This is a genomic window from Lentzea californiensis, assembly GCF_024648825.1.
GTDB lineage: Bacteria > Actinomycetota > Actinomycetes > Mycobacteriales > Pseudonocardiaceae > Lentzea > Lentzea californiensis.
Genome location: NZ_JANBBE010000012.1, coordinates 1 through 57,671, shown reverse-complemented (window position 1 = coordinate 57,671; position 57,671 = coordinate 1). Strand labels below are relative to the sequence as shown.

The 57,671-nt window shown below is 65.6% G+C and carries 45 protein-coding genes and 1 pseudogene (1 of these 46 running past the window's edge); 21 read left to right on the top strand and 25 right to left on the bottom strand.

Going from position 1 to position 57,671, the window contains the following annotated elements; genetic code table 11:
- Together LX88_RS33765 and LX88_RS33760 are read right to left on the bottom strand one after the other, a co-directional pair.
- Positions 1–1,856: the 5' portion of an ArnT family glycosyltransferase gene (locus LX88_RS33765; RefSeq protein ID WP_258951843.1), read on the bottom strand. Its footprint begins 94 nt before the window's first position; 1,856 of the gene's 1,950 nt are visible here — the first part of the coding sequence; its start codon is at positions 1,854–1,856; its stop codon lies beyond the left edge, outside the window.
- On the bottom strand, positions 1,853–3,070 hold the full coding sequence (locus tag LX88_RS33760; RefSeq protein WP_258951842.1) for a bifunctional glycosyltransferase family 2/GtrA family protein: 1,218 nt from the start codon (positions 3,068–3,070) through the stop codon (positions 1,853–1,855). Before LX88_RS33760 ends, LX88_RS33765 begins: the two co-directional genes overlap by 4 nt.
- Before the next feature lie 151 nt (positions 3,071–3,221).
- On the opposite strand from LX88_RS33760, the gene LX88_RS33755 reads away from it, so the two are divergent.
- Genes LX88_RS33755 through LX88_RS33745 form a run of 3 tightly spaced genes read left to right on the top strand, consistent with a single transcriptional unit; the run spans position 3,222 to position 7,339 of the window.
- A complete protein-coding gene (locus LX88_RS33755; RefSeq protein ID WP_258951841.1) occupies positions 3,222–3,887 on the top strand; it encodes a response regulator transcription factor in 666 nt (221 codons plus the stop codon).
- Positions 3,884–5,197 (top strand): HAMP domain-containing sensor histidine kinase, encoded by a 1,314-nt coding sequence (locus tag LX88_RS33750; RefSeq protein ID WP_258951840.1) that lies wholly within the window; start codon positions 3,884–3,886, stop codon positions 5,195–5,197. The genes LX88_RS33755 and LX88_RS33750 overlap by 4 nt, the downstream gene beginning before the upstream one ends.
- Before the next feature lie 54 nt (positions 5,198–5,251).
- The gene (locus LX88_RS33745) at positions 5,252–7,339 is read left to right on the top strand and encodes a M6 family metalloprotease domain-containing protein (protein WP_258951839.1); all 2,088 of its coding nucleotides are present in this window, start codon (positions 5,252–5,254) and stop codon (positions 7,337–7,339) included.
- Here the strand turns inward: LX88_RS33745 and LX88_RS33740 are convergent.
- Together LX88_RS33740 and LX88_RS33735 are read right to left on the bottom strand one after the other, a co-directional pair.
- Complete coding sequence (locus tag LX88_RS33740; RefSeq protein ID WP_258951838.1) at positions 7,336–7,809, bottom strand: hypothetical protein; 474 nt, start codon at positions 7,807–7,809, stop codon at positions 7,336–7,338. The two genes, LX88_RS33745 and LX88_RS33740, sit on opposite strands and share 4 nt — an antisense overlap.
- A gap of 56 nt (positions 7,810–7,865) precedes the next feature.
- A complete protein-coding gene (locus tag LX88_RS33735; RefSeq protein WP_258951837.1) occupies positions 7,866–8,435 on the bottom strand; it encodes a hemerythrin domain-containing protein in 570 nt (189 codons plus the stop codon).
- A gap of 63 nt (positions 8,436–8,498) precedes the next feature.
- Here LX88_RS33735 and LX88_RS33730 point away from each other — a divergent pair, with 63 nt between their 5' ends.
- The 3 genes from LX88_RS33730 to LX88_RS33720 all read left to right on the top strand — a co-directional run bounded on the left by LX88_RS33730 (position 8,499) and on the right by LX88_RS33720 (position 10,429).
- Positions 8,499–8,981 carry a MarR family winged helix-turn-helix transcriptional regulator gene (locus LX88_RS33730; RefSeq protein ID WP_258951836.1) on the top strand — a complete coding sequence of 161 codons (483 nt, stop codon included), beginning with the start codon at positions 8,499–8,501 and terminating at the stop codon, positions 8,979–8,981.
- 87 nt (positions 8,982–9,068) lie between these two features.
- A complete protein-coding gene (locus LX88_RS33725) occupies positions 9,069–9,578 on the top strand; it encodes a YbaB/EbfC family nucleoid-associated protein (protein ID WP_258951835.1) in 510 nt (169 codons plus the stop codon).
- Positions 9,579–9,595: 17 nt separating this feature from the next.
- Positions 9,596–10,429 carry a WXG100 family type VII secretion target gene (locus tag LX88_RS33720; RefSeq protein WP_258951834.1) on the top strand — a complete coding sequence of 278 codons (834 nt, stop codon included), beginning with the start codon at positions 9,596–9,598 and terminating at the stop codon, positions 10,427–10,429.
- Between the two features lie 4 nt (positions 10,430–10,433).
- Here the strand turns inward: LX88_RS33720 and LX88_RS33715 are convergent, their stop codons facing one another.
- From LX88_RS33715 to LX88_RS33705, 3 genes are read right to left on the bottom strand one after another with little or no spacing between them, the layout of a single operon-like run.
- Positions 10,434–12,587 (bottom strand): hypothetical protein, encoded by a 2,154-nt coding sequence (locus LX88_RS33715; RefSeq protein WP_258951833.1) that lies wholly within the window; start codon positions 12,585–12,587, stop codon positions 10,434–10,436.
- Positions 12,584–13,549 carry a nucleoside hydrolase gene (locus tag LX88_RS33710; RefSeq protein ID WP_258951832.1) on the bottom strand — a complete coding sequence of 322 codons (966 nt, stop codon included), beginning with the start codon at positions 13,547–13,549 and terminating at the stop codon, positions 12,584–12,586. The genes LX88_RS33715 and LX88_RS33710 overlap by 4 nt, the downstream gene beginning before the upstream one ends.
- Entirely contained in the window at positions 13,546–16,725 is a 3,180-nt protein-coding gene (locus LX88_RS33705) for a scabin-related ADP-ribosyltransferase (RefSeq protein ID WP_258951831.1), read from the bottom strand. The genes LX88_RS33710 and LX88_RS33705 overlap by 4 nt, the downstream gene beginning before the upstream one ends.
- Positions 16,726–17,278: 553 nt before the next feature.
- On the opposite strand from LX88_RS33705, the gene LX88_RS33700 reads away from it, so the two are divergent.
- Together LX88_RS33700 and LX88_RS33695 are read left to right on the top strand one after the other, a co-directional pair.
- On the top strand, positions 17,279–17,914 hold the full coding sequence (locus LX88_RS33700; protein ID WP_258951830.1) for a hypothetical protein: 636 nt from the start codon (positions 17,279–17,281) through the stop codon (positions 17,912–17,914).
- Positions 17,915–18,177: 263 nt separating this feature from the next.
- Positions 18,178–18,735: a hypothetical protein gene (locus tag LX88_RS33695; protein WP_258951829.1), complete on the top strand. Its 558-nt coding sequence runs from the start codon at positions 18,178–18,180 to the stop codon at positions 18,733–18,735.
- Positions 18,736–18,772: 37 nt separating this feature from the next.
- Here LX88_RS33695 and LX88_RS33690 read toward each other — a convergent pair whose 3' ends face one another.
- On the bottom strand, positions 18,773–19,369 hold the full coding sequence (locus tag LX88_RS33690) for a TetR/AcrR family transcriptional regulator (RefSeq protein WP_258951828.1): 597 nt from the start codon (positions 19,367–19,369) through the stop codon (positions 18,773–18,775).
- Positions 19,370–19,483: 114 nt separating this feature from the next.
- Here LX88_RS33690 and LX88_RS33685 point away from each other — a divergent pair, with 114 nt between their 5' ends.
- The 3 genes from LX88_RS33685 to LX88_RS33675 are packed head-to-tail and all read left to right on the top strand — an operon-like array spanning position 19,484 to position 22,169.
- Positions 19,484–20,299, top strand: a complete 816-nt coding sequence (locus LX88_RS33685) for an oxidoreductase (RefSeq protein ID WP_258951827.1) — start codon at positions 19,484–19,486, stop codon at positions 20,297–20,299.
- A 1-nt stretch (position 20,300) separates the two neighbouring features.
- A complete protein-coding gene (locus tag LX88_RS33680) occupies positions 20,301–21,305 on the top strand; it encodes an NADP-dependent oxidoreductase (RefSeq protein WP_258951826.1) in 1,005 nt (334 codons plus the stop codon).
- 21 nt (positions 21,306–21,326) lie between these two features.
- Positions 21,327–22,169 carry an alpha/beta fold hydrolase gene (locus tag LX88_RS33675; RefSeq protein WP_258951825.1) on the top strand — a complete coding sequence of 281 codons (843 nt, stop codon included), beginning with the start codon at positions 21,327–21,329 and terminating at the stop codon, positions 22,167–22,169.
- Between the two features lie 9 nt (positions 22,170–22,178).
- On the opposite strand, the gene LX88_RS33670 is transcribed toward LX88_RS33675, so the two are convergent.
- Together LX88_RS33670 and LX88_RS33665 are read right to left on the bottom strand one after the other, a co-directional pair.
- Positions 22,179–23,468 (bottom strand): ABC transporter substrate-binding protein, encoded by a 1,290-nt coding sequence (locus LX88_RS33670; protein WP_372511473.1) that lies wholly within the window; start codon positions 23,466–23,468, stop codon positions 22,179–22,181.
- Between the two features lie 302 nt (positions 23,469–23,770).
- Positions 23,771–24,562 carry a hypothetical protein gene (locus tag LX88_RS33665; protein ID WP_258951824.1) on the bottom strand — a complete coding sequence of 264 codons (792 nt, stop codon included), beginning with the start codon at positions 24,560–24,562 and terminating at the stop codon, positions 23,771–23,773.
- Positions 24,563–25,022: 460 nt separating this feature from the next.
- Between LX88_RS33665 and LX88_RS33660 the strand changes: the two genes are divergently transcribed.
- Complete coding sequence (locus LX88_RS33660; RefSeq protein WP_258951823.1) at positions 25,023–25,733, top strand: hypothetical protein; 711 nt, start codon at positions 25,023–25,025, stop codon at positions 25,731–25,733.
- Between the two features lie 411 nt (positions 25,734–26,144).
- A complete protein-coding gene (locus tag LX88_RS33655; RefSeq protein ID WP_258952023.1) occupies positions 26,145–26,441 on the top strand; it encodes a GmrSD restriction endonuclease domain-containing protein in 297 nt (98 codons plus the stop codon).
- Here LX88_RS33655 and LX88_RS33650 read toward each other — a convergent pair.
- The 8 genes and pseudogenes from LX88_RS33650 to LX88_RS33615 form a co-directional block, all read right to left on the bottom strand.
- Positions 26,410–27,576 (bottom strand): annotated as a pseudogene (locus tag LX88_RS33650) (IS3 family transposase). The gene LX88_RS33655 and the pseudogene LX88_RS33650 overlap by 32 nt on opposite strands.
- Before the next feature lie 198 nt (positions 27,577–27,774).
- Positions 27,775–28,398 (bottom strand): GTP cyclohydrolase II, encoded by a 624-nt coding sequence (locus LX88_RS33645; protein WP_258951822.1) that lies wholly within the window; start codon positions 28,396–28,398, stop codon positions 27,775–27,777.
- A gap of 39 nt (positions 28,399–28,437) precedes the next feature.
- The gene (locus tag LX88_RS44450; RefSeq protein WP_258951821.1) at positions 28,438–31,305 is read right to left on the bottom strand and encodes a CHAT domain-containing tetratricopeptide repeat protein; all 2,868 of its coding nucleotides are present in this window, start codon (positions 31,303–31,305) and stop codon (positions 28,438–28,440) included.
- A 32-nt stretch (positions 31,306–31,337) separates the two neighbouring features.
- A complete protein-coding gene (locus LX88_RS33635; RefSeq protein ID WP_258951820.1) occupies positions 31,338–31,922 on the bottom strand; it encodes a nucleoside-triphosphatase in 585 nt (194 codons plus the stop codon).
- Between the two features lie 8 nt (positions 31,923–31,930).
- Entirely contained in the window at positions 31,931–32,695 is a 765-nt protein-coding gene (locus tag LX88_RS33630; protein WP_258951819.1) for a caspase family protein, read from the bottom strand.
- Positions 32,696–32,784: 89 nt separating this feature from the next.
- Positions 32,785–33,108, bottom strand: a complete 324-nt coding sequence (locus LX88_RS33625) for a hypothetical protein (protein WP_258951818.1) — start codon at positions 33,106–33,108, stop codon at positions 32,785–32,787.
- Positions 33,109–33,112: 4 nt separating this feature from the next.
- The gene (locus LX88_RS33620; protein WP_258951817.1) at positions 33,113–34,816 is read right to left on the bottom strand and encodes a hypothetical protein; all 1,704 of its coding nucleotides are present in this window, start codon (positions 34,814–34,816) and stop codon (positions 33,113–33,115) included.
- Between the two features lie 652 nt (positions 34,817–35,468).
- Entirely contained in the window at positions 35,469–36,851 is a 1,383-nt protein-coding gene (locus tag LX88_RS33615; protein WP_258951816.1) for a restriction endonuclease, read from the bottom strand.
- A 230-nt stretch (positions 36,852–37,081) separates the two neighbouring features.
- Between LX88_RS33615 and LX88_RS33610 the strand changes: the two genes are divergently transcribed.
- Positions 37,082–37,357 carry a hypothetical protein gene (locus tag LX88_RS33610; RefSeq protein WP_258951815.1) on the top strand — a complete coding sequence of 92 codons (276 nt, stop codon included), beginning with the start codon at positions 37,082–37,084 and terminating at the stop codon, positions 37,355–37,357.
- A gap of 312 nt (positions 37,358–37,669) precedes the next feature.
- Here the strand turns inward: LX88_RS33610 and LX88_RS33605 are convergent, their stop codons facing one another.
- Positions 37,670–38,893, bottom strand: a complete 1,224-nt coding sequence (locus LX88_RS33605) for an AlbA family DNA-binding domain-containing protein (protein ID WP_258951814.1) — start codon at positions 38,891–38,893, stop codon at positions 37,670–37,672.
- Between the two features lie 600 nt (positions 38,894–39,493).
- Between LX88_RS33605 and LX88_RS33600 the strand changes: the two genes are divergently transcribed.
- On the top strand, positions 39,494–39,919 hold the full coding sequence (locus tag LX88_RS33600; RefSeq protein WP_308203475.1) for a very short patch repair endonuclease: 426 nt from the start codon (positions 39,494–39,496) through the stop codon (positions 39,917–39,919).
- Here LX88_RS33600 and LX88_RS33595 read toward each other — a convergent pair.
- Positions 39,916–41,802 carry a DNA cytosine methyltransferase gene (locus tag LX88_RS33595; RefSeq protein WP_258951812.1) on the bottom strand — a complete coding sequence of 629 codons (1,887 nt, stop codon included), beginning with the start codon at positions 41,800–41,802 and terminating at the stop codon, positions 39,916–39,918. The genes LX88_RS33600 and LX88_RS33595 overlap by 4 nt on opposite strands.
- A gap of 592 nt (positions 41,803–42,394) precedes the next feature.
- On the opposite strand from LX88_RS33595, the gene LX88_RS33590 reads away from it, so the two are divergent.
- Genes LX88_RS33590 through LX88_RS33570 form a run of 5 tightly spaced genes read left to right on the top strand, consistent with a single transcriptional unit; the run spans position 42,395 to position 51,318 of the window.
- On the top strand, positions 42,395–43,888 hold the full coding sequence (locus LX88_RS33590) for an ATP-binding protein (protein WP_258951811.1): 1,494 nt from the start codon (positions 42,395–42,397) through the stop codon (positions 43,886–43,888).
- On the top strand, positions 43,885–46,719 hold the full coding sequence (locus LX88_RS33585; RefSeq protein WP_258951810.1) for a Z1 domain-containing protein: 2,835 nt from the start codon (positions 43,885–43,887) through the stop codon (positions 46,717–46,719). The genes LX88_RS33590 and LX88_RS33585 overlap by 4 nt, the downstream gene beginning before the upstream one ends.
- Entirely contained in the window at positions 46,716–47,729 is a 1,014-nt protein-coding gene (locus tag LX88_RS33580; RefSeq protein ID WP_258951809.1) for a PD-(D/E)XK motif protein, read from the top strand. The genes LX88_RS33585 and LX88_RS33580 overlap by 4 nt, the downstream gene beginning before the upstream one ends.
- A complete protein-coding gene (locus tag LX88_RS33575) occupies positions 47,726–49,753 on the top strand; it encodes an AIPR family protein (RefSeq protein ID WP_258951808.1) in 2,028 nt (675 codons plus the stop codon). The genes LX88_RS33580 and LX88_RS33575 overlap by 4 nt, the downstream gene beginning before the upstream one ends.
- Positions 49,753–51,318 (top strand): hypothetical protein, encoded by a 1,566-nt coding sequence (locus LX88_RS33570; RefSeq protein ID WP_258951807.1) that lies wholly within the window; start codon positions 49,753–49,755, stop codon positions 51,316–51,318. Before LX88_RS33575 ends, LX88_RS33570 begins: the two co-directional genes overlap by 1 nt.
- Positions 51,319–52,125: 807 nt before the next feature.
- Here LX88_RS33570 and LX88_RS33565 read toward each other — a convergent pair.
- The 3 genes from LX88_RS33565 to LX88_RS33555 all read right to left on the bottom strand — a co-directional run bounded on the left by LX88_RS33565 (position 52,126) and on the right by LX88_RS33555 (position 54,767).
- Positions 52,126–52,890: a hypothetical protein gene (locus tag LX88_RS33565; RefSeq protein WP_258951806.1), complete on the bottom strand. Its 765-nt coding sequence runs from the start codon at positions 52,888–52,890 to the stop codon at positions 52,126–52,128.
- A gap of 39 nt (positions 52,891–52,929) precedes the next feature.
- Positions 52,930–53,634 (bottom strand): hypothetical protein, encoded by a 705-nt coding sequence (locus LX88_RS33560; protein ID WP_258951805.1) that lies wholly within the window; start codon positions 53,632–53,634, stop codon positions 52,930–52,932.
- Positions 53,635–53,834: 200 nt separating this feature from the next.
- Positions 53,835–54,767, bottom strand: a complete 933-nt coding sequence (locus LX88_RS33555; RefSeq protein ID WP_258951804.1) for a hypothetical protein — start codon at positions 54,765–54,767, stop codon at positions 53,835–53,837.
- Between the two features lie 586 nt (positions 54,768–55,353).
- On the opposite strand from LX88_RS33555, the gene LX88_RS33550 reads away from it, so the two are divergent.
- Positions 55,354–56,046 (top strand): recombinase family protein, encoded by a 693-nt coding sequence (locus LX88_RS33550; protein WP_258951803.1) that lies wholly within the window; start codon positions 55,354–55,356, stop codon positions 56,044–56,046.
- 319 nt (positions 56,047–56,365) lie between these two features.
- On the opposite strand, the gene LX88_RS33545 is transcribed toward LX88_RS33550, so the two are convergent.
- Positions 56,366–57,280, bottom strand: a complete 915-nt coding sequence (locus LX88_RS33545; RefSeq protein ID WP_258948734.1) for an IS3 family transposase — start codon at positions 57,278–57,280, stop codon at positions 56,366–56,368.
- Positions 57,280–57,603, bottom strand: coding sequence for a transposase (locus LX88_RS33540; RefSeq protein ID WP_258948733.1), 324 nt, complete (start codon positions 57,601–57,603; stop codon positions 57,280–57,282). The genes LX88_RS33545 and LX88_RS33540 overlap by 1 nt, the downstream gene beginning before the upstream one ends.
- Positions 57,604–57,671: the final 68 nt, after the last annotated feature.

Here is a 57,671-nt window from a genome sequence, read left to right as displayed (position 1 = left end):
TTGTCAGTGCGGCCGCCAGGACCGCGGCCACCCATCTCAACGCCCAGCACGAACTTGAGCCTGCCCTCGGTGACCCACGACTGCAGCTGTCCGACCGACGGCGCGTCGTCCGAGCCGGAGAACCCGCCCATGCCGATCACGACCTCGTCCGAGCCCATGATGTACGGCGACGCCATCTGCGCGGAACCGGCGACCGCCAGCGTGATCTCCGCGCCACCGCCGTTCTCCTCGACGTAGCTGAGGATCCTCTTCTGCTCGTCGGTGAGCTCACCTCGGCCGCCACCGGGAGGGCCACCCCGCATCGGTTGCCGGCCAACGCCGGGTGGTGGCTGTCCGCCCGCGAAGATCTCGAAGCCGCCCGCAGGTCCGCTCGGGCCGGCAGCGGGCATCACACCGCCCGAACCACCCGTGGCCGCGGTCGCCACCGACCACACGGCAGGTGTCAGCAGCACCGCCACCAGCGCCGCCGCCAGGCCGGTCCGGCGCAGACCCGCCAGCAGCACCGCGATCGCCACCGCGGCGGCGCCGAGCGCCACCCACCTGGTCCAGCCGTGGAACGACGGGTCGCGGGACACCACGACGATCGCCCAGGCCGCGGTGATCGCGACCGACAGCGGCAGCAGGAACCGGACGAAGCTCCTGGCACGCCAGAACATCGCCAGCCCGGCAGCGCTGATCGCGGCGACGGGCGGCGCGAGCATCGTCGTGTAGTACGGGTGGAAGATGCCCTGCGCGAGGCTGAAGACGGCGGCCGTGACCAGCAGCCAGCCGCCCCACATGAACCAGCCCGCGCGTTCGGCCGGGTCGGCCGGGATCCCGCGGCGCCACCGCAGCACACCCGCCACCGCCACCACGAACAGCACCAGCAGGCACAACGGCAGCAACCACGAGATCTGGCCGCCCACCGAGGAGTCGAACATCCTGGTGATGCCGGGCTGCCCGCCGAACATCATGCCGCCTCGGGGACCGGCGAACTCCATCTCGGGCGCCTGGCCGCCGCCACCCCGGTTGCCGCTCCCGCCGAACACCCGGCCAAGGCCGTTGTAGCCGATGACCAGGTCCCACGCGCCTCCATCCGTGCTGCCCCCGATGTACGGCTTGGAGCCCGGCCACCAGGCGTGCAGCGCCACCCACCAGAACGACGACACCACCAGCACCCCACCGGCGGCCAGCAGGTCGAGGATCCGGCGCCGGACGGGCGCGGAAGTCCCCACCAGGTAGGCCAGGGCGAACCCCGGCACGACGATCCAGGCCTGCAGCATCTTGGTCAGGAACCCACAGCCGATGAAGAAGGCGCACCACAGCAACCACTTCGTCCGCGGCCGGCTCTCCGCGGCCTTGACCGACCGCGTGAAGGCGTAGGCGGCGGCGACGAGCAGCAGCACCAGCAACGTGTCCGGGTTGTTGTCGCGGTTGATCGCCACGGTGATCGGCGTCAGCGCGAAGATCAACGCCGCGAGCAGCGCCACGTTCTCGTCCGCCCACAGCCGGACGGTGCGGTGCAGCAGGAACACCGCCGCGACACCCTCGGCCACCTGCGGCAGCAACACCGCCCACCCGTGGAACCCGAAGATCCACACGGCCGCGGCCTGGGGCCACAGCGACATCGGCGGCTTGTCGACGGTCACCACCCCGGCCGGGTCGAACGAGCCGAACAGGAAGTTGCCGAACGACGTCGTCATCGACTTCGCCGCCGCCGCGTAGTAGGGGTTGCCGACCTGTCCCGCGCCGATCGCCCACCCGTACAGCGCACCGGCCACCACGCAGATCGCCGCGAGAGCCCAGACGGGCCGGCGGGAGGGACGCGCGGTGATCGGTTCGCCGGCCGTGGTCGTCACATCGGCAGTGGCGGTCATGCCTGGTCCTCTCGGTCGCTGCGGCGGAACACCCAGCTCCGCAACAGGAAGAAACGTCCCACCGTGCCCAGGGCCGACGAGCCGAGCAGCACCACCAGCTCCAGCGCACGGGACGGGGTGGACGCGACCGCGTGCAGCACGAGCAACGCGGCCGACGTGAACGCGTAGTAGAGCCCGAACACCACCAAGCCCTGCAGATGTGTCCTGCCGCGGGCGGTGTTGCGGGCCGTGAAGGTGAAGCGCCGGTTGGCCTCCGTGTTGAACAACGTGGTGATCACCAACGCGGCCAGGTTCGCCACCAGCAGCGGCCACCACAGCCGGAAGACGCCGTACAGCGCCAGGTTCGCGAGCGTGGAGATCACTCCGATCACCGCGAACGACAGCACCTGCCAGGAAAGCCCGCCCTCGCTGCGGCTCAGCACGGCGTCCGGGTGGATGGCACGGGGCTGAGGCCGTCGCGGCAACCCGCTCACGCGAGCCGTGCCGTTGGCCTTCGCACGAGCGATGCGGACCAACCCCTTGATGTCGTCGATCGCGGTGCCGACCACGTCGACCCGGCTGTCCACGTCCTCGACCCAGTCGACCGGCACCTCGTGCACGCGCAGACCGTTGTGCTCGGCCAGGAGCAGCAGTTCGGTGTCGAAGAACCACGCCTCGTCGCGCGCCTGGCCGAGCAACGGCCGGACGACCTCGGTGCGCGCCGCCTTGAAACCGCACTGCGCATCGCTGAACCGAGCGCCGTGCGTCAGCCTGATCAACGCGTTGTAGGCCCGCGACACCAGCTCTCTTCGCGGCCCTCGCACCGTGCGCGAACCCGGCGCGAGCCGCGAGCCGATCGCGAGGTCCGAGTGCCCGTTGAGCAGCGGCGCGACCAACGGCAGCAAGCCGTCCAGTCCCGTCGACAGGTCCACGTCCATGTAGACGACGACCGCCGCCTCGCTGGCACCCCACGACTCCCTGAGCGCCAGCCCGCGGCCCTTGCGGTCGAGGTGGTGCACGCGCACCCGTTCGTACTTCCCGGCCAGTTGCTCCGCGACCGCGAGCGTGCCGTCCGTGCTCGCGTTGTCGACGACCACGATCGACCAGTCGAACGGGAACTGCTCGCTCAGGAACCCGTGCAGCACCTCCACGCAGCCGGGCAGCGCGCGTTCCTCGTTGTAGACCGGGATCATGATGTCCACCGTCCCCGTGGCCTGTGCGGTGCTCACCGCCATGTCTTCTCCGTTCCACTGTGGACACAGCTGCGACCGTTGTGGGACCGAGCCTGCTGAGGCTGTCGTGAGAACGTCCTTGGCTTCTGCTGAGAGAATCGTGAGAGCGCTGATGCACAGGTGGCTCACAGCGAACGGCTCTACCGTGCCTGGAATGAGACTGCTGGTGGTGGACGACGACCCGGACGTCCGCGACAGCCTGCGGCGCAGCCTCGAGTTCGAGGGCTACGAGGTGACCACGGCCTCGGACGGCGCCGAGGCGCTCCCGCTCGTGCACGGGGCGGACCTGGCCGTCCTCGACCTGATGATGCCGAACCTGGACGGCTCCGAGGCCTGTCGCCGCCTGCGCGCGGCCGGGGAACGACTGCCCGTGCTGATGCTCACCGCCCGCGACGCGCTGGGCGACCGGGTCACCGGCCTGGACGCCGGTGCCGACGACTACCTGGTCAAACCCTTCGCGCTGGAGGAGCTCCTGGCCCGCGTCCGGGCACTGCTCAAGCAGAACCGGCGCCGCGCGGCACCACGGACGCTCCAGTTCGCCGACCTCAGGATGGACCCGCAGGCCCGCGAGGTCCTGCGCGGAGACGACCGGCTCGACCTGACCCCGACCGAGTACGACCTGCTCGCGGTCTTCCTGGGCGATCCGGACCGGCTGCTCACCAAGCAGCACCTCAAGCACGCCGTGTGGGGCAAGGACCAGGGCACCAACCTGCTCGACGTCTACGTCGGCTACCTGCGCCGCAAGACCGAGGCAGGCGGCCGTCCCCGCCTGCTGCACACCGTGCGCGGCATGGGTTTCATCCTGCGCGAGTCGCCGTGAGGAGCCCGGTCCTGCTGCGCGGCAAGCTCGCGCTGATCACCGCGTTCGTCGTGGCGGTCGCGATCGCCGGGATCAGCGTCGTCACCTGGCTCACCACCGAGCACAACCTGCGCACGCAGCTCGACAGGTCGTTGCTCGCCAGCGTGCCGCCGCCCCGGATCCAGATCCGGTGCGACGAAGGCGTCCCCGCCGAGGGGCTCAGGCAGGTTCTGCAGGGCATCCAGACCCTGAGCCGCAACGGGCTCACCTGCGCGCCACCGGGAGTCGACCCCGTCGTCACCTCCAGCGCCGACTTCGTGACGGCGCCGGTGCTGCGCGACGGCGTGACCGAGTCGGGTGCGGAGGCACGCGTCGCCCTGCAACCGATGAGCACCGGCGAGGTCCTGATCCTCAGCCGCAGCACGGCCGAGATCGACACCACCCTGACCACGCTCGCCGGAGTCCTGGCCGCCGTGTCGATCTGCGGCGTGCTGCTGGTCACCGGCACGGGCCTGTGGCTGACCCGCCGCGCCCTGGCACCGATGGAACGCCTCACCGAGGCGGCCGAGCACATCGCGCGCACCGAGGACCTGACGACCCCGGTCACCGTCGACGGTCACGACGAGGTGGGCCGGCTGGGCCGCGCGTTCACGTCGATGACCGCGGCCCTGGCCGAGTCCCGCCGGCGCCAGCGCGATCTCGTCAACGACGCCGCGCACGAGCTGCGCACCCCGTTGACCAGCCTGCGCACCAACATCGACCTCCTGGTGCGCAGCGAACGCACCGGCCGCGCGCTACCGCAGCGCGCGGAGGTCCTCGACCGCCTGCAGGCCCAGAGCCAGGAGTTCGGCGACCTGGTCACCGAGCTCGTCGTGCTCGCCCGCGACGACCGGGAGCTGGCCAGCGAGCCCGTCGGCGTGGCCGGCGTGATCGACCGGGCGGTCGAGCGCGCCCGCAGCCGTGCCCACGACCACCTCTTCGACGTCGACCACGCCGAGTGGTCGGTCGCCGGCGACGCGGGCGCCCTGGAACGCAGCGTGCTCAACCTGCTCGACAACGCCGTGAAGTTCTCCCCGGCGCGCTCCACGATCACCGTCCGCTCGAGGCCCGGCTGGCTGACCGTCAGCGACGAGGGGCCGGGGGTGCCGTTCGAGCACAGGAGCTCGGCCTTCGAGCGGTTCTGGCGCGCGCCCGACGCCCGTGGCCTGCCCGGATCCGGCCTGGGGCTGGCGATCGTGGCGGACGTCGTGGCGGTGCACGGAGGCAGCGTGCGGTTCGTGCCGAGGCCGCGCGGTGCGTCCGTTCGCGTCGATCTGCCTGAAATCCGTTGACTGGCAGACGATCGACGGTGGTTGCCGTGGCCTGCTCTGCACCACGGTGAGGACATGGAACGCACACACCGGCGCCCTGCCTTGCTGATCACCGCGCTCCTCTCGATCGCGATGTTCACCGCCGGCAACTCGGCCGCAGCTCCTCCGGAAGAACCGTCGAACCACTGGCAGTACAACCACTGGCCGCAGCAACAGCCGTGGCAGCAGTCCAGGGACTCCGCCCGCGTGCTCGCGCAGGCCGGTTTCCCGGGTCCGATCGACCCGCAGAACTGGGTCAATCCCGACCACATGACGTGGGAGCGGGACTACAAGAAGATCCCCGGAACGAACTGGGCCGACCCGGCGGTCAAGGGCTCGGTGCGCACCTTCAAGGGCGCGCTGGTCCTGCTGGACTACCCGAACCAGCCGTTCGTCGTCACGCAGGCGAAGAACTCCACGGTGTTCGGCAACCCCAGCGCCGAGGCGAGCAACGTGCCACGCGCCGAGGTCGGGCAGTTCTACCAGGACTTCCTCAACAAGCCGAACGGTCTCAACCGCGGCCACACCGTGCACGAGTACTGGATGGAGACCTCCGGTGGGCGCTACGGCGTCGACCTGAAGGCGTTCGGCCCGTACACGATGCCGGGCAAGGACCACGAGTACGCCATGGAGTTCCAGGGCGGAACTGGTTGTCCCGCCGGCGATTCCTGCAACCGCAACATCCGCACCGACGGCCGCGCCGCGTGGGTGGCCGACGTCGGCGCGGAAGTACCGGCGGGCTACGACTTCACCTACTACCTGTCGGCGGGCCAGGACGAGTCCGGCACGTGGCAGGAGTTCGGGATGATGAAGTTCCGGACCAAGGAGGACGTGACCGACGCCTTCGGCCCGCCGGATCCGGCCCTGCCGAACTGGTCGAGCACCCGGTACGTCGACTGGACCTCGTGGGCCGCGGGCTCGTCGATCTGGCCCAACGCGGGCGGTGGTTCGTCGACCCAGGCCGAGAGCTCCGGCCAGGGCGTCTACGCGCACGAACTGAGCCACATCCTCGGCATCGGCGACAACTACAACAACCCGTACGGCAGCCCGCCGCGCCGTGACTACAGCGGTCCTTGGGACATGCTGTCGCGCGGCTCGTTCAACGGCCCCGGCGGTCCGCACTCCCGCTGGACCATCCCGGCGACCGGCGGTGGGTCGCTCGGCGCGCAGCAGACGTTGCGCAACAAGATCAAGCTCGGCATCGTCGACGAGAAGAACGTCCTGCGGTTGTCCCGCGAGGCACTGGCCGGTTCCGGCACGGTCATCGCGAAGATCACCGCGCGCGAGGTCAACCCCGGCGCCACCGGCCTGACCGGCATCAACCTCGCTCTGGGCACCGGCGACAAGTCCCCGTCCTGCAACGTCTCCACCAACCCGTTCTGCGACGGCGGCGGCTACAACAACTACACGCTCGAGGTCGTGGACCGGATGGGCGCAGACTCGTTCACCCCGGACTCCGGCGTGATGCTGGCCAAGACCAAGAACGCCGACGCCGCACCGTTCACGTGGGTGGTCGACGCCAATCCGCAGGACATCGGCATGACCGACTACGTCCTGCCCGACGGCACCCAGGTCCCGATCACGATCGGCGACTACCGCCAGCTGTCCGACGCGCTGTTCCACGCCGGCACGAACTCCGGCAGCGAGTTCGAGTTCGTCGACACGGCCAACCGCCTGCACTTCTACGTGCTGGACCTGCAACGCGACGCCCGTGGCGTGCTGTCCTACACGGTGGCGATCCGGTCGCTCGACGGCGCCGGACCGCAGCAGCGCGGCGTGCGGGTCAACCCGGCCGCGGCGCGTGCCGACTCGTCGGGCGTGGCGACGTGCCGCTTCCCGCTGACCAACACCGGCCGCACAGCACCTCCCGGCGGACAGCACCCGGAGCCCGTCGACCAGTACCTCGACGGCGACGTCTACCGCGTGACGGCGAAGGCTTCGGACGGCTGGACGGTCTCGGTGCCGAACGCGCTGGCCACGGCCAAGTTCGGCGGGCGGGTCGACGTTCCGGTGCACGCACAGCGCAACGGCGGGCCGATCATGTCGAAGGTGACTCTGACGGCGGTGTCGGAGAGCAACCCCGGCAGGTCCGCGACCGCGACCTGCACGGTGACCGGCCGCTAGCGGCGACTGCTCCGGGCCGGCCCGCGCCGGCCCGGAGCTTCCCGCTGCGGCACCGGTCCTGACGTCAGCACCACGAAGCACCCCGTCAGCAGAGCGGCGCCGCACGCCAGCCACGTCAGCGTCTGGACCGCCGGGATCGGGGCGATCACGCCGATGCTGAACAGCAGCAACGGCATGCCGAGCGCGTAGCAGACGCCGGCCGCGAACGTCCGGCCCGAACCGCTGGCCAGCAACGGAATCGCGGCGGCCGCGGTCAGGACCGCGAACCCGAGCCACGCGTACGTCAGCCCGGTGTGCAGCGCGATCGTGACGTCGAGGCCTTCGTCCGCGCGGATCGCGGACTCGAGCTCGGGCGCGTAGCTGAACCCGGCGGCGGCTCTCGTCCCCGCGGCGACGGCTGTGAGCAGCAACGACGCCCCCAGGATGGTGCGACCGCGCCGGACGGGATCGACTCGCTTCCTGGTGTCCACGCACCCAGTCTGTTGGCAGCCGCCGGGCGCGGGCCTGAGCACACGCCCAAGTGCACTCAGTGGTGGTACGGGATCCGGGCCATGGGCTCGAGCAGTTCGTGCTCCTCATAGGACAGGTGCGACAGCAGCGTGTCCGTGAGCAGGCCGGCCGCCTCCTGCACCTGGACGATCTTCCGCGGTTCCGCGACCGTCGCCACCAGTGCGGCGTCAAGGCGTTCGAGCACCTCGTGGATGACGTGGTGCTCCTCGGTCAGCCGGTCCAGGACGGGCCCGAGCCGCGCGTCGCCCTCCCTGAGCTGCGGGTAGAGGCTGGTGTCCTCGAGCGTGTGGTGGAGGGTGACGAGCCGGCAGTAGCTCTCGCAGTACGCGCCCATCGTCCAGTTGTTCTGGCGCATGGTCATCGTGTTGATCGCGGACCGCGCCTCGCCCACGCCGATGGTGCCGTCCACGGCCTGCTCGATGATCGAACGGACCTTCGTCAGCTCCTCGCGCAGGTGGTTGTGCACCCCGACCAGCTGACGGCTCATCGCCCTGCCCGAAACGCTGTAGACCGCGTTCGCTTCAGGCTCTGGACCTCGGGGGCGCGTCGACTCGTCCCACAGGAGCTCGACGCCATGATCTGTCATGCCGAAAGTATGTCACGCAGATGTTCTGTCTAACAGACGTTCTATCCGGACTATCATCGACGGGTGAACGCGCTAGAGGACGACTTCGGCTGGACCCTCGGCGTGGTGTTCCGTGCCTTCGTCAAGGCCACCAACGCTGCCGTGGGCGACCTGCCCGGCGGCCACCGCGGCTACCAGATCCTCACCGCCGCCACCCGTGACCAGCCGGAAAGCCAGTCGGCGCTCTGCCAGCAGCTGGGCATCGACCGCACCGTCATGACCTACCTGCTCGACGACCTGGAGCGAGCCTCTCTGGTGGAACGCCGCCCGGCGCCGACGGACCGGCGCACCCGCCTGGTGGTGGCGACCGACGTGGGGCGTGCGCGGTTGGAGGAGCTGGATCTGCGGCTCTCCCACGCCGAGGCTCACGTGTTGTCCGGGCTGTCGGATTCGGACCGGGAGACGTTCAGGGCGTTGCTCTGCCGGCTGGCGGGACACGTCAACGAGCTGGACCCGGTGCCGAGCGCCTGCCAGGCCGTGCAGGACATCGCGGCGAGCACGACCTGACGCGCGGATCTGGTGGTTGCCCCGGCACCGCCGCCGCGGTTGTGGAATTCTCTGGACCGTACGGATGAACGTGATCTGGGGGACAGGGTGAAGACGCCCGAAGAGTGGATGCGGGACTTCGAGGCGAAGATCGCCGACGCGCAGGCGAAGGCCGCGGCGGTCCAGGAAGGGCTGGCGCAGGCGGGTGGTTCGGCCTCCTCGAAGGACGGGACGATCATCGTGAGCGTCGCGCCCAACGGTGCGCTGACCGGGCTCGAGCTGACCGCGGACGCCATGAGGAAGTCGCACGCGCAGCTGTCCAGCGAGATCCTCGAGATCGCGCGCATGGCGCAGCGCGGTGCGGCGGTGAAGGTCGCCGAGACGTTCGCGGCCGTGGAAGGCGAGGGGTCCGAGACCTATCGCATGATCACCGAGTACCTGCCGCCGCCGGAGGAAGAGGAACAGCCGAAGGCACCGGGCTACGCGTTCAACGAGGAGTACGAGGAGCGCGCCGCCGCCGCGCCACCTCCTCCTCCGCCCGCCCGTCGTCCCGCGCCGCGTCCGGACACCGATGAGGACGACGACTTCGGTGGCGACTCGATCTTCAAGAAGCGCTGATTTCGCCTGGGGGAGAAGTGTCAGAGGAGAACAGCACGACCACGTGGTCGACCGGCGCGGGCGTGGTGGACAGCGTCGCCGGCTTCGTCGACTCGCTGACGTCGGAGTCCGAGGGCGAGGGCCCTGACGTCATCGACGTCGCGCTCGGTGGTGCCGGCGTGGTGGTGGACGTGGTCGCCATGATGGCGAACCCGCTGGGAATGCTCGCTTCCGCCGGTGTCGGCTGGTTGCTGGAGCACGTCGACTTCCTGCGCGAGCCGCTGGACGCGTTGCTGGGCAACCCCGACGAGATCAACGCGAACACCGACCAGCTCAAGCAAGCCGCTCTGCAGATGAAGGTGGTCGCCCAGGAGCACCGCGAGGACATGCGCTCCGTCGCCGACTGGGAGGGCGCGTCGGGCGACGCGTTCAAACGCGAGATGGAACAGATGGCCGGGGAGTACGACGCGCTCGGCAAGACCATGGACGGCACCGCGGCGATCTACGCGCTGTCCGGCGCGCTCGTCTGCGAACTGCGGTCGCTGGTGTTCGGCTGGATTTCGGACCTGATCGGCGAACTGATCGCGAGCGCGCTGATCGCCGCCGCGTCGGCCGTGGTCACGCTGGGCAGCTCCATCGCCGCGTTCGCCGGGTACGCGGGCACGCGCGCCGCCATGATGGCGACCAAGATCGCCGGCCGCCTGTCGAAGCTGGCGGCCGCGATGGCGCGCTTCGGCGGCCGCATGGCCAAGCTGGCGGAGAAGATGCAGGGCCTGGTCAAGGGGCTGGAGCGGTTCGCGGAGTACGGCGGCTACGCCAAGTCCGCCTACGACGCGGTCAAGCCCTACGACATGCCGCCGGCCACCGCCTGACGCTTCAGCGAGGCTGGCCGGTGAACATCGCCACCAGGTCGTCGCCCTTGAAGTCCACTCCCACCGCGCCGCCGGGGTTGACCATCACCTGGACGCCCGGCAGCACCGACAGGATGTCCTTGAGCGTGATCCCTCCCGGCCGGTAGTCGCCGGGCGGGAGGAAGCGCGGCGACGAGTAGAGCGCGATCAGGTTGTTGCCGTGCGCGTCCCTGGCGATGGCGAGGTTGCCGTCCGGGCCGGGCTGGCCCAGCAGCTGCGACTCCAGCGCCGCCGACATGACCGCCTCGTAGGGCAGCCAGCCCGCCGTGACGTAGTTGAGCACCACCTCGAACTCGCACAGCGGCTCGGGCAGCCCCAGACGTCGCGGGCTCGGCTTGTAGTCGTCGTTCACCCAGGTGTTGCCGGTGAACTGGCCATCCGGTCCGACCTCGTAGGCGCCGAGCAACGTGAACAGCGGCGTGCCCTGGATGTAACGCGGGTCGATGTCCGGGTCCGCGCAGTAGATCCAGCCACCAGGGTTCCTCGCCGCCTCGGCGCGCATCGCGTCGCTGATCGGTGGTAGGCCCGGATGCGTGGTCTCGGTGGGCGCGTACTTCGGGTCGAACGCCAGAAACGCTTCGGTGGCAACACATTCGGCGAGGTCGTGCTGCGGTCCGACCGGCAGGCCGGCGACGCCGTGCCACGCCCCGAGCAGAGCGCCGGTCAGCGCGGCCACGAGTGGGTCGAAGGCGGCCGCGGCGAGCGCCGTCGGCGGGTGGTTGCCGAGCGAGCTCACGATTCGCACCGCGAAGCCCCACGGGGTGCCCGTGTCGGGGGCCGGCATGCCGAGTTCTTGCAGGATGTAGTGCGGCGCACGGGAAAATGCCTCGCGCGACACCGCGCGGGCGATCACCGGACTGATCTCGTCGTGCCAGCCGACGGCCCGGACAGCGGGGTTCCCGGCGCCGAGGCCGGCCACGATCGCCCGCACCACGTCGACGGGTTCCTGTGCGTTCGGCAGCCATCCGGCGCGGCGCGGCAACCAGGGGTGGTCGGACCGGAAGGCCGGCGACCTCTGCGCGATGGTGCGGACGACGTCGTCGATGAGCTTGAAAAGCGTTGTTTCGTAAGGGTTGTCGCCCAGTGCGAAGCCGGCGAGGAGACCGGCCAGCCACGGCCACCCGTTCTGCTGGGTCGCGGGGAGCCCGGCGGCCTTGCCGAACGTCGGCGCCTGCCACACGCGCGCGCCGTTCGCGTCCCAGGTCTGCTGCACACCCCGCGGAGGTGGGCCTGGCTGTCCGGTCTCCTGCCACAGAAGGCACTCCGCGAGGATCTCGCGTTCTTCCGCGGTGAACGAGAGATCATGTGCCCTGGCCTCGTCCACGCGTTCGACCAGCGCGGGGCTGCCGTCCTCGTGGCGTTCGACCGCGGCGGGCAGGGGGAACGGCGCGGGCCAGCGGTCGAGCGGGATGGGCCTCCTGAGCGACGTCTGCCAGTCGTGGCCGGGGTTGACCCGCACCTCGTCCGCCGTCGTCGTGGTCAGGAGTTCGCGCACGCCGACTTCGCGCCACCGCCGGGTTCCAGGAGGAAGGAGCCGGTCGGAGGAGTAGGTGGCGAGCCACGTGTGGCCGTTGTCGTCCTGGCCGATCTGGTCCGTCGTGCACACCACCACGTCGACGACACCGGAGATGAACCTGGCGTCCTCTTCCAGCCAACCGCACTGGTAGTAGGAGAAGATCTTGTCGGCCGGCGTCTGCGGCAGCGGCCATCCCCGGGCACCGGGACCCGGGGTGTGCGCCGCGTTGCGGCGGAACTCGTCCGAGCCCTCTTCGCGCAGCCAGCCCAGGATCGCCACGTTCGGCACCCCCAGGTACCCGAAGGTCTCCAGGTCCCACTCGGGATCGACGATCGAGAGCTCAGGACCCCTCTGCCCCCTGGGCACCCCGCGCTTCCACGGTGAGGGCGGAGTGGGAACGTACGCGCGTGGCTCGCCACCGTCGTCGGGTACCTCCACGGCGGGGAGCGGCGCGAGCACGTCGTCAGTCGCGTCGTACGGCACGTGCCACTGACCGCGCACCAGCACCACGTCGTCGGTGAGGATCCGCAGGTTCGCGGAGCTCGGACCGTGCGTGCGGACGATCCAGTCCCACGCGGAACGGATCGCCTCGTCGCGGTTCATCGGGTCTCCTCCAGTGCTGTGTCCAGACGCCTGGTGAGCCAGGCCAGGAAGGCGCGGTGGTCGGCCTTGACGCTGATCCGCGCGAGGTTCCCGTCCGGGGCGGTGGTCATCCGGCCGATGTCGTCGAGCACCACGCGTTCCCGGCGCAGTGCCACGTAGGGGAGCTGGAGGCCGGCCGCGAGCGCCAGACCGTCGTGCTGGACGGTGCCGGGGTGGAAGCGGTCGAACCACTGGGCCATGTGCGCGGTGACGAGCTTCGCCCACGCGGGCTCCGCCGTGGCGAGCCTGCGGTAGAAGCCGGAGTCCTTGGCGATCTCCAGCTCCGGTGTGAACGTCGTGTCCGACAGCACCAGCTTCGGCAGCTTTCCCTTGGTGAGCAAGATGTTCGCGGCCGCCGGGTCGAGACGGAAGTTGTGTTCGGCCCGGTCGGGATCGCGGTGGTTCAGCGCGCCGCCCAGCTGCGTCACGACCAGTCGTTCGGCGAGAGACGGGTTCTCGGTCAGCAACGCGGCGAGGTTCGTCGCCGGGCCCATGCCCACCCAGCGGACCAGGCCGTCCGTGTTCGTCACGACCTCCGCGACCGCGTCGGCCAGGTCGGTCCGTTGCGGCTCGACGGAATCCGGTACGAGACCCGCGATGCAGTCCATCCTTCGTTCGCCGAGATCAGCGCCGGCGACCACCCGCACGTCCTCGCGGCCGAGCAGGTCGAGCAGGTGCCGGACGAACCGTGCCCGGCGTCCGCCCAGTTCGTCCACTGTGGATACCAGGGTGAGTGTCGGTTCGGCAGCGGCGGCGACGAGCGCGATGACGTCGGTGGGGTCGCCGCCGGCGTCCGTGTCGATGATCAGCGGCGCACCCTCCTGGGACGGCGGGAACGGATCGCCCGCCACCGTCTGCGGCAGCCCGAACCGCTGCGCCAGGCCGGCCAGCTCCTGGCGTTCCCGGTTCAGCTCCTCGCTCATCGCTTCCCTTCCTTCAGAACGCGTGCGTACTCGACGCGTTCCGCGATTCCCGGTTGTGCGGCGAACTCCGTCCACACGCGACGCTGCTCGTCGGGCGGGAGGTCGCGCACTGCCGCTTCCACCTCCGCGACCGCGCCCTTGTCGCCTCGGCGCACCAGTGAGTCCATCACCTCGCGGAACCTCGGGTCGCCACTGCCGTCCTCGGCCACCCAGGACCGCACCTGGTCGCGGCCGTGCTCAGCCCGTGCGGACAGCTCGTCCCGCCACGCGCCGCCCTCTGCCCTGAGTTCGGCCATCTCCCGCGCCACGTCGACGACCGCCCGCAGGCTCATCGCCTTGGCGCCCTCGCGCACCGCGGGGTCCTGGAACGGTTCGGCCACCTTGAGCGGGTTGATGCCCGCCGCCGGATCGGGCTCGAAACGTTGCGGCTGCTGGACAGGCCCGCTCTCGTCGATCCTGCGCGGACTCGACATAGTACCGTGCAACGTCTCCTCGATGACGCCGATCGCGTCCTGGTGCGCGAACGTGCGACCGGGGTCGTCCGGCAGCTCCCGCAACGGTTTGCCGCCGCCTTCCTCCGGTTCGAGGTCGACGAGGTAACCCTTCTTCGCGTCCGGGTGCGGATCGCCGGGCGACTGGCCGTGGAAGGCGTAGTGGCCCTGGAACTCCGGGTCCGGGTACGCCGCCGTCAGCATCTCCTGCACGGTGCCCTTGTAGCTGGTGTCGACGAGGCTGATGCCGCCGTCGCCGTGGATCGGCACGCCCGCCGAGTCGAGGTAGTCCGAAAGCCGGTCGTACGCGCCTGGCACGTCCTCGTCCGCGACCTTCTTGTGCAGCCGGAACTCGTCGACGGCGCTGAGGTCCCGGTCGGGGTCGGAGCGCTCGATGTCCCGCAACGCCGCCTCGACGACCGCTCGCGACAGCACGACCTCGCTCGCGTGCCGGTCGAAGAACGCCGGGTCGAGCTCCCTGCTCGCGAGGGCGAGGCTGTGCCCGTCGCGTCCGAGGAAGACCACGCGGTGGTCCGGGTCGGCATCGGCGATCACCTGGAGGTCGTCGTGGATGCGCGCGGCCACGTCCACGATGATTGGTGCCGTGTACTCCCTCGCGGCGTCGTAGGTGTCGGCCAGCGCCTGCCGTTTCTCCGGATCACTGATGCCGAGCTCGTCCGCGACCTGGTCAACGGCGTCGTCGCGCTGCTCCTCGGGTGTCGCACCGTAGCCGCCGTCGTCATCGACGTGCGAGTGCGCCGTGTCGTCGGTGTAGTCCTCTGAGAGAAGGCGGACATCCGTTGCGTCGTCAGGCAGCGTCGCGAGCCGCCCTGTCTGAGGATCGGCGTACGCGACGCCGTCCGGAGTGTTGACGACTCTCACGACGTGGCCCTGCGTACGTCCCTCTTCGTCGGTGAACCTGTACGCGAGCGCGCCGCGCGAGTTCTCCGGTGTGCTCGCCATCGCCCTGGTGACGCTGTCGATGTCCTTGTGGCTCGTCCACTCGCCGCCCAGCGCGTCCCGGACCCGGCTCAGCCTGCCCTGCTCGGGCACGTCCTCGGGACGCGTGGGCCGCGCCTCGACCTGCTCACCGTGGTAGCGCCGCTCGTCGGCGATCATCGCCTCCACGCAGTTCGTCCGGTGGCCGTCCTCGCTGAGCCTGTGCGCGTTGACCTGCTCGATCCCAGGGAACCGCTCCTGCAACACCCGTTGCTGGCTCGACTCGTCGCCCTGCCCCGCGTGCAGCGCCGCGGGCTGTGCCGGCCGTGCGGGTTCGCCGCCCAGACGTGCCTGGATGTCGACGTCCACCGGCAACGGCGGTGCGGGCTTCTTCTCCTGGGGAGCCTCGGCCGGCTTTTCCCCGGGAGACGGCACTTCGCCTCGTTCGGCGGCTTCGCGCGCCTCGTCCTCTTCTATCTTCCACGAGGGCCGCATCTCGATGGGCGGCGGTTCGGGCGGCGGAACGTACTTGAGCTCGTCCGGAGTTTCGGGCTCGCTCTTCCGCTCTCCGCCGATGAAGTCGGGGTTCGGCACGAACTCGCCGACCTGCTTGCCGTCAGGCCCTTGGACGACCTTGTGCCATCCCTCGACGTACCGCCAGTCGATGCCGCCGGCGAACAGGACCTCGCCCTCGCCGTACCTGGTGTGCTCGTGCCCCATCCGGTCCTGCGTGCGTTCGGAGAGGATGCCGCCAGGAGCCTTGATCCGGTAGAGGTAACCGTGTTCGCCGGTCGAGGAGAAGGTCAGGGACTTGTCGATCTCCGTCGAGGTGCTGACGAACCGGTTGGTGTCGCCCTCGATGTGTTTCAGGATGTCCGCCCGCCCGTGCTGCACAGGAGGCGCGAACCCGCTCGCCCGGCGAACCTCGTCCGGGGTCTGCTGGGCACCGCGGAAGAGGGTGTTCTCGTCCGCGGTGAAGTCGTCGACCTGACGGCGGACGATCTGCGACTGGTCGTAGTGGGACAGGTCGGTGTGTTGGAACGCGACCGGGGGCAGCTGCCCGTCGTGAGGCCGGCTGCTGGGCGTGGGGGCTGGTGCGTTCCTGTCAGCGGGCCTGTCGCTGGGATGGTCCTGTCCTGGCCGTTGGTGGGGAAGGCGGTCCTGTACCGGTCGGTCGTGTCCCGGTGACCGGTCGTCCTGCCGCCGCACGGGTGCGTTGTGGTCCGGCACGCCGTGGGAGGGGCGTCCGGGCGCGCGGTGCGGCTGCCCGTCCTGCGGTGAGCCGCCGCGCACGGGCCTGCCACTCGGGGGAGCGGAAGGATTCCCCAGGCCGGGATGGCGCTGTCCGCCACCGGGCGGGCCGTCCGCGTGCCGCTGGGGGTGTGGCCCCGGCCCGTTCTGATGACCGCCGGGCGCCATCGGTCCACGAGGCGGCGCCGTCTGCGGGTGGGTGCCCTGCGGGTGAGCCGTGCGCGGGTCGGTGGAGTGCGGGTGCCCCTGCCAGGGGGTCTGACGAGCAGGTCCGTTCTGGTTGCCGGGATGCATGCCCGCGGGTCCGAAGGAGGAGCGCGGGCCGGGGTCGCCCGGCCGCGGTCCCCCGTGTGCAGGACCGCCAGGCGGTGCCATCGGAACCCGGCCGGCCGGCGGACCGCTCTGGTGCGTGCCACCGGGAACCGGGCCACCGGGACCACGGCCGAACGGCGCGGTGCCGGGAGGACGGGCACCGGGCGCGGGACCACCGGCCATCGGAGCAGGTGGCCTGGAAGCAGGCTGGCTTCCCATCTGCCCGGCGGGCGCAGGGCCCCGTCCAGGGGGTGGACCACCGCCGAGTGCTGGTCCGCCCGCGGGCGGACCAGCGAGGGGCCGGCCGGTCTGCGGGCCGCCTCTGGTCTGGGGATTGCCCGCGTGGCCGGGCGATGTGGGACCGGCAGGACCTCGGCCGGCTTGCGGGTTGCCTGCGAGACTGGTGCCAGGCGCCGCACCGCCCGTCATGGGACCGGCAGGTCCCCTTCCGCTCTGCTGACTGCCCGCGGCGCTGGTGCCGGGGGCACCACCGGCCATGGGACCGGAAGGGCTTCTTCCGGCGGACGGGGTTCCCGCGGGAGGACCGCCGGCCGCGGGACCCCTGTTGTGCGAAGTGCCTGCAGGGCCAGGGGGCGGGCCGCCCGCCATCGGGCTCCCAGGTCCCCTGCTGGTCTGCGGACCGCCCGCGGTGCTGGTGCCCGGTGCGGGACCGCCTGCCATCGGACCACCGGGTCCCCGGCCGGAGGAGGGGTTGCCGGCGACGTTCGTTCCAGGAGTGGGGCCCCCGGCCGCCGCGGGTGAGGACCTCCCCGCCGGAACACCGGTGCCGCCAGGCAGCGGGGTGCTGCCCGGACCGGCGACCCGCCTGGCGCCTCCTGGTTCCGGCGCGCGCGTGACCGGGCCGCCGACGGCCGCCGGAGCACTCTGCCGGCCGGGAGTGGATGTGCCACCCGGTAGAGTAGACGGCACCGTCGCCCGTCCGCCGGCGGACGATGGAGGAGCAGCAGACGAAGGCGAGCCGGTCGAGCTGCCGCGGCTGGGAGCGGGAGGGGCCGGGTCGATCTTCCGCATCGAGTCGCCCACGGACCGGTCGGTGTCGCGGGTCGTCTGCGCGGTGGCCTTCGTCTTGGCACCGGCGTTGTCCGCGGCCGACGCGGCCATCTCCGCCGAGTTGCGGGCGGTGCTGATGGCGCGGTCCGCGTGCTGCATGGCGACCTGGCCGAACACGCCCGCGCTGCCGCTGCTGGCGTTGATGTTCAGTCTGCTCGACACCGCGTTGCGGACCTGGTCGCCGCGGCTCGCGATCTTGCCGCCCAGGTTCTCGACCGCGTCGGGGTCCATGCGAGTGCCGCGACCGCCGACGCCACCCGCCGAAGGGGACGACGACGAGGCCGGCGGACTGCCGCGGTGATCACCGCGGCCGTTGCCGTGGTGCGATGAGGAAGACGACGGACCGCGCTGGCGGCCGGTCATCCGATGATCGTGGCCAGGTCGGCCCGCTGAGCTGACACTCATCCCCCAGATGCGTCTTGCCTACTGGGCAGGATGCCACATCCGGCTGAGCCGCACCCCGCGAACCGCGAGTGACGACATGGGTGGTGGTATTCCACGCGGGCCGCCGCCGAACCTGCTGTTCTCAGGTGTCATTTGAGCTGGAGAAAGGGTTTGCCCGCTGTGAACCATCCGACTGACAACCCGGGCGAGCGCATCGACGCGATCTTCGACCGCGTGTGCGCGAACGGTCTGCGTCGCGGGTCCGTGGCAGGCGCCTCCGATGACCAGATCGACCAGATGGCCGCCGACCAGGGCGTGGAACGCGTTCCCGACGCGGTGCGCGAGGTGTTGCACATCATGGGTGTCCGATCAGGACTGTGGCTGACTGGCACCGCGTTCGGGGTCGGCGCGATGACCGCCGAACGCAAACGGCACGTCGTCGCCACGCTCGACGGCCTCGACCACGAGCTGGCCGACCCGCGCGGTCTGCTCGCGCTCACGGCGCACCAAGGCCATGCCTACCACGTCGTCGACGGCGCCGACCTGGACCAGGCCGACCCGCCCGTCTGGGACGTCGTCGAGGGTGAGGGTGCGCGCAAGGCGTGGAACAGCGTCAGCGACTGGTTCGCGGCAACCGCGCCGAACGTCACCGATCTCCGCGACGTGCTGGAGATGATGGAGGAGATGGGCAAGCAGCCGCCGAAGTGGGCCGAGTTCGTCGAACCGCGCCAGTCGTGACCGCTTTTCTGTCGTGCGGCAGGGAGTGGAGCACCGGTCACGCCCCTGAGGTGGCACTTTCGCCGTCCAGCACCGCCAGCGCGTTGCGGATGCCCTGCTCCAGCAGGTCGTCGGCGAGCCGGCGGTCGGTCAGGGCGCGGGACAGCTGCAACGTGCCGGCCATGAGGGCGTAGACGCCGAGCACCGTGGTGCGCGCCGACTGCGGATCGTGTGGTGCGAGGCGGGCGGCGAAGTCGTCCACGATCGCGAGCATGCTGTCGGTGTAGGCCTGCCTGGTCGGGTCCCCGCACCGGCCGATCTCGTCGAGCAGCGCCGCGGAGGGGCAGCCCTCCTCCGGGTTGTCGCGGTGCTCGGGGGAGAGGTAGGCGCGGACGATCTGCTCGACGCCGGCACGGCCGGGTGCGACGGCCGCGAGTTGCTCGCGCTGGTAGCGCAGCTGGTCGGAGACCGCGGTCGCCACCAGGTCCTCTTTGGACTCGAAGTGCGCGTAGAACGCGCCGTTGGTCAGTCCCGCGTCCGCCATGAGCGTGGCGACCCCGGAGCCGTCGATGCCGCTGCGCTTGAACCGGCGGCCCGCCGTCTCGATGATCCGCTGCCTCGTCGCGAGCTTGTGCTCTTTGCCGTACCGCGCCACGTGCCCCTCCTTGATGTTAGTACGATCATAATCCAAATCTGCCGGACCTCTTGCTCCGAACCCACGTCTCCTCTTATGGTCGTACGGTCATAATATAAACGGTTGGAGCTCACGATGGCAGCAACACCGCAGGTGGCGCTCGTGACGGGTGCGTCCTCAGGCATCGGCAGAGCCGCCACGCTCGCCCTGGCGAACGCCGGTTTCCGGGTGATCGGCACGAGTCGCGACGCCTCGAGGACCACGCCCGCCGACGGCGTGACGTTCTTGGACCTCGACGTCACCAGCGAAGAGTCGGTCGCGGCCGTCGTCGAGCAGGTGCTCGAACGGTTCGGGCGCCTCGACGTGCTGGTGAACAACGCCGGCATCGGTGCCAACGGTGCCGCGGAGGAGATCTCCGTGGCTCAGGCGCAGACGGTCTTCGACGTCAACGTCTTCGGCTTGATGCGCATGACGAAGGCCGTCCTGCCGCACATGCGCTCCCGCGGCAGCGGACGCATCATCAACGTCTCGTCCGTGGCCGGGTTCGTCCCCAACCCGTTCATGGCCGTCTACGTCGCGACCAAGCACGCGGTCGAGGGGTACTCCGAGTCCCTGGACCACGAGGTTCGCGAGCAGGGCATTCAGGTCGTGCGCGTCCAGCCCGGTCCCACCAACAGCCCGTTCGACGCGAACATGGTGCAGGCCGACAGCCCGCTGCCGGTCTACGCGCGCCAGCGACGCGCCTACGACGACGTCATGGCGGAGGCGATGCGAGGCGGCGACGAGCCCGCGCTCGTCGCCGAGGTGATCGCCACGGCGGCCACCGGCGCGAAGCCGAAGCGGCGCTACACCGCGGGCTCGACCGCCGCGCGCGTCAGCGTGCTTCGCCGCGTGGCCCCCGCGTGGGCCTTCGACAGGAGCGTTCGCAAGCTCAACCGGATGGTGGGCTGACGTGCGGGCGTACATCGTCGACCGCTACGGGAAGAGCGGCAACACCCTGCGGGCCGGTGACGTGCCCGATCCGGAGGTGGGCGAGCACGACGTGCTGGTCCAGGTCCACGCGGCGGGCGTCAACGCGCTGGACCTCAAGATCAGGGACGGCGAGTTCAAGCTGGTCCTGCCCTACCGCCCGCCGTTCGTCCTGGGCAACGACGTCGCCGGCGTCGTGATCCGGGCCGGTGCCGGGGTGCGGAGGTTCAAGCCCGGTGACGAGGTCTGCGCACGCCCGGACAAGGACCGGATCGGCACCTTCGCGGAGCTCATCTCCATCAGCGAGAACGACCTGGCGCTCAAACCGAAGCGGCTCACGATGGAGGAGGCGGCCGCCATCCCCCTGGTCGGCCTGACCGCCTGGCAGGCGCTGGTCGAGATCGCCGGCCTGCGCAAGGGCCAGAAGGTCTTCATCCAAGCCGGTGCCGGGGGAGTCGGGACGTTCGCGATCCAGCTGGCGAAACACCTGGGCGCCACCGTGGCCACGACGACGAGCGCCGCCAACGCCGACCTGGTCAAGCGACTCGGCGCCGACGTCGTGATCGACTACCGCGAGGAGGACTTCGAAACCGTCCTGCGCGACTACGACGTGGTGCTGAACAGCCTCGACGACAAGACCCTCGAGAAGTCGCTGAACGTGCTGAAGCCCGGCGGAAAGCTCATCTCGATCTCCGGCCCGCCGGACCCCGCCTTCGCCAGGCAGCTCGGCAAGCCGTGGATCCTGCGCCCGGTGATGCGCGTCCTGAGCCACCGCGTCAGGAAAGCCGCCCGACGCCACCAGGTCAGCTACTCGTTCCTCTTCATGCGGGCGAACGGGGAGCAGCTGGGCGAGATCACCTCGCTCATCGACGCCGGAGTCATCGAACCGGTCGTCGACCGGATCTTCCCCTTCGAGGCGACCAACGAGGCCCTGGCGTACGTCCGAACAGGACGCGCCAAGGGCAAGGTCGTCGTGAAGGTCAGGTAGTTCGTCCGAGAAGGAGTCACCATGACCGTGATCACCGCTTACGAAGACGCACCGACCCAGACCGTGGACGTCGCCGGGACGACGTTCGCTTACCGCAGGCTAGGGCCGGACACCGGAACGCCGGTGGTCTTTTTGAACCACCTGTCCGCGGTGCTCGACAACTGGGACCCCCGTGTCGTGGACGGCATCGCCGCCCGGCACCGGGTGATCACGTTCGACAACCGGGGAGTCGGCGCTTCACAAGGCACGACACCACGTTCGGTGGCCGCGATGGCACGGGACGCCGTGGCGTTCATCCGGGCGCTGGGCCACGACCGGGTCGACCTCCTCGGCTTCTCGCTGGGCGGCTTCGTCGCCCAGGTGATCGCGGTGGAAGAACCGCGGCTCGTGCGCAGGATGATCCTCGCGGGCACCGGCCCGGCGGGTGGCGAGGGCATCGACAGGGTCACTCGCGTCACCCTCCTCGACTCCTTGATGGCCACCCTCGCCTTCAAGGACCCCAAGGAATACCTGTTCTTCACCCGGACGGCCAACGGCAGGACGTCGGCCCGCCAGTTCGTGAACCGGTTGAAGGAGCGCACGGACGACCGCGACGACTCGATCTCCGTGACGGCGTTCCGCAACCAGCTCAAAGCGATCCATGAGTGGGGCGTTCAGCGCCCTTCCGACCTGACGGCCATCCGGCAGCCGGTCCTCGTCGCGAACGGCGACCACGACAGGATGGTTCCGAGCAGCAACTCCGCCGACCTGGCAAGGCGCTTGCCCGATGCGCGGCTCACGCTGTACCCCGATGCCGGGCACGGCGGCATCTTCCAGCACCACGACGAGTTCGTCGCCGAGGCTCTGGAGTTCCTCGGGTCGTGACCGCGGCCGTCACTTGGCGATCTTCTTCGCCTCCGCGACCGCGGTGTTCCACGCCTCGTCCGGGCGCTTGCCCTGTTCGACGGACTGCAGGGCCGGGCCGAACACGTTGTCCTGGATCTGCCCGTCGGCGGGACCCTTGTACTGCGCCGCCGCCTTGACCTTCTGCACCTGCGCGGCGAACAGCGCACCCGCCTTCACGTTGTCGAAGTAGGTGTTGACGTCCTCCAGCAGCGCCCTGTTCTCCAGGGCGTCGATCTGGCTGGGGAACGTCCCCTTCGCCTGGAACGCCTCGACCTGCTGCTCGGGAGCGGTCAGCCAGGCCGCTAGCGCCGCGGCCTCGGCCGCGTTCCTGCTCTGCTTCGGCACCGTCAGGTACGAGCCGCCCCAGTTGCCACCGCCGTTGGGGAACGCGTCGGTGACGGCCCACTTGCCGGCGTTCTCCGGCCCCGCCTGCGTCTCGATGACGCCGAGCATCCACGACGGACAGGTCGTGGTGGCGAACCTGCCGAGCTTGAAGCCGGTGTTCCACTCGTTGCTGAACGCGGTCAGCTTCGCCGACTGTCCTTTCGCGACGGCGCCCGTGACGGCGGTCCAGTCCTTCCTGATGTCCGGGTTGGACTCGACGACCAGCTTGTCGGCCTTGTCGAAGTAACCGACGTCGTGCTGGTTGTGCATGGCGTGGAAGACCTGCGCCGCGCTGTCGAACCAGGCGACGCCGGGAACCTTGGCGACGAACTTGTCACCGGCAGCGAAGTAGCTGTCCCAGGTGGCGAAGAGCCGCTTGACGTCGTCGGGGTCGGAGGGCAGCCCGGCCTCCGCGAAGAGGTCCTTGCGGTAGCACATGGCCAGCGGCCCGATGTCCGTGCCGTAGCCGATCAACCTGCGGTCCTTGGTGGTCGCGGCGTCGGCCTTCCACTTCAGCCAGCGGTCCGGCGTCACGTCCTTCGGACCGATCTCCAGCAGGTCGTTGAAGTGGTCGGACTTGGCCATGACCTGACTCAGATAGCCTTCTTCGACCGCCTCGACGTCAGCGAGCCCCGCCCCCGCGCCCAGCTTCGTGAAGAGGTTCTGGTGGTGCGGAGCGCCCTGACCCGTCTTGCGATGAGTGATCTTGATGTCCGGGTGTGAGGCCTCGTACGCCTTGAACAGCTCCTCGTAACCGAACTCGTTGAACGTGGCAACGGTCAGCTCGATCTTGCCGTCAGCGCCCCGGCTGGCCGCACCACCCGCACCACAGGAAGTGATGGTGACGGACACGAGGGCACAGATCGCCACGTTGATCCAGCGGCTCGGACGCACGTGAAACTCCTCTGACGGCGATGACACTTGGGAGCGCTCCCAGATTTGGGAGTCTGAAGTCGTCGGGTGGAGGTGTCAAGCCGCTTCGGCGACGCTTAGTCCTACGAACATGAATGGTTGTGCGGTATAGGAAATCGCTATCTCGGACGCGATCCGCACACAGTCTCGGAGTGGTTGCTTTGAGTAACTGATCGAGCGTCACCATGGCCGGATGTCCGGGAGCGCTCCCAGGAGAACAAGTCAGTCCGGATCGAAACTGCTCACGCTCGTATCTTTACGGCCGTTAGCCGGGTCGTGCGGGGCTACGCCGGGTTCTCCGCGACGGCGAGGTAGTCCGTGTAGATCTGCGGCGAGCCCGAGAACGAGGCCAGCTGCTTCCACTCCTCGTACATCTGCTTGGTGTCGCGGTGGGCGGCCGCGAACTCCGCGGCCTCGCCGGTGGCGATGTCGGGCTCTGGGTAGAAGACGTCCAGCGCGTCCAGGCTCGCGATCTCCATCATCATCACGTACTGGTCGAGGCGGTTGCCCCGCTCGCCCTTGAGCACGTGGAACCGCCAGTCCGGGTAGTCGTCGATCCGGTGGTGGTTCTCGGCGATGAAGCGGTCGAACATCTCCTCGGTCACGCCGGCGCGCAACGCCAGGTTGTGGATCCCGACGACCCGAGCGACGGGCTCCTCCCCAGGGCGGTCGCGGTAGCGGGGGCCGGGTGTGACCGTGCTCCGCGGATTGTCGGCCAGCAGCCGGTAGTCGGTGAACAACGTGGGCAGCTCACCGAACGTGCCCAGCCGCCGCCATCGCTCCAGCACGGCCTCCGCCTCGGGGTGCCGCGCCCAGAACAGCCGGGCCAGCTCGGTCTGCTCACCCCGGGCTGTGACGTAGCGGTCGCGTTGCTCGGCGCTCTCGATCTCGTACAACATCAGGTACTGCCCGGTCCGCTCTCCGCGCAACCCGCGCAGCAGAGTCCACCGCCACCCTGGGTACAAGGGCAGGTGAACGCCTTCAGCGCGCACGAAGGTCTCGAACTCCTCCGGCGTGACACCAGCCTCAGTGTCGATGGCGATGTACTGGAAGGTGAACACCGACGAGCGTCCCATTGCGTCCAATCCTCGGCCGGAAAAGGAAACGCGCGTCCGACAAGCACGACTCCCTTGCATCACATCCTGCCAGCTCCAGAGAACGAGACGGGCGAGCTTCCCCCGCTGACGCGCGGCCTTCGAGGACCAGGTTCGGGAGGCTGTGTCGCACCACCCTGACCGAAGCAACGCTCTGCTCGTGGTGAGCAGGTCTACATGGTGCCCCGGCAGGGCGACGCGCAGACGGTCCCGGCCACCTGCGGGGGTCCGGGGGCTTGCCCCCGGCTGGGTTCTGGGGGCTCGGCCCCCAGAAAACGCCCGAAGGCGACCCGGTTCGCGCTTTCCGCGAACACGAATCGCCTTCGACTTCGGTGCCCCCGGCGAGGCACCATGCAGACCTGCTCACCACTTCGTCCAAGCGCCTGACCGGCAGGTTGGTGCTTGAGAGCAGCTTCGTTGTGGACGAACCGCGTGGTGGGCGATGAGCGGTCATGTGGAACGCGGCGCAGGTGCCCTCGTGGTCCGGGCGGTTACGGCGATCATGGCCGCGGTCGTGGGGCCGACCTTCTTGTTCGGGTTCGGCAACGTGCTGAGCTTGTGCCTCCGGCTGGGCGTGCCGATGTGGGTGGCGCCGCTCGTCGCACCTGCCGTCGACCTCACGATTCTCGGGCTCCTGCTCGGCACCCGGTTTCTGGCACTGCACCGCGCATCGGCTGAGCAGCTGCGCCCCGCCCGACGGTTGCTGCTGTTCGCGAGCGTAGTGACCTTGGCGCTGAACGTCGCCGAGCCGATGCTGGCGGGTGCGTACGGTAAGGCCGCGTTCGACGCAGTGGGGCCTCTGCTACTGATTGGATGGGCGGAAGTCGGCCCGAACTTGCTGCAGGCGATCTACGGTGTGCAGGCGGCGCCAGCGGGAATGGACACCAGTGCTGTTCTGACGTCCTGTGGCGACGGTTCTCGTGACGAGAGCTGCGGCCATCGAGGTGATCGAGACCTGCAGGTGCAGCAGGTTGACGACGACGAGCTCTTGGCGAGGGCTCGGCGAGCGGACGTGCGGCATTGGCTTGACCATAGGCGACCGGTCTCCGCCGAAACGCTGCGTCAACAGCTCGAGATCAGCGCCGAGCGGGCCCGCGGACTCGTGTTGGCCGTTCGCACGGAGCTGGCGCAGAGGTTGAGCGCGTCGAGTTGACCGACCTCGCTTCGCGGATGAACCTCGTGACAGGACTTAGCCGTAGGGATAACGAGTCATGTCCATCGAGTTGCTGAAGCCCATCACGATGATCCAAGAACTCGCAAGCACACCGGGCGCGGCTGAGTAGCCGCTGTTCCGGCTGAACGCTTGTGCGCGACGGTCATTGGCCTGGCTGCAGAGCGACCAAGGATGGCAGGAGTTGTCGGGCCGACGAGTGATGCCCGGCTTCAGGCGGCCATCTCGTAAGCGGTCGCGCAGATGGGCTTCGGGGCCTTGGGCGCTTGGGGAACGCATCTTCACCGCTGACAGGGCCGGCATGAAACGTTCGTTCCGAGTCTGCCGATAGAGGCACCGACCGTGCGCCGTCCTGTGGCGTTGCGACCGCCCTTCACCCGCGGGAGAGCCTGCATGCCGTTTGAGAGCCCGGACTGGCGGCTCGATGAGCTCCTGAAAGACGTCGGTGCTGGCAAGATCCAACTGCCTGACTTCCAACGCGAGTTCAAGTGGGACGATCCGAGGATCGCGAGTCTTCTCGCTACCGTCTCGCGCGGCTACCCGATCGGCGTCGTCATGATGCTTGAGACGGGCGGTGATGGGTCTCGCTTCAAGTGGCGCACCTTGTCAGGTGTGATGGAGGCAAAGGGTCTGCTGCACGGACTGGTGACAGTTGTAGTCACGCAGCCTGACTGGCTGGCGTGGTCATAATTACTTCGTATTTCGATGGGGGTCAACCTGCCGAGGGCGGCCTGGCGCCTGCGGCGGTGGTAGGTGCGCTCGATCCAGGTCACGATCGCGATCCGCAGTTCCTCGCGAGTGGTCCAGGTACGCCGGTCGAGAACATTGTTCTGCAGCAACGCGAAGAAGCTTTCCATAGCCGCGTTGTCTCCTGCCGCGCCGACCCTCCCCATCGACCCGGTCAGGCCGTGGCGAGCAAGTGCACGGACAAATTTCCTTGATCGGAACTACGATCCGCGGTCGGTGTGCACCACACAGCCGGCGACCTCGTCACGCCTCGCAACGGCGTTGGTGAGCGCGGTGACGGCGAGCCGGGACTTCATCCGGGAGTCGATGGAGTAGCCCACGATCCGGTTGGAGCAGACGTCCTTGACCGCGCACAGATACAACTTTCCTTCTGCGGTGCGATGTTCGGTGATATCGGCCAGCCACAGCAGGTTCGGCGCGGTGGCGGTGAAGTCACGGCGAACCAGGTCATCGTGAACCGGCAGACCGGCCTTCTTCCCGTTGCGGCCGCGTTTCTTGCCGAACGCGCTCCACCAGCCCATCGACGAGCAGATCCGCCACGCGGTCCGATCCGCCATCGACAGGCCGGCGTCGCGCGCCTCGTCGGCCAGGAACCGGTAGCCGAACTCCGGATCGTCGCGGTGCGCGTCGAACAACGCGTTCGCCCGATGAGCCCGCTCGAGTTCTGTCCCGGTGACCGGCCGGGCACGCCACCGGTAGTACGGCTGTCGAGCGATGTTCAAGACCCGGCACGCCACCGCGACGGGAATCCCGTCCGCGGCCAGCTCGTTCACGAGCGGGTAGAGCCTTTTCCCGGCAGGTTCGCCTGCGACAGATACGCCGTCGCGCGGCGCAGGACCTCGTTCTCCTGCTCCAGCAGCTTGATCCGCTTGCGGGCCTCGCGCAGCTCGGCCGAGTCGTTCCTGCTCACACCTGGTTTGACGCCCTCATCGGTGTCGGCTTGGCGCAGCCACTTGAACAGCGTCATCGGGTGGACCCCGAAGTCCTTGGCGATCTGCTCGACCGTCACACCGGGCTCGCGGTCACGAGCGACCCGCACGACATCGTCGCGGAACTCCTGGGGATAGGGCTTGGGCACAGCGACATCCTCCCAGCTCGCCATCATGGCAAGCCAACTCAGATGTCACCAGTCCGTGCAGCAGACCCATATCCGGATCCCGGAGTCCGCGTGAACTGCGGCGATAGGCGCAGCCGCGGTGCAGCCAAGAACGACCGCGTGGGAACTATGGCCGTCCCCACTGCGGCCGAAGTTGCGGCATGGTTCATGACAACGAATCTATATACCGTCAATGTGCTCAGGTTCGACGTGATGTCCTTCGGTTGCCTTAAGGCGGTAGTAGTCCGTCAACCGGGGGTTGGCAGATTCGGGCGCAACCACGCGGCGGCGGTTCACGTTGATTCCCACGTCGGTCAACGCCCGGATCTTCTCGGGGTTGTTGGTAGCGAGGGTGACGGTAGTTGCGCCAAGGCTCTTCAAGATCGCAGCGGCGCCGGCGAAAGAGCGAGAATCCGGACTGTAGCCAAGCGTGCGGTAGGCATCTGCCTGGGAACAGGAATTCTCGGCTGCGTAAACCGCAGCGCGCATCAGCGCAAGATGACCATTGGCTCGACCGTCTTGGTCAAGGAACAGAATAGCTCCGGCGCCAGCGTCTGAGATGAGTTCCATGGTGATCTCAAGCTGTTCCCTGCAGTCGCACTCAATGCTGCCGAGGTAATGCGCAGCGAAGCAGGTGGAGTGAATTCTGATCAGGGGTGCGTCGGCCTCCAGCCAGTTGCCGACACTCAGGACGACGATGTCTTCATCGGCGTAGCGGAAAAGTGTTTCTGTCCACTTTCCGAGTTGCGTTGATAACTCGCGTCGGAACATCATGTCAACAGCAGGTAGGGATGTCTGAATCACTCGAAACCTCACCTCGGTGCGACCTAAAGGCGCGCGGCACTACCCCCGAGTATCGGTGTCTTTGGTGTGGGGCCAGTGCCACGGCGATCCTTCAAGAAGTGAAATGGCAGTCAGGTGACTACACATTCGGGAGTTTTTGAAGAGATCACACGTGCAGGTCCATTCCCCATCGCGCCACTCTATTGTGCGTGTCGCACTGTCGGAGTCGTACTTGATCTCGATAGAAGAGATCCGGTTGGGCTCCGCAGCATACCGAAGGGCCTTCTCGACCTTGTTGGGACTGACGGACTCTAGTTGCGCGAGTGCGTCGATCTGCACGGGTACCTCCTTTTGGTTTAGATCGGCGGAAGTGGGTGCAGCGTTACGCACCCACTCACGGACATCATCGATAACTTGAGAGAAACCTCGCTCGCGGGCCGTCATGACCACCGCCGAGATACGCTCCATGGCTGTAATTCCACGTGATCGAGCGAAGTCCACCCGAGCTCCGGCAAGTTCGGAAAGTGCATCCCACAGCGGGGCTTTGATCCGCTCTACAACGGCGGAGCAGCGTCTATGATAGGCCTCTGCTGAATCCACGTCCCCTCGTGTCAGCTCCAGGATGCACAACTGATAGAGCGAAGGGGCTAAAAGCTTCTCAAATCCATGGCTCTCGGCGCCGAGTACGACCATCTGGAATATCTCGGCAGCGTCGTCAAGGTTGCCGCGAGCCTGCAGGACACGACCGAGCTCGTGCTGGACATTGAGCGTTGCGCGGAAGTCGTCCTGACTCTGCCGGTACTGCAGTACCTCCGTGAGCTCGGCGGTGGCCTGGTCGAGTAGGCCAAGCCGGAACAGTGCTTTGCCGCGCTGTTGTCGCAGTGTCGCCACGACATACTCTGGTGAGGAAGGCTCGTACTCTGCAGCGGTGTCGTAGCACTTCAGCGCAGCTCGGTAGTCGCCGCGTCGATAGCTCACTTGCCCTAGTGCTCTGAGTGCCTGCAGTTTTCGTTGCGGGTTTGACGGCAACGCGAGGCATTGCTTGAACGTCTGCTCGGCCGGATCAAGTCGGCCGGCTTGGTACAGAGTCTCTCCCAGTACGAGCCCGATCTGGCTGGCGCTGTCGAATTCGCCAATCTCGCGTGCACTGTCGAATGCGACCCTGGCGAGTGGCTCAATTTCGATCGGCGCTCCCGTCTTCCGGAAAATCCCATGGCGTCCCAGGAGCTCCGCGCCAATCGAGGTAAGCAGATCGTCCAATCCGTGCTTGCGGCAAGCCTGTGCCACATTGCTTACCCAGGAGCCGTCGGATGCGGCAGAAAGTCGTTTGCTGCGAACTCGCTCCAGTATGTTCTCGGCCAGGGGGAGGATGCACCCTCGATGCTGTCGAGGCGACACCTGGCTCATATTCTCGGAAGCGGCATGTAAAAAGTCCTGCGTTGTTCGGAAATAGGCTTCCGGGACACTTCCTCCTGAGCTCTGATCCTCCTCGACCCACAGCACCCTGGCCGCTCGTAGCACTGCGACGGCCTCCTCGAAGGAGATCTTCAGCCGACCTGCGTCGGGGGTGCTGGCGCCCTGGATGAACGCTGACTGTACCGCTGATCGGGGAACTCGGTTCCCCGCGTAGGTAATGCATCTTACGAGGAGTAGAACGTCCTTGTCGCGCGCCAGATTGTTGAATATCCGGTTGAGGCCCGACCGTGGATCCCCCTCGCTGGCCAGAAGCTCCAGTTCCTCGTCTGCAGCACCGTTTTCAACATCGCTGACCAGCGTCAGAAGCCGACCGGGCAGCTTTGGCATTTTTCTCACGACTCCGCTGAGCCTCTTGGCCTGTTCGAGTCCAAGACGATAGGCGATGAGATCTGTGCACTCGTTGAAGCTGAGCTCGCCAAGGTTGATTTTCGCCAGTGCGATTGTGTTATCCGGGTTGACTGATCCAGCCCCAATGATCACGCGGGATCTGTCGTGCAGTGAAGACGTTGCCAGAAGATCCAGAAGCTGATCGGTGGTGCGGTGGTCGAGCCGGTCGAGGTGATCGAGCAGGAACAGCATGGGGCTATCTGAAGCCCGCGAGAGCGCCTTCTCTACTCGCATCAGTAGGTTCTCTGCTGCGGTCTCTGTTCGCTTTGCTTCCGTGGCAAGATCGACAAGAAGCGTGTTGGTGAACATCCAGTCGTACTGAGCCGACGCCGCGCGAAGGAACGTCGAAACTCCGGACTGGGGTGCACCGGTGATCCAGATGATGGATGAAGGTGTCCCGTCAAGGAATGAATGCAGCCGGACGAGCTCATTATTTCGCCCCGTGATGGCATCCACCTCGGCGCGTGCTCGTGCGAGCACGAAGGTCCTTTCAACGGTCAGATCGCCAGGCAGGACGTCGAATGCAGCCACATCACCCGAGAAGAGGTGATACGGGGCTTGACCCTCGACCTCGCGGACGAGCTGCACGGCACGTTCGTAGCTTGTCCTGATCTCTGAACCGGTCATCAGACTGGGATACAAAAATCCAGCGAAGGACGCGCATACCTCATCGGCAACATAGCCGGTTGTCGCGATGATCGAGGACCTGCACCGCTCCTGCAGCTGTAGGCCGAGTTCCTCGGTCTCACACCCGTTCAACACGACGAGATCGGCGCCCACTTCTCCGAGCACATTCGCCAAAGCTTGAGGGCTGACCACAAGGGGCTCGCCGCTCCGCTGCTCCACCTGGATTGATTCAAAGCTGGCGTGCACAGCGAGATGAAGCACTGCGACGCGTTCGTTCGCCAAGCGCGCGAGGCTCTCCATGCTCGCTGGAAGCAAGCCAGCGAGCGACACCTGCACCTGCGCGTCCCGCAGTGCCGCCAGGATATTTGACGACTCTGTCTTGGTGCGGACACCGGCACTCGCGCCGAGCGGTGCGGGTGCACCGTAGATAAGTCGCACAGCAACTCCTCACTGCGAGCGCCACATCATGATCAAGCTCTGCGAGCAACGTCCGCAGATGTCCTGGTGGACAGGTAGACGCCAAGCGCGGCGGCGACCAGGTTCCGGTTGCGCTCGTCGAGCACGATGAGGGCCGCGTGCTGGTCTTCCCGGATCCGAGTGATCCACGGATCGTCTGACTGTGCGATGGACGCGACGAGCGTGTTGCCACTGACGAGCAGGTTCTCGATGACATCGCGGAAGTAGGACGAACTAGCCTGCATCGGGCCGATCTCGTCGATGACGAGCGTCTTTTGCTGTGCTGCGCCACCCACGATGGCCGGGCACGCGACCCCTTCGAGGAAGTCGAAGGTAACGCCAAGGCGCGGGCGACCGTCTGGTCGGAGCGAGCCGAACCGGACATCACTGTCCACCTCTGGAGAGGCCAGAAGACCCAGCCGCCCAGTGTGGAGCACCTCCATCTGGAAGCCTTGCCGCCGGCCTTCTCTGCGGATCTCGGACGAGAGGATCGCCGTGATCCTCTCGTCGTCGAAGTGCTCGGCGATCCGGCGGATGGCGGTTGACTTGCCGACGCCTGGCGGGCCCGACAGCAGGACGAGGTTGCCTATGCCTTCCAAGGGTGACCTCACTTTTTCCGGATGGTGGGTATCTGTGCACCATGGTCTCCGCCGTAGAGGCTAGGGCACTGCTTGCCGTCGGTCCTCCTCAGCACAGACTCTTGAACCTGTGAGTACACCGCGGCGACAGACATGCTGGAGGAGGTCTTGGACGTGATCGCTGTCAGAAATGAATGAGTGAAAACACCATGCCCTAAAGAACTATTCTCAGCCGCCTCCTGATGGGCTCCGCAGGCCGACAGGACAGATTTTCCGGCTCCCACTGGTGTAGGTATCCGCTTTCTTCGGAACGGACGCCCGGTCTGGAGTCGACGGAGGTAGCGAGGGCCGAGGATCGAGCGTCCTCCTAAGGATCCGGAAAAGCAGCAGTCGAGCACGATCAACGCGGTCGCGCTTCGTGCGTCCTCGAACATCTGAATTAGGCGGGCGAGGTCGAGAGCGGTGTTCGTCACATCGCCGATGTCGGTGTCCTTGCATACTAAGAAGAGCGCCTGTTCGGTGGCGCTGACCTCTTCGAGCATTCCGTGTCCAGCAAAATAGAAAAGCAGGCTGTCTGACATCTCTGACGCCGATATCTGTTGCTTTATTGTCTGCTCGATCTCAAGGCTTGATCTTGAGTTGGTTATGAGCTCAACGTGCTGCAAATGATGTAATTTTTGGGTGGAGATTCCCTCTGCGACCGCAACGGCATCGGCTTCCGCGAACTGCAGTCGACGTTCGGTGTCCTTTCGATGCCAGTTGAACCCCAAAGACATAACTCTCAGGCTCGACACACGTAGCTCCTCGGACCAAACGTGGTAGTTGCTGTTGCGGCGTCCTCACTCGCGCCATGGTTGATCTATGTCGATCCGGCTATGCTGCGTCAAGCGCGCGGGCCGTGATCATGTGGCGACTGCGCCGTCACGGATTTTCCTGCAGCGGGTGTGTTCATTACCTTCGCCAATTCTGCTCTGCCGTTCAGTCGCCAAAAAATGAGAAAGAAGACCAGCATTCCTGTGGCCAGCCCCACCGAATACCATGCAAACGGTGCGCCCGCCGGGTCGTATAGTGATGTTACGGTGCCACCGCCGATGACAGCGACGACCGCGGCTAGATCGGTGACAGCAGCCTTGTCTGTGGTTCTTGCTAGAGTGCGATAGGTGAGGTAGCCGACGACTAAACCAAACATGAAGCCACCGAGATTCATCATTTTAGACCTTGTTTCTCTCGCTCATGCGTCGCGGTCGCAGACGCAGTCCGGTGATGCAATGAAGTGTGTACGCCAGGCCCATAACGTTGCCGCGTTTGAGCATCTCCCACCTCATCGACCTGACCGCTTCGCCAGCGTCGGCGCCATCAGAGAGAGTGCTGAGCAGCAGTTCGCAGGCCCAGCTCGCCACCTCTTGTTCGAGGGTTACCTCTGTGCCGATTACTCCTGAAGCCCCAGCGCGGTTGACAAAGGCATCGACAAAGTTTGAGAGCGTTGCGGTGGTCAATTCTGTTGTGTGACATCCGTTCAAGACCACGAGTGGCTTTCGTTTGGGCCAATGTGGCCGTGGCCAGATCGACTGATTGCGGCGCCAGCCGGCGACCTCTACAGGCGCAATAAGGCTGTCGCCGAACCGCAGTACGGCCATCGGTGAGGTATTGGTTGGTTGCTCGCTATAGCCGCCGTGGCAGTACAAATAGGCGATGTCCATCGTTTCTGGGCCAAGGCAGGCAGCCAACTCTATGGGTGAAGAGATTGTTGAATCAGTCAGTGAGCCCCGGCCGAGCCCTCGTTTGACTTTCGCGACGTGGTTACGCGTCAAGCCGTGATCCAAATTCCGATCAATGGCCATCAGTACATCGACTGGCGCGTCGTCGTCCAATACGTGCCGTACGACGGCGTTGGTGGACGCAGGTTGCTCTATGTAGCACGACAGACCCCAGAAACCGAACGGGCACAGTACAGGGCCGTTGTGATCAGGTTCTGGGCATCGGTCGGGGACGGGGCCGCCTCGACCTCCTGGGCCGAACCGTCGCAGCGACTCGCACACCTGGTACGAACCGCTGGGGTCGCCAGGCATATTCAGGTCGTAGATTAGTGACCAGGGCACGGGCAATCTGGAGGGCTCGTTCTCGACAAGGTCTGCGATGGCTACGATCGGCGGTCGACCTCGGGCGTCTGCCTCTTTCCTAATTAGATCCGCCAGTGTGTCGAATACATAGTTCTCGCGAAATATCCCTTCGTAGATCTGCGCGCCGGACCTAGCGAGGGTGGCAAAGTTGGCCTCGAAGCTTCTAAAGTCCTTTCCCTGATTGGAATCAAACGTACTCTTCATTCCCCCTGTGGCTGGTACGAGGGAAATATCGTAGAGTTGCCTCCGTATCCCGCGAGCGATGTTGTCCGAAGCGTTGGCCATGATTGACACGGGATTGCTGGCAAAATGCACTCCATTGACGATCAAACGAGAGTTGTTGGTGACAACGATGCCGGCCGAACGGCCGCCAAGCGCGCCAAGGCTATCGAAAGATTCCGTCAGGCGATGGATCAGCGTTGAGCGAGGTCCGGGAGAGCCGGCGTGCTGGTCTCCTATCGGAAGCGTCAGTCGTTGTGCATGAATAGCAACGACCTCGTAGTAGATAACTAGTTCGCCGGTCCAGATCGTATGCGAGCCGGGTGCTGTGATTGGTAATCGAGTCCAAGGTTGCGGAGTGCAGCCCAAGCTGTGGGTGGGCTGCGTACATTCGCATCCGAAACTCTCGCCGACGGTTGGCAGTATCAGATTGGATACTATTGGTTCCGGCATACCGTCCATGCAGAGCACGGCGCGCAGGTATAACTCGCCAGTTGGCAGCTTGTCCTGCGGCCAAAGGGCTTCGCCCTGAGCAAGCAAGCCCGTTGGGTCCCAAGCGCCGATGTTGACCAGCACGTCAAAGGTGCCACCTGGTTTGAGCGGGCCTCGGATTGCCTCCTGAACAGGACGCCCCCGCACAACTACTGCCGTGTTGACACTTCGGCCCGCGTCAGGCGTCGTCGACGGCGAACGTTCTCCGCGGTAGCCGATTACGGCGGGTTGTTTAGCCCTATAGATTTTGTAGAGCGACGCTGCCAACGCCACAGCGGCAATTGGCAGAACTGCTCCTGGAAGCCATGGGATCCAGTCCAAGAGGCCAGGAGTTTCGGCAGTGAAGGGTTCACTCGCGAGCGAGCCCGCGCCCGGCGAGCCGAGAAAGCTCATTACCACTCCACTCCGCAGACTTCTGACATCGATGCATCGCGGATGGCGCTAATAGTGTGACACCGATCACCCGAATGGACGCATGTGCTGGTGTGCAAAGTGACCATCGCTGGGCCGCGTGCAGCCAAGCCGTCAGGAACGTCGGTTGTCGACCGACGTCTAAGGGGCAAGTCCGCTCACGGCTGCGCGGCCGAGGGCATCGTCGCAGGTTCATGCTGCTTAGGGCTGCATCCCAGGTGATCGACATCGACTGGCAGGAGCCATTCGACTGCTTGGGCTGAGTCATGCTGGTTGGACAGTGTTGCCTCGGCTTCTGCTGAAGCGGCAGTTCGACGCCCGTTGGTTACCAGTCGACGACGATGCGAACCACGAGCGCGTCAGACGTGCGGGCTAGCTCCCACCCATACAGGTGGTAGCTGCTGCGAGGCTCTCCGAGCGGATGGTGCGAGCGTAGATCGCACACAAGTAGCTCCGAATCGCTCAGGTGGTCTGGCCAATCAGGCGGCGCGGGTATAGCAGCCCTGCGAAGATATGGGTTCTTCGCGGCGACGCCGGTCACCCAGTCGCAGCACTCCATGTCGAGGCCCGGAGCATGGCGCTCGGCGATGAAACCAACGACCTCGAGCGGAACTGCGTCGTCGCGTGGAGGCCAGTACCTTTCCACCGCACGGTCGTTGAGCGACCGAAAGTGAGGGGCCCCCATGACGTTGAACCTCTCGTACAGGTGCTTGATCGGATTGGCGTCGAGTGGAACGCCGGCCAGTTGGAATGAGACGTTGCAGTGCAGGACTGAACGACTGTCATGTGCGGCGAGGTTCGCGGTGAGCGTGACGAATCCGCCCGCGCAGACGTCGTAGTAGGTCACCTCTTCCGAGTGGTGGGGGTCCGCCAGAGCTTCGGTTCGGCTCTGCCAGTCCCGGAGGGTCTCAACGAACGACCGAGCCCCCACTCCGTGCCAGTTGACCTGGGCCTGCTGGATGTTCCAGCGGGGTTGGTCGGTGACCCACCCCATGCGGTGCATCTCGTAGAGCAGCTCCACGATGCCCTCTGCGTCATTGATCCGGATGGGGAGGTCCAGGGCGACTCCGAAGCCAACGCCAAACCCCCAGTCGATGTCGGCCACTGTCTGGGCAAACGTGAACCGGCCGAACTCTCCTCCGGCTGTCACGTAGGGCACTTGATGGTGTCGGCTATCGAGCAGAGAAACCCCGGTCCCAGGAAGATCCTTTGAGTCACGCGGCTTGGCCCGCCTGGTCGTCTCGGAAGTTGCAAGGTGAGCGCGCCCGTGAACAACGAGTTCGTCTCGCTTGATTCGCAGAAGGCGGACCAACTCCAAAGGATCGGCGAGTATCTGTTCCAGTTCCACCTCGCCGAACAGCAGGACGGAGCGCTCTCGTCTGGCGGCGACCTCGTGGATGGCGCTGTCGCGAAAGCCGTTGACACTGAATATGACACCAACCACGGTTCCTTCGGTGCGTCCAAGTCTGGCCAGACGCATGTCGTCGATATGGCTGGTGTTCAGTGGATCGCTGTCCCACTTGGCCTCGATGAGGTAGCGATCCGTGCCGTAGGTGGCGGTCAGGTCGGTCTGTCGCGGACTCGCGGCACCGCTGTTGTGCTCCACCTTGAAGTGCGCTTTGCGGAAGGCTTGTACTAGAAGCTGCTCCAGCGCGTATCCACGCCTGTGTGCATCCGGATCGGCCTTGAGGCGGTTGAATTCGTCCACGAGGACGGGTCGTCCAAGCACGGTCGTTCCTTGGAAAGTTGTGGTGGAAGGTGAGCGCCACTGCCACGGATATCTCACGGTCTCCTCCTGAGGCGGTGCGCATGCGCTGAAGTGCGCTTCGGGAGACAACGAGGCATTGTCCACAGTGGATAGTGTGTTGTGGAGTCAAGATCCCTCTGCGGTCTCAGTGCTCAAGGAGTGCAGACTGGTGTGGTGATCATGCTTCCGTTGTGGACGCCGCTCCGCAGACGTGCCACGGCGTGCACAGTGAGCCCTCGAGCCGAAACCACTCGCCGTGTCCTGTAGTTTTTCCGGCCGACCTGAACGATCCTCGCCAGTATGTCGGGATCAGGGATGTCGAAGCCGAACGGCGACAGGTTGGTCGCCGCGCGGAGGATGTGACGGAATGCGCGATCGGCCGGGTCGATGTCCTCGGCCAGGCGGCGGCCATGGCCTTCCGTTCGTTGCTCGGGCTCAGGTCGGCCGACCTGAGCAGTACCTTCTGACTGCGACCGCGCAGCTGCGCCATATGAAGATCCTCCCGTGCCAAGCCTGTGCTGGCTTCGCCTCGTCCAGCAAGCGCCAAGGCGACCGTCATTTGCTACACGCTGTCACACGAGTCTGACAATTCCGGTTGCTCGACGACGTACGCGGGATGTGGTGCTGCTCGAGATTGGGCAACGTCATCTCCGGTTGGAAGAGTTGCGTTCCCCTGTCGCGTCGCGAAGGCGTGGGATGCTGGCAACGCGTCGCCACTGAGGGCGACCGTTGACATCGCCGACCGACGGCGCACGGTACGTGTGGTTCGGTATCGATCCTTAGCGCTCGACACGCGGAGCGTCGCCGGACCGGAGGAACGCTCGACCGGCGACGATGTAGGCGTGGATCTGTTTGGCCGTCGTGGTGATCGAGCCTTCGCCGCGGCGACGCACGATGCTGAAGAAGTCCCCCTCGACCTTGTCGCCGATTATCGCGCCATGTACAAGGTAGGGCTTCATTTCCGCCGGCTGCAGGGGAACGCTGATCATCATCAGTCCCCTGTTATCTCCGAGGTCGACACGCTCAACGACTAGTCCGTCGATCGGGGGAATGATCCGCTCGTCGAGGACGGCCCGGTACTGATCCGCGTTCAACTCGGCAAGGTCAATGGGCCTGACAGGTCCGAGAGTGGCCGTGTCGCTGACCTTTATCTCCTTGATGCCAACGACGAGGACAGCGTCGACAGCACCGTTAGCGAACCGGGCCACGTCCTGGGCGAGTTCGATCTTCTGTCGCGTGCCTGCGGGGCCGGCCAGTTTCAAGCCGTAGGCTCTGCTCTTCACCTCCAGCCAGTCACTCTCCGGCAGCCCCTCCAACAGGTGCGGGTGGCCGCTGCGGACGAGATGTCGGGCGCTGACCACATCGATGCTGCCTCCGCCGTGCGCGTGAAGGAGCGCGGCAACGTCCCGTCCGGCGGCAATGAGCTGCCCTACTGTCGAGGGACCGGTCGCCACGACGGAGATCTGGATGTCATGAGGCTCTGCCTGGAATTGCTGCCTGAGCTCATGCCGTTGTTCTGGCGTAAGCAAGGGTTCGTTCAGCAACTCTTCGGGATCGCTGCCGTCCACGGTGTAGGTGACGCCGCCGATTGCGCACCCGTGCGTTGTCGCTGCGGGGGTGAGGATTCTGCTCAGTTCGTCCTTCGACCAGGGCGGGAGTCGCCGCGTGGTCGTGGCTGCGACGGCAGCGACACCACTGACATCGACGGTGAGGTACACGGAGTCGACTGGGGAGGACTGTGCGTGGAATTGCGGGTCGTCCTCGAGCGCTACGTGGACGTACTCGGTTGAATCCGGTAGCTGGCTGCAGCAGCGTCGGTCGTCGAGCATCGCGACGTGCAAGCTCTCCACGTCCGCCGGTGCGATGACGCTTTCCGGGACGACGAAGTTTTGGTGTTTGGGAGCGACGATGTGACCGTGGCCAACTACAACCAGGCGGTGAGACCCATAACCGCCTACGGCCTCGACGTATCCATCCTCATCGACGCTGAGGTCGAAGATCACTTGGGCGCCACCCGATGGCGTGCCCGGCGCTGCCACTCGCTTCATAGCTCATTCTGGCCGACTTGCTGAGGCGCCGACCAGTAGCGTGGTGCCGATCCCGGCGGGTTGTTCCGTCAAGGAGTGGTATGAATCGGTGCCGTGATCCCCAGGTCCAGTGTCAGTCCGCACATCCGCGTTCGGGAGAGATCTCTCGAGGTTCTGGTGGCGGAGGACGTCGTCGAGGTTTTCTCCTCGTCAGGGACTACCGGCCGGTGATCGACGTCGGCTGGGACGAGGTTGTTGAGTGCGTTGAGGCCGAGTCGCGTTGGTTCGACCGTCCCTCGGGCTCGGTCGCTGCCGCGAAGTTCGACGCCGTGCTCGACGGGCAACCTGCTGCAGCTGCCGAGGGCATAGGGATTCGACTGCACATGTGCCGTAGGTTCGCCTCCCCACGGAGCCGGACCACCTGCGGTTGCTCGTTGACTACGCCGAGTTGGCCGGGTGCGGTCTGGAGACAGACGATGATTGGGACGACCGCTGAGTAACAGGGGCGGGGACGTCACTGATACAGGGGTCGGTCCCCTGACCCGAAGTACTGGTCACCTAGAGGATTGAACACCTGTGCCAGACCAATGGATCGTGACGTCCGAAGGGCAGCACCTGCGCGGCCGCCGGACACGCAACACGAAGCCTGAGCTGACGCTGCGTCGTGCCGTGCACGCCCTGGGGCTGCGGTTCAGACTTCATCAACAGGTAGCAGCACGCTGCACGCCCGATTTTGTCCTGCCCCGGCACCGATTGGCCGTGTTTGTCGACGGGTGTTTCTGGCACGGCTGTCCGGCGCATTCACCAGCAGAGTTCCGAGGACCGAACGCCAGCCGCTGGGAGCAGAAGCTGACTACGAACCGCGAACGTGACCGCAGGAACAACCAGGCCGCGGTGGAAGCGGGCTGGAGGGTGATCCGAGTGTGGGAGTGCGAGGTTCGCAAGGACGTCACATCTGCGGCCCAAAGGATCCTGACAGCTGCTGCGGATGGCCTTCCCTAGAAAAGGGTCTGAACTGTCTGGTCCCCGTTTTGGCCGGCGCACTGCTTTCGGAGCGGACAGTCGGCGCACAAGGTGGTGGGTGCCTTGCAGATCGTGCTGCCCAGCAGCCGAAGTGCCGCGGCCCGCAGCGGTGCGTCGGGTCCGGCTCCGATCAGTCGGGCGAGATCGACACGGCCATCGCTGAGCTTGTTGGTTTTGTCCGACTCCGAGCCTGCGACCCGCGCTGCGACCCTCAGCGTCGCCTGAGTGGCGAGCAGTACGTCCTCGCCTGCGAGAAGTCGGAAGGTCCGCTCCTCCGAGGCTTTCAGGTCCAGTTGTTCTACGAGCTGGTCCGGATCGGCCCAGACCTTGCGCTTGGGCAGTAGTGACCGGAACCGTTCGAGCTGCTGGCGAGCCGGCTGCGACGCGAGTTGCGCCTGCATCTCGTCGAGTTCCGCCTTCGTCAGACGTTCCCTGCCTCGGATAGCGGCCAGCGCCTTCTCGGTGCCCTTGGGAATGTTGGAGCGCCCGGTCAACACGGCCGCCGCGGCGGCTACGGCGGTTGTGACGTGCGGGCCGGGAAGGGTGTGCCAGTGCCTGCCGTGCCGTTGCTGTCTGGCCCATTCGGTGAGCGCACGCCGGGCTTCGACCCAACGGGACGAGTCACCATGTGGCTGCTTCTGGTGCTCCTCCTCCGTCACGGGCCGGAGGGCGGTTGCCACAGCCTGGCCGAGCATCGGAGGCACGGCGTTGCCGATCTGGCGGAACGCGTCGCTTCGGGTGCCTGCGAACCGGAAACGATCTGGGAAGGTCTGCACGCGTGCGGCCTCACGAACGGTGAGGGTGCGCAACTGCTCGGGATGGATGTACCAGTAGCCGTCCTTGGCGATGTGCGCGGTGATGGACCGGCTCACCGAGCTCCAGTCGAGCTTCTTGTACTTGTCGTCGAACGTCTCGGTCTTGTAGCGCCGGTACTTCTCCGGGATGTCGGCGTACAGGGTGGTGGAGTCCATGAGTTCGAAGATCTCGCGATCGTCATCACGCACTGGGCGCGTCATGTGATCCCAGATGACGCCGTCCCGTGCGCCTTCGCGCATGGTCTGACCGAATGGCGGCAGGCGCCGCGGCTTGCGGTAGGGCAGCTGGCGGTCACCGGTAGTCAGCCCGAGGTCGGGCAGATCGCCGATCGCGTCGCGCAGCGTGGTCTGCTTCTCCTGCTCCGCCGGCCAGGGAAAGTCCTCGATGTCACGTCGCGCCAGGAGAATGAGCCGTTTGCGATGCTGGGGAACGCCGTAGCGCCAGGCATCGACGAGTCGGAACTCGGTGTAGTAGCCAGCATTTTCGAGTTCGTCGGCCATGGTGCGTACGACGGCGAAGTCGTCGCCGAGCGCCATGTCGGGAACATTCTCCATGAGCACGGCACGTGGTCGTACTGCCAGCGCGACGTCGAGGAACGCCTGCCACAACTCGCGCCGGTGATCGTGTTCGTCGCGGTGACCGGCCACCACCAAGCTGCGGATCTTGCTGCGCCCAGCGCGGCTGAAGGGTTGGCAGGGAGGCCCGCCGGCGATGAGATCGATGCTGGTGCTGCGAAGCATGTCAACGAGTTTCTGGCGTTCTGCCTCATCACCGAGGTCGCGATCGAGCGCCAGACCGGCGAAGTTGTGGCGGTGTGTCTGCAGGGCCTTGTCGTCATGGTCAACAGAGACGGCGACAGTCCACCCAGCCTCTTCAAGCCCGAGGCTGAGCCCGCCGGCGCCCGAGAACAGGTCAACGGCCAGCCTGTGGCCGTCGGCGAGCCTACGGCCACACCACTCCTGGAAAGTGTCCTCGGTACAACCGTCGGGATGCCCGACAAGTTGTAGATCGTCGCTGCGCAGCAGCTTGACCCCGTAGAACGACACCCTCCGAACCCTTCCCGAACGCTGTGTCAACGAGCACCAGGACAACACACACGTCGCCCTGGATCAACAACCTCCATGATCACCGATGTCGTGTCGCGACTCGCCACCGGGCCGACGGAACGACGTCACGTTAACGTCGCGCCACGACCATTCAGGCCCTGGAGCGGACCAGCTCGGCGTAACGGTTTGATCACGCCTGTGACGATTCTCCGTTTGGGACCGATTTAACCAGAAAGGCCTGGTCAGAAGGTTGTGTGTACATGTGCGCACACGGTGATGAACAGAAGTCCCTAGACTGCTCCCCCACTGTGGAGGACAGGCTAGTGGTCAGCGGCAATGCGCGTGCAGTCGGGTCGCAGTGCTGACGATTGGGGTGTGTGGGGCAGTTGGTGGCGGGAAGTACGCCAACTAGGAGATCGTCAACCCGGATCCGGCGGGCATCATCGCGTCGCTCGGCTCGCTCGGGTACAGCATCGAGGCCGCTGCCGCAGACCACGTGGACAACAGCGTGGCCGCCCGAGCACTTTCGGTTGGCGCCGGAGAGTGCGGCTCATCGAGGCGACCGATGAGTACATCGCTTGGGGGCGGAAACGTGACTGGTTACGAGGTCGTCGAACCTCGCGCAGAGTCGTTGGTGGAGTCGCTTCGCGCGTTCGGGTATGCCACTGAGACCGCAGTCGCGGACCTCGTGGACAACAGCATCACGGCTAATGCGACAACGATCGACGTCCGCCTGCGCTGGGATGGCGGGGAGTCATGGATCGCGATTGTCGACGATGGTCTCGGGATGGACGGCGTAAGCCTCCGGGAGGCGATGCGGCCGGGCACGACCAGCCCTTCGACGCTGAGAAGAGCGAGCGATCTCGGGCGGTTCGGGCTCGGACTCAAGACCGCGTCGTTCTCTCAGTGCCGGCGGCTGGTCGTCATGTCGGCGACGAAGACATCATCGGTGGAGGCTCGAACTTGGGATCTTGACCATGTCGTCCGCGTCGGTGGCTGGCAGTTGCTGACGACGTTGACATCCGAGGACCGGGCTCTGTGGGACGAGTTGCACGGTGCCCAGCCAGGAACAGTGGTGCTGTGGAGAATGCTGGATCGACTTGTTGTCTCGCCAGATCCGCAGAACGCGCAGGCAGAGAAACACTTCTACGACATTGCTGACCGGGTTGCCAGGCATCTCGGGATGACCTTCCACCGGTACGTCACGGGTCCCAGACAGATCACGATCCGGGTGAACGGGCGGAACGTCGTACCGTGGGACCCGTTCCTCGAATCCCACGAGACGACCCAGGTGGTCGCGGACGAGTCACTGCCCTACCAGGGCGAACTGATCAGGGTGAAGTCGTTCGTCCTCCCGCATGTGAGTCGGCTGAACTCTGAGGAGCACATCACTGCTGGTGGTCGTCGTGGCTGGGCTTCCCAGCAGGGGTTCTACGTCTACCGGAACCGACGGCTGATCGTGTCCGGAAGCTGGCTCGGGCTCGGATTCCGGCGGGAGGAGCTGACCTCGCTGGCCCGGATTCGGCTGGACCTGCCCAACCATATGGATTCCGACTGGCAGATCGACGTCCGCAAGTCGGTGGCCCGCGCACCTGGCGCGCTGGTGCCCGAGCTGAGGCGGATCGCGGAGGTCGTTCGGCTGCGGTCGGCGAACGTCTACCGACACCGCGGCAAGGTGCTTCAGCGTGCCAGCCATGGTGATGTGGTTCAGGCCTGGATACAGGTTGTGCGCGGGACGAAGATCGCCTACCAGGTTAATCGTCAGCACCCGCTTGTGGCGGCGCTGCTCACGACTGCGGGCGGCGGTGACGTCGAGGCCATGGTCAGGCTGCTGGAGGAGACCGTTCCCGTTCCGCTGATCATCCTGAATCATGCGGACGGGCAGGGCCGCCAGGCGGCACCGTTCGAGGAGACTGCCCCGGACGCGGTTCGGTCGGTGCTGATCGATGTCGTCCGAGCGATGAGACGCGCGGGGACGTCCGGCAAGGAAATTGTCGGTCGGCTGCTGACAATGGAGCCGTTCTCTGACTTTCCCGACCTCGTTCGGGACGTCTGCACACGCGAACTCGGTCAGGAGATGGCATGAACCCCGACCAGCGCAGGGCGATGGAGATCGCCCTGATGTTGCTCGACGACTCGGACGACGTCACGACCGGCGACGTCGAACAGGCAGTCGACAAGGCGTTGCTTCTCGTGGAGCAGGCCAACGTCGATGTCGCCGAGCTGCGGAGGGATGTGGAGAGTCGCTGCAACGTCTGGCTTCCGATCGAACAGGTTCTCAACGGTCGTGAGGACCACGTGCCCTGGCTCGACGCCGCCAGGGACGAGATCGAGTGGAACTTCTGGGACCGGTATCGGCGGTATCTGGGCCGGAAGGACTGGGCACCAGCGCAGATTCGCAGCATCAACCAGGTCACCGACCGGATTCTGGGCTCGTTCGAGAAACCGGACCGGCCTGGCAGGTGGGACCGTCGTGGAATGGTTGTCGGCCAGGTGCAGTCCGGCAAGACCGCCAACTACACGGGCGTCATCTGCAAGGCCGCAGACGCCGGCTATCGCCTGATCGTCGTGTTGGCCGGCCTGCACAACAGTCTGCGTAGCCAGACCCAGCACCGGCTGGACATGGAGTTCCTAGGGTTCGACACCAGGAGCAACCGCAGCTACGACCAGACCAATGCCAAGGTCGGCGTCGGGCAGATGAAGGGGAAGTTTCTCCACGTCCACTCGTTGACCAGCAGCGACGAGAAGGGCGACTTCCAGGTCAAGGTTGCCAAGCAGGTCTGGCTCAACGCGGGTGGCAGCGACCCGGTAATTCTGGTGGTCAAGAAGAACGCCTCTGTGTTGCGGAATCTGCACTCGTGGGCAACCCGGCTGAACCAGGAACTTGACCCGGAGACCGGTCAGCAGATTGTGCGTAACGTTCCGTTGCTGGTGATCGACGACGAGGCGGACAACGCCTCGGTCAACACCAAGGCCCGGCCGACCGACGAGAACGGGCGGCCGGTCGACGAATACGATCCGACCAGCATCAACGGGCTGATCCGGAAGCTGCTGCGCACGTTCGAGAAGTCCGCGTACCTCGCATACACCGCCACGCCGTTTGCAAACATATTCATTGATGCCGACGAGAAGACCGAAAAGTACGGCGAGGACCTGTTCCCGCGCAGCTTCATCATCAACCTTCGGCCACCGAGCAACTACGTCGGCGTGAACACGGTGTTCGGGCTGGACAGCGACGTGAACTCAAGCATCGAGGGACAGGCCGGTCTGCCCATCATCAGTACGTTCGACGACCACGAGATGTGGCTCCCGAACAAACACAAGAAGGACACCATCCCGGGCAGACTGCCGACATCGCTGCTCACCGCGATCAACGCCTTCCTGCTCGCCACGGCTGCACGTCGGGTTCGTGGCCACGAGGACCACAACTCGATGCTGGTGCACGTCACCCGCTTCACCGACGTCCAAGCGCTGGTCCGCCGAGCACTGCACGAACATGTGGACCTGATGCGCCAGCGCGTATGGCACGGCGACCCGACCAGCCCGGACTCCCCTTGGTCGGCGTTGGAATCTCTGTGGCGAACCGACTTCGTACCGACCACCGAAGCGCTGCTGCGGAACCCGGACCTGACGTCAGAGGTCGACGCGGTGGTCGACTGGACGCAGATCCGCGATGTGCTTCCGGACGTGCTCAACGACGTTGAACTGCGCGTGCTCAACGGAAAGTCCGAGGACGCCCTGACCTACAGCGAGGCCGACCGACCGCTCACGCTGATCGCGATCGGTGGGGACAAGCTCTCCCGCGGTCTGACCCTCGAAGGGCTGACGGTCAGCTACTACCTGCGAGCGTCGAAGATGTACGACACGCTGATGCAGATGGGCCGCTGGTTCGGATACCGCCCCGGTTACCTCGACCTGTCCCGGCTCTACACGACCGACGAGCTCGTCGGGTGGTACCGGGACATCGCTCTGGCCAACGAGGAACTGCTACGCGAGTTCGAGTACATGGCCGCTCTCAGGAAAACACCACAGGAGTACGGGCTGCGCGTCCGCGCGCATCCTGACGGGCTGATGATCACCGCCAGAACCAAGATGCGCAACGGCACCGACGTCGACATCACGTTCTCCCAAACCATCAGCGAGTCCATCACGTTCGAGACGGACGAAGAACTGCTCCGCAACAACGTGGCCGCCACCGAGCGTCTGGTCAGCGCCATGGGCACTTCAGTACCCCGCCGGAGTCCTCTCGGCACCGTCCAGTGGGACAACGTGCCTGCGCCTGACGTACTGGAATTCCTGGACAGGTACCAGGCCTCCGACGTTGCGACCAAGGCACAGCCGCGAGCATTGGCTGAGTACATCCGGACGTTGCTGACCACAAAACAACCAGAGCTCACCACCTGGACGGTGGGGCTCGTGTCGGTCTCCGGCAACGACCAGAAAACTCACAAGATCGGTGATTTCGAGGTCGGACTGGTTCAGCGGGCCCTGTACCTGCCCAAGGAACGTGCGAATGCCGGCCCCGAGTACAAGGCAGGCCTGCGAGCGGGAAACGACCGTTACGTGATCCGTCGCCTCGTCTCGCCGAGCGATGAGGACATGGACCTCTCCGACGACGAGTGCAGGTGGGCTCTGGACATGACCAAGCAGGCCTGGCAGTTGGACCCGAAGACCAGGAAGACGGCGCCCAGCTCGCCGGGCGGGCTCTTCATCCGTGAGGTCCGCCCACCGAGTCGTGGACTGCTGTTGCTGTATCCGCTCGCGCCCGACACCTGGATGCATCCCGACCTGCCACCCGTCGGGTTCGCCCTCAGCTTCCCGAAGAGCCGGACCGCGAAGACCATCAAGTACCGGGTGACGAACCTATGGTGGGACCAGGAGTTCGGCAGCCAGGACTCCGACGAGGAGCAGGCATGACCTCAGTACCGTCCGCCACGGATCTTGAGGAACTCTGGGCCGAACTGCATGACCCGCGTAGTGGCCCGGCATCGGCAGGTCGGCGGGTTCGGCGGGTACTGGCAGACAGTCCACACCACTGTTTCGTCGCCGTGGAGTATCCAGCGGCACGGCGGGTGTTCTCAGTGGTCACCGACAACATCCCGACCAATGCGGTGAACGGGCAGCTGGCCATGTCCGGCGTGGTGGTCGAGCGAGGAAGCGTCCCAGAGCATGGGGCCACGTTGGACCTCGCACTGCGTGCAGACGCGTACACGGACATCTTCACTGCGCTCGTGGCCGACCTGCTCGTGAGGCTCGCACAGGTCGCCGCAGAACCGGGCGGCGTGGTGGTGAACCGGCTGGGTGAGTGGCAACGGATGCTCGCCGGTGTCAGTCCCGGTGGGCTGTCGCCAGAGCAGCAGCGTGGGCTGTTCGGCGAGTTGCACGCCCTGTCCGAACTGTTCCTGCCAGCATTCGGTCCGGACGCGGTGTACGCATGGACTGGCCCTGACCAGCAATTGCAGGACTTCCAGTTCGAGCTGGGCAGTGCGGAGATCAAGACCGCTTCTGGACACGACGCCAACCGGGTACGGATCAGTAGCGAACGACAGCTCGACGACGCTGGTCCTGGGGTGTTGTTCCTGGTAACGCTCGCGCTCGACGCGCGACAAGGTGGACGTGGAATGTCTCTTCCCGAACTCGTTCGCCACGTGCGTAACCAGGCGACCAGGCTTGGTGTTGCGGGCGAGCTGGAGCAGCGGCTAGTACGTGCCGGTTATCTGGACACGCAGAGCCGGCTGTACGAGGACCGGCGATACGCACTGCGCGGTCGGACAGTCCACCGCGTGACCGACGGCTTTCCCCGGATCACCGAACAGACCAGACCTGTCGGCGTTTCTGATGTCGTGTACACCGTCGATCTGCTTGCCGCCGACCGATTCCTCGTCAGCGACGAAGACATGATCACCGTCCTGGAAAAGAAGGCATGACTGACACTGACATCGACCAGTTCGCCGAGTCGCTCCAGCAGGACCTGCTCACAGAGGCCGGTGTGCCCGGCGCGGAACGGAACATCCGCGATGTCTTCCTCGAACGGATGGTCGGTGAACTCGCCGACGTTGCCGAACTGGAGGGCGGGGAGGCCTGTTTCCACCAGGCGCGCGGTGAGGAGGTCTCCGGCTACAGCATCAGCGGCGATGGCCAGACGCTTGACCTGTTCGGCGTCGTGCTCAGGCAGGTAGCGCCGCCCGCATCCGTCGGCAAGACGGACATCGAGACCTGTCTCCGACGGTTGCGTGGGTTCCTGGAGAGGGTGTCGCGGAACGGCGCCGCCGGGCTTGAGGTGGCCTCACCAGTGTTCGACATGGCGCACAGCATCAGCCAGGTGTTGCCGGAACTCACCCGTGTCCGGTTCTGGGTCTTCACCGATGGTGCCGTCGCCACCAGGAAGGACGTGGTGACGCCAGAGTTCGGTGATGTGCCGACGGCGGTCCAGGTCTGGGACGTGGTTCGGTTGCACCGACTGGTGACCTCCGGGCGGCAGCAGGAGCCCATCCACATTGACTTCGTCAGTCTGTTCGGTGCGCCAGTTCCATGCCTTCCCACCGATCTCGACGAGCAGGGATGTCACACGATGCTGGCCATCGTGCCCGGCACCGTGCTGAAGGAGATCTACGCGACTTACTCCGCCCGCCTGCTCGAACTCAACGTGCGGTCGTTCCTACAGGCAAGAGGCAAGGTCAATCAGGGGATCCGGGACACCATCCTCAACGAGCCCCGCCGATTCCTCGCTTACAACAACGGCATCTCCGCAACCGCATCAGCCGTCGACGTGATCAGGACGCACGAGGGCGGCAGCGGCATCGCCAGCCTGAAAGACCTTCAGATCGTCAACGGTGGTCAGACCACCGCATCGCTCTACCATGCAGCCGTCAAACACAAGGCAGAGCTGGACGGGATTCACGTCCAGATGAAGCTCACCGTTGTCCCGCCAGAGCAGCTCACCGAGCTCGTCCCACTGATCTCCCGCTATGCCAACAGCCAGAACAAGGTCCAAGAGGCGGACTTCAGCACAAACCATCCCTTCCACGTCGACATCGAACGTCTCTCCCGCTCGATGTGGGCGCCGGCAACGGACGGCGGCCAGAAGCAGACCCGATGGTTCTACGAACGTGCCCGCGGTCAGTACCAGGATGAGGTGGCCAGGACTGGCACACCTGCCAGGCAGAAGGCGTTCAAGGAGACCCATCCGCCCGCGCAGAAGTTCGTCAAGACCGACCTGGCGAAGTTCGAACTCGCCTGGGACGAGGCTCCGCACGCCGTAAGCCTTGGCGGTCAGAAGTGCTTTGCCGAGTTCGCTCTGCGGCTTGCGCAACGTCCCGAGCAGGACCAGAAGCCGGATCGGCGCGATTTCGAGCACCTTGTCGCGAAGGCGATTCTGTTTCGGCAGACTGACAAGATCGTGGCCAGGACGTTCCGCGAAAACGGCTTGGAGGGCTACAAGGCGCAGGTCGTCGCCTATGCCGTTGCGCTGATCAGCAACCGCACCAGTCGACGCCTCGACCTCGATGTCATCTGGCGTACGCAACAGGTGCCGGAAGAGTTGCGCAGCGAGATCCCGGCGCTGGCCCGACTGCTCCGGTCGTTCTTCGACCGAGCACCCGGCAACATCAGCGAATGGGCCAAGAAACCAGCATGCTGGGAGAAGGCGCGCGCCCTGACGTGGAAGCTCAGCGTGGCAACCGTCGCCCAGCTCACGACGAAGGGTCCCACCCGCGTCGTCGCGTCCAACATCAGCACCGAGGACCTACTGCTCGCGCCGTGGTCGGAACTGGCTGACTGGGCGAGCGAGCACGACAAGCTCACCGCCGTTGACAGGCGCATCGCCGCAGGTACCGCAGGATTGCTGAGCGCGGGAAAGACGCCGACTGACAAGCAGATCGACAACCTCAGAAGGATCTACGACGCCGCCTTGAACAACGGGTTCGCGCTGACCGGAAACGCGGATGCCTGATGGCGGATAACACCAACGCCGTCCAGGAACCAGATCGGCCAGATACGCAAGCTGATCTGACGAGTGTTCTCGCCAAGCTCGCCGAACTGACCTTCGACGACACCGAACCGCTGGAGACGACAGTCGTCAGAATTCTGTCCGAGGCGGACAGCGTGATTCACGGCAGGAGAAAGCCCTGCCGACCGGCCGTCATAAACGGTTTGGCGACACGGTATGGACTGCTCGGACAGCCACCCGCCACGTTGGAGGAAACTGGGGTCGTGATGGGCGTAACCCGCGAACGCGCCCGCCAGATCCAGAAGAGCCACAAAGCGCTCTACGGACTTCGTCTGGGGTGGCCGCAGCTCGACGCTGCGCTGGCGCTTGCGAGGAGATTGGCTCCTTGCACGGAGTTCGCGTTGGCCGACGAACTGCTCCACAGAGGTATCACCTCCACCAAGTACAGCCTCGACAGCCTGCGCGCGTGTGCCGAGTTCGCCGGACGGCCGTTCGACCTGGAACTGGCAGCCGGGGTCGTCACCGACGATCCTGACTCCCTCACCGCCGTGTACCAGGCAACTCGCAGGCTGGCTGAACGGCAGGGTCTCGCCACGTTGCTCCAAGTCAGTGACGAGGCACTCGACGCCGGTTCCGTCGTCACTGAGGATGACGTCAGGGCACTGTTGGCGGCGTCGGATTCGGTTGTGTGGCTCGACGAGGACCACGTCACCTGGGGAGCATCAACGCGCAACCGCCTGGTCAACACACTCCGCACCCTCCTGTCCGTGCACCAGCCCGTCGACCTACTCAGCGCACAGCAGGCGGTCGAAAACTTCTGGGCCTACCGCAACGCCGGCCGCACCGCAGATCAGGCGGATCTCGTGGCCCCGAGTACCACGGGACTGCGGGCGTTCTGTGAGTGGCACGACCAGTTTGCTGTCGACGACAACGAGCTCAGCGCGACAGTCCCGCTGGATCCCAACGCCGCACTCGGTGTTGAGGCGGCGCTTCTCGTCGAGCTGATCAGGATGTCTCCGAACGGCGTTCTAGATCGCACGAGCCTGATGGAGACCGCCGAGGCGTTCGGCATGAACCTCAGCACGGTCGGCGTGTACCTCACCTTCCATCCCGCGTTCGTGAAGCTGGATCGAAACGCGTGGACCGTCCGCGGAACGCAGGTTGCTTCGGACGTGGTTACGACCGTCCAGGGACAGGCACGGGCACGCTCGCTGACGGAGAATCGCGACTTCCGCGCCGGCGTAACGCCGAACGGTCGCCCATGGGTCATGTTGGCTGTGACGTCCAACTTCAGGCTGACCGGAGTGCTGCTGCGCCGATGGCTCCAGGCTGGTACTCCGTCCACCAGGTTCGAGCTGACCGATGAACGAGGCGAACAGTGCGGAACCGCCGTCTACAACGACGAGACGGGATTCACTCACGGTTTCGGCATCTATGTTCGGCGGTTCGGCCTGCGAGTCGGCGAGTACGTGTACATGTGCGTTGATCCGGACGAGGAAACGGCCAGCATCACCCACGGAGGCAGCGACAAAGTCAGCCGTCTGGCGCAGACGAACCTGGCTGACTGACACGTAGCCACGGTCATGCAGACGTCACGACCGATTGTCCACACTGGACACATGTCGATCCGGGAATGTTCTCATCCGTCATCCCTGGGCATGGAGCAGCGGGTAGCGAACGATCTCGCTGGAGTTGGCTCCGCGTTGTGAACCACCGCCCTGCAGAGGCATGGTCGGCTGCCAGTTCGGTGCGCTGGCATCAGTAGTTCGTCTGGAAGAACTACTGTCTGTGGACGTCGTTGGGAGAACTCACGACAGCTTCTACGGCCAGAATGTGCCTACCGCGGCTCGGAGCTGCCCTGGTCGTCCGGGCCGCCCGGCGCGCGTTCGGCCCGCTACCGCAGTCATGGCTCGAGACAGGGCCGGATCCCACGCTGTGAATCCCCGCACGAGACATCGCCGGGAGTCGTGTCGGGGATCGTGCCGGAGCCCGCACCAGAGCCGAACCCGGGACCAAGGCCGCAGACCGGCTGAAACCCCGTCAAGACCGGCAGGATCCTGCCACCAGCAACCACTCCGCCCGTTCCGGCGTCGACGCCTGAGTGGTCGACGCCTGCTGACTGCTCAAAGCTGTCCGAGGTGACAGGGCCGCCCGGTCGGCAGGTCGCGCTGATGACCTTGGATCCAATGTTGGCTACGGAGTATTCGGATGGTTGGCCAACCACTGCCTTAAGGCCTCACTTTGTCGCGTCCATGCCATGTCCGCAATGGTCGGGGCGACCAAATACTTGGGGGACTGGCTCGCATTGGGCTGCGTGACACCCAAATGCATCAATGTGACCTGGCCTGAGATATCGGCGGCCATGACGAATGAGATCATGGATCCAGGGGGTCGAAATGACCTGGCAACGCCCGGAATGTGAAGCTGTTGGGCGTGACTTCCACCACCTCGACCGGATGTTCGCCAGGGGGAAGCATCGGGAATCCCTCGTAGCGATCCTCCAGTATGAGAATCTTCCTTCGCTCGATCACCGCGGGTGAACCGTCGACAGACCGAACAGTAAACGGGAAGAAGCTATTCGGCGCGCGCTGCCACGCCCCCATTGCGCTCGTGGCCGCAGCCGCCCCGCCTCTGCCTATAATCTCACTGCGCATATACGAGTAGCCGTATTGGCTGGCGTCGGCGTAAGGTCGTGGGCCTCCAGAAGGCGCTTCAGCAGATGCGCGGAGATCAGCGATCTGGAGTTGTCGGCTAAGAGTATCTTGCGGAGGAATTTTGATTCCTTGATAGGGCAAGTGGGCCTCGGACTCTTCTGGCGCGACGGGAATGAATCCGAACTCCTTACTTAGATCATACTGCTCGATTGGTGGTTCGAGAACGTCAGAGTAACCTGAACCGATCGTATACCTTGTAGGTTCGCTGGCCGAGTTATTCGACACAGCCGAAGACGTGGATGTCGCGACCGGCGCACTGCCAGTAAAGCCCGCACCGTCAATCGTGACGCCGCTGTACCCAACGCTCCGCGCCGTTGAGCCAGCTGCGGCACCACCTCCCGTGGACGGTACGGCCGGGATACTGCCGGTAAAGCCCGCTCCGCTGACCGTTACGCCGCTGTAGCCGACGGCCTGCGCTTCACCCATCGTGAACTCCGCTCACCCGCGAACCTCTGTTGACCTTCTCTACGTGTCGATGCCGACGGCATCGCCCTCAGCAACAATCGGACGGAACGCCTCGCTGTATGCCTTCATTCGCTTATCTGGCTCTACAATCGCATTTAGCGCATCGACGACAGACTGTGCTCGGGCGGACGCAACTTTCTCCGCAACGATGGTGCCCTCCATGTGGACGTTGGCCAATGTCGCAGCCTCGGAGTCCGCCTTCTGGCGCTCCATCGCGTACTCGTCGAGTGCTTCACCTGGGCTTAGCAGGGCATCCGCGATCAGAGTGCCCGTCTGCATGATCACCTTTGCCTCTGAGAGCACCACGCCATCGACCTCGTCCTGCCCCAGCGGCCCCCTGCGGAATCGGTAGCTGGTGGTGTCGCTTGGCGGATCGAACCTTCCCTTCCGGTCAGGCTTGACGTCGCCGACCTTGACATTTAATCCGCCTTCCTCCCATGTGAGCTGCTCCAGTACCGGGACTGGTTTGTCGGCGTTATCGAACACAACCGCCCCGAGCTTCACCAGTTTGCTGCAAACATCATCGACCTGTTTGGCGGCGACGAACTGGGACACGAACGAGTGGAGCTGAGAGAAGGGTGCCTCTCGCCAACTGCCGATTTGCCCGTTCTGAAAGCCGAGCCGGAGGTCGACCATATGTACCCTCGTGATGTACTCCTGGTTGAGCTCACGGAAGAGGATGTTCAAGCAGCGCCGCATGTTCACGTTACGAATAGTCCGAACGGTTGCTTGCTCGGTGCCCGCAGTTTTTGATCGGTCCGTCGATGACGTAACGTTCGTCTGCCTGTTCGCGTTGGCTGAAGCCACGTGCTCCTGGACCGCATTCGAGGTCTGGTTCGCGAATGAGTCTCTGCCGACGTGTACCTGCTCGCTGCGCGTCTCGCCGCCGCCGGCCTCGACGCTGACTATAAAGCTGAACCCACCACCGGCGTGCCACTCGTTGCTGTATGATTTGCCAACGTGGTGTTGAACTTGTCCGCAGACGTTGTGCCGAACGAGTCGACGATACTGGACCCTTCCGTGAACGAGTCTGTTGTCGTCAGCCAGGTCTTCATGCTGATCTCGGTAGTCTCGCCGGGGAATAGTGAGTACGGACCGGTCGTGCGGCCGAGGCCGAAGTCGCCCAGCTTCGAAGTGATCGCGTACTCCTCGATCAGAAAGAATGTGGGATTAGTCTCGGCGGGTGGCTCATACGGCAATAGCTCGATGCGGCCGGGCCACTTCCTTATCGGCAGAAGATAGTGACCCCGTGCAACTGCAGCGAGGGCGTCACTTAGCTCAGGGATCGCTGGCAGTGAAATCGGAACGACAGTCTGTGCCGCGACTTCTGCCGTATCGTCGGCAGACGATGTCGACGCCACTGCGGCCGCAAATGGACGAATCTCCATCTCGGGAGCCACGGGCGAGCCTCGAAACACTCCGATTCCTTGGGTAAATGGAATCGGCGGCCTCATCATCTCCAGGGCTGTGCGACTCGTGAGTTGCACCGGCGTCGGGTTGGTTAGAAGTTCGCGAACCTTACTTGGTGCGAGCTTGTCGTTAGGTTCGCGATGCAGAATCGCTACCGCCTCATCGACGCCTGCCAACTCGAGAGCTCGAGCGCCTTGGTTGCGCAGCATTCTGCGAAACAGCTCGGCGTAGGCAGCCGCGTTGACAGGGGTCTCTTCACCTGGTTTGCCGACTCCGACAGACTTGCGGATGTCAATGCCGACCTTCTTGGCATCGTCAGTCCACTGGTCGTCCGCCAGTGTCAGTGACAACGCCACGACGCGGCGCCCACCATGCCGTTGCGAGAGGGGGACCCTGTCCGAGATTTCAGCGGAATGAAAGGTCGCCATGCTAACCGTCTCCTTTCGCTGTCTGGGCCCATGCCCGTTCCTGGCGGGTTGATCGTCCGCAGACTGTCAACAAAGAGACTGCGTGATCAAAAACTGTCACCGCTAGGGTCTTTTGGCACTTAAGGAGGGCTACTTCAAACGAGAACCCTTAGTCTTCTTGCGACTATACGCACACGTAATGGCACGAACGGGCCAAGTGTTGCCCGCCGCTGGCTGGGCGTCCCCGCGGCTATGCGGAACCCTGGATACCAAGGGGTCGGTATAGCCTCACGGATCGTTTCAGTCTCGCTTGAGTTTCCGGGCAAGTCACCCGATGTGCTCAAGCTCGCTTCTAGGCCATTCGAGTGGATCGTCACGGCGGCTGCCTGTCTGCCACAGGGTTGCAGATTCTGCTGACATCTGATCATGCTGCCGTTTCGCGACCTGCTGTTTCCGTGAGATCCGATAATGCCCGTCTGGCTATTCGCCTGACCGATTTCGTGACACGCGCCGGGCGGCCACCCTTGCCGCGCCAACTCGCCCACGACGCCGAGCTTGCTGCTGCAGCAGTTGACGGTGTCGAAGCTTCCGGATGGAGGCGGGCAGCATGACTAAACGCCTCTACTGCCGCCACTGCGGCTGGCGCCCCGAGGTGAAGACCTGTCCACCGTCCTGGTCCCGGATGTGGACAAAGTTGTGGACAGGTCGTTCACGCGATGGCGAAGTCGGTCAGACCGGGGACGGCGAACTGATCGACTGCCGCGGCAGCCGGATCGAATGGGCCGCGCTCTCGGCGCACCACTCCGAAACCACTCGCCGCGCCCGGCAGGCAATGGTTGAGGTCGTCCGCGCGGGCTACCAGATCGGGCCTCCGCCTTACGGCTACCGAGCCCTCCGGATCCGGGTCACCGATCCGAGCGGACCCAGCAAGCTGCGCGCCGTTCTCGTCCCTGACTGGCAGACCGCTGCGGTCGTCAAGCAGATCTTCATCTGGCGCGCCGACCACGGCCTGACGTTGGCCGCGATCGCAACGAGGCTCAACGGCGACCTTCGCCAGTACCCGACGCCGAGCCGCAGCGGTCGATGGACCTCGAAGGCTGTCCGGCGAATCGTCAGCAACATCAAGTACACCGGGCGCCAGGTCTGGGCCCGCACCGTCGATGGCCGTCCGACTTCGCCACAGCAGTGGGTCACCTCTGCGGCGAACGTTCACGAGCCGCTAGTCGACGAGCGCACCTTCCACCGTGCCCAAGCCTGCCGCAGCAACGGGCTCGCCGACGCCACATCGAGCGCAGCATGAGTTACCGAATGTCCGCCACGGTATTTTTGTTCGGCGCCTTCGTCGTGACGATCGCTGGAGCAAGCTGGGCGACGAGTCTTTGGCCGCTGGTTGTGGGGCTGCAGGTTCCCGCCAGAACGTTCTTCCTGCGGGCTAGCTTCATGCCAAGTAGAGCTGCAGCGTCGTGGTTACTCGATCCCAGGAGTCCGCGACATCGCGGACAGGCCAAGTTCTTCCCTCGCCGCCGCCAGGAACTCCTTCTCTGCGGACCAGAGCTTCTCGAAGGGTTCCGAGGGAAGGTTGAGGTTCACCCCGAACGGTGGACAGGGGCTTAAGAGATTCAGGCAGCCGCTCGGAGTGACTTCTCGTAGTCGCTGGGACTGCGCATCCCGAGCTTGGAGTGCCGCCGCGTACTGTTATAGAAACGGATCCACTTGTCAACTGCGGCAACGAGTTCCATCTTCGTGGCGTAGACGTGCCGGTAGTAGTGCTCGTGTTTGAACGTCGACCAGAACGACTCGGCTGGGCTGTTGTCCCAGCAAATCCCGGTGGCGCCCATCGATCGGCGCAGCCCGTGCCGGAAGCAGGCCTGTGCGGTCAGGTGTGCCGTGTATTCGCCGCCGCGGTCGGAATGTAGGACTGTGCCACGACATTCACCGCCGCGGGCGGCCACGGCCGCCTCGATGGCGGTGGTGACCATCTCGGCGCTAATGTGGTCGGCGACGCTGTAGCCGAGCACTGTGCGGGAGTGCCCGTCCCGGATCGCGCACAGGAACATCTCGCCCTCACCGCAAGACAAGTACGTGATGTCGGTGAGCCACACGGCGTCCAGGCGGCCTTGGTCGAACTCGCGGTCGACGAGATCCGGCGGGAACGATGCCGCCAGGTCGGAGACCGTCGTTCTGACCTTGAACGTGCGTGGGCTGATGCCCTCGATCCCGATCTCGGCCATGACCTTGGCAACGGTTTTGGCGCTGATCACCTCGCCCTGATCCCGCAGTTCCGCGGTGATCCGTGGCGATCCGTAGGTGCCGTCAGAGTCCTTGTGCGCCTGGGTGATCTTCACCTCCAGGTCTGCGCGGCGCTGCTGACGAGGTGTCAACACCGTTGCGGCACAACGTTTCACGTAGGCGTAGTAGCCAGAGGCGGACACCGCCAGCAGCCGCGCCATGCGTCGGATCGCGAAGCGTTCGCCCTCAGGCGCGGCCAGGTCGGCGACGCCGGCGATGGTGTCGGGGCCGGCGTACTTGGCCATCAGAGCGAACCGGGCCGGTTCTTCTGCATCGCGGCAAAGTACGCCGAGGCTTTTACCAGGAACGCGTTGTCCTTCTCGAGCTCGGCGACCTGTCGACGCAACCGCTGCAGCTCGGCCAGCTCAGCCGCCTCCAGGGGCGTGTCCCCGTGAGCCTCGGCCGCGGCGATCCGGCGCCGCTCGTCCTTGACCCAGACGCTCAACATTCCCGCGTCGATCCCCAGCTCGCGGGCAACCTCAGAGATCGTCCGACCGGAATCGATCACACGATGCGCAGCCTCGACCTTGTACTCGGCCGTGTACGAACGGCGTTTACGAGGAGGCATGAGGACATCCTTTCAGCAGAACCCTAGGTCCTGCTAACTCGGTGTCCACTGCTCGGGGTGAACCTCAG

What these genes read in the sequence shown, in the direction of transcription:
- LX88_RS33760 (WP_258951842.1), bottom strand. Translation starts at nt 3,070, where the DNA reads ATGGCGGTGAGCACCGCACAGGCCACGGGGACGGTGGACATCATGATC.
- LX88_RS33755 (WP_258951841.1), top strand. Translation starts at nt 3,222, where the DNA reads ATGAGACTGCTGGTGGTGGACGACGACCCGGACGTCCGCGACAGCCTG.
- LX88_RS33745 (WP_258951839.1), top strand. Translation starts at nt 5,252, where the DNA reads ATGGAACGCACACACCGGCGCCCTGCCTTGCTGATCACCGCGCTCCTC.
- LX88_RS33735 (WP_258951837.1), bottom strand. Translation starts at nt 8,435, where the DNA reads ATGACAGATCATGGCGTCGAGCTCCTGTGGGACGAGTCGACGCGCCCC.
- LX88_RS33715 (WP_258951833.1), bottom strand. Translation starts at nt 12,587, where the DNA reads ATGAACCGCGACGAGGCGATCCGTTCCGCGTGGGACTGGATCGTCCGC.
- LX88_RS33710 (WP_258951832.1), bottom strand. Translation starts at nt 13,549, where the DNA reads ATGAGCGAGGAGCTGAACCGGGAACGCCAGGAGCTGGCCGGCCTGGCG.
- LX88_RS33705 (WP_258951831.1), bottom strand. Translation starts at nt 16,725, where the DNA reads ATGGCCGGTGGTCCCGCGCCCGGTGCCCGTCCTCCCGGCACCGCGCCG.
- LX88_RS33685 (WP_258951827.1), top strand. Translation starts at nt 19,484, where the DNA reads ATGGCAGCAACACCGCAGGTGGCGCTCGTGACGGGTGCGTCCTCAGGC.
- LX88_RS33675 (WP_258951825.1), top strand. Translation starts at nt 21,327, where the DNA reads ATGACCGTGATCACCGCTTACGAAGACGCACCGACCCAGACCGTGGAC.
- LX88_RS33665 (WP_258951824.1), bottom strand. Translation starts at nt 24,562, where the DNA reads ATGGGACGCTCGTCGGTGTTCACCTTCCAGTACATCGCCATCGACACT.
- LX88_RS33660 (WP_258951823.1), top strand. Translation starts at nt 25,023, where the DNA reads ATGAGCGGTCATGTGGAACGCGGCGCAGGTGCCCTCGTGGTCCGGGCG.
- LX88_RS33655 (WP_258952023.1), top strand. Translation starts at nt 26,145, where the DNA reads ATGCCGTTTGAGAGCCCGGACTGGCGGCTCGATGAGCTCCTGAAAGAC.
- LX88_RS33625 (WP_258951818.1), bottom strand. Translation starts at nt 33,108, where the DNA reads ATGAATCTCGGTGGCTTCATGTTTGGTTTAGTCGTCGGCTACCTCACC.
- LX88_RS33585 (WP_258951810.1), top strand. Translation starts at nt 43,885, where the DNA reads ATGAACCCCGACCAGCGCAGGGCGATGGAGATCGCCCTGATGTTGCTC.
- LX88_RS33580 (WP_258951809.1), top strand. Translation starts at nt 46,716, where the DNA reads ATGACCTCAGTACCGTCCGCCACGGATCTTGAGGAACTCTGGGCCGAA.
- LX88_RS33575 (WP_258951808.1), top strand. Translation starts at nt 47,726, where the DNA reads ATGACTGACACTGACATCGACCAGTTCGCCGAGTCGCTCCAGCAGGAC.
- LX88_RS33570 (WP_258951807.1), top strand. Translation starts at nt 49,753, where the DNA reads ATGGCGGATAACACCAACGCCGTCCAGGAACCAGATCGGCCAGATACG.
- LX88_RS33565 (WP_258951806.1), bottom strand. Translation starts at nt 52,890, where the DNA reads ATGGGTGAAGCGCAGGCCGTCGGCTACAGCGGCGTAACGGTCAGCGGA.
- LX88_RS33555 (WP_258951804.1), bottom strand. Translation starts at nt 54,767, where the DNA reads ATGGCGACCTTTCATTCCGCTGAAATCTCGGACAGGGTCCCCCTCTCG.
- LX88_RS33550 (WP_258951803.1), top strand. Translation starts at nt 55,354, where the DNA reads ATGACTAAACGCCTCTACTGCCGCCACTGCGGCTGGCGCCCCGAGGTG.
- LX88_RS33545 (WP_258948734.1), bottom strand. Translation starts at nt 57,280, where the DNA reads ATGGCCAAGTACGCCGGCCCCGACACCATCGCCGGCGTCGCCGACCTG.
- LX88_RS33540 (WP_258948733.1), bottom strand. Translation starts at nt 57,603, where the DNA reads ATGCCTCCTCGTAAACGCCGTTCGTACACGGCCGAGTACAAGGTCGAG.